Origin of the sequence: Gluconacetobacter johannae (assembly GCF_014174305.1) — a bacterium.
GTDB lineage: Bacteria > Pseudomonadota > Alphaproteobacteria > Acetobacterales > Acetobacteraceae > Gluconacetobacter > Gluconacetobacter johannae.
The window spans coordinates 115,343-173,013 of sequence record NZ_JABEQH010000005.1 but is presented as its reverse complement, the minus strand read 5'-3'; the positions used below and the strand labels follow the sequence as shown (position 1 = coordinate 173,013).

Sequence of the window (57,671 nt, the reverse complement as noted above, 5' to 3'; positions counted from 1 at the left end):
GGCTGTTCGCCCGCGTGCAGGCGCTCCATGCCGCCCGCGCGACCCTGAAGCTGGACCCGGAACAGGCCCAGTTGCTGGAGGTCTATCATCAGCAATTCGTCCATGCCGGCGCCCGGTTGTCCGACACCGACAAGGCGACGCTGCGGCGCCTGAACACGCGCCTGTCGACGCTGGAGACCCTCTTCCAGCAGAAACTGCTGGCCGCGACCAGGGCCGGCGCATTGGCCGTGTCGGACAAGGCGGCGCTGGCGGGGCTGGACCCGGCCGCCCTCGCCGCCGCGACGTCGGCGGCGCATGATCGCGGGCTGACCGGCAAATGGGCCCTGCCGCTGCAGAACACGACACAGCAGCCGGCATTGCAGACGCTGGAAAACCGCGACACCCGCAAGGCTTTGTTCACCAACGGCTGGCTGCGCGCCGAACGGGGCGACGCCGGCGATACCCGCGCCACCATCGCGGAACTGGCGCAGTTGCGCGCGCGCAAGGCGGCGCTGCTGGGCTACCCGGACTATGCGTCCTATGTGCTGTACGACCAGATGGCCAGGACGCCCGACGCCGTGCAGCATTTCATCGCCCAGCTCGTGCCCGCCACCCTGGCCGAACAGAAGCGCGAGGTCGCGGACATCCAGTCCGCCATCGAGAAGGACGGCAAGACCTTCAAGCCCGAACCCTGGGACTGGCGGCTGTATGCCGAACAGGTCCGCAAGGCGCGCTACGATCTGGACCAGGACCAGGTGAAGCCGTATTTCGAACTCGATACCGTCCTGCGCGACGGCGTGTTCTTCGCCGCCAGCCAGCTTTACGGCATTTCGTTCAAGGAACGGAAGGATATCCCGGTCTACAATCCCGACGTCCGGGTGTTCGAGGTCTCGGACAAGGACGGGTCGCCGCTGGCGCTGGTCTATTTCGACTATTTCAAGCGCGACAACAAGAATGGCGGCGCATGGATGTCGAACTTCGTCGGGCAGTCGCACCTGCTGGGCACGAAGCCGGTCATCTATAACGTCGCCAATTTCACCAAGCCGGCGGCAGGCCAGCCCGCGCTGATAAGTTTCGATGACGTCACCACGATGTTCCACGAATTCGGTCATGCGCTGCACGGCATGTTCGCCGACCAGACCTACCCGACGCTGTCCGGTACGGCGGTCGCGCGCGATTTCGTCGAATTTCCCTCGCAGTTCAACGAACATTGGGCGCTGGACCCGATCGTCTTCGCCCATTACGCGAAACAGTACCAGACCGGCGCGCCGATGCCCCAGGCCCTGGTGGACAAGATCAAGAAGGCCGCGCGCTTCGACCAGGGCTATGCGCTGGGCGAGATCATCACCGCCGCCAGGCTGGACATGGACTGGCACACGATCAAGCCCGCCGCGCCGCGTCAGGACGTCGACCGGTTCGAAGCCGCGTCGATGGACCGGATGGGCCTCGATACGAAGGACGTGCCCACGCGGTATCGGTCCAGCTATTTCCTCCATATCTGGGCCAACGGCTACGCGGCCGGATATTATGCCTATCTGTGGACCGAAATGCTGGACGACGCGGCCTTCGCCTGGTTCCGCGCCCATGGCGGCCTGACCCGCGAAAACGGGCAGAGATTCCGCGACATGATCCTCTCGCGCGGCCATACACAGGAGTACGGACCGATGTTCCGCGCCTTCTATGGAAAAGACCCCGACATCACCCCGATGCTGCGCCATCGCGGACTGATCCCCGGCGACGAGTGACGCGCGCCGGCAAGGGCCCTGGCCCTTGCCGGGTTCCTACAATCCCAGGTCCGACAGGCCCGGATGATCGGCCGGGCGCGGCCCCGCGCGGTCCCAGAAGAATTTGCGTTCGTCGTCACGGATCGGCAGGTCGTTGATGCTGGCGAAGCGCCGGCGCATCAGCCCATTCCCATCGAATTCCCAATTTTCGTTGCCGTAGGACCGGAACCAGTTCCCGGCCGCATCATGCCATTCATAGGCGAAGCGGACGGCCAGCCTGTCATCCGTAAAGGCCCAGAGTTCCTTGATGAGCCGATATTCCCGTTCGGCCTGCCATTTACGGGTCAGGAAGGCGATGATCGCCGTCCGGCCCTGGATGAATTCCGACCGATTCCGCCAGAAACTGTCGGGGGTGTAGACCAGCGACACCCGATGCGGGTCGCAACTGTTCCAGCCATCCTCGGCGCCGCGCACCTTGCGGGTCGCGGTCTCGGCGGTGAACGGCGGCACGGGGGGACGGGCTTCGGACATGCGGTCTTCCTCCTACGCGGTGGGGATGGCCTGGGTTGCGACATCTCGCGACGACCTGTCGCGCAACGCCCGGCGCACGATCTTGCCCGAACGCGTGCGCGGCAGGCTGCCCACAAAGACGACGTCCCGCAAGCCGGTGAACGGGCCGATCTGCCGCCGTACCAGGTCCACCAGATCCGCCCCCAGCCCCGGTGTAGCGACCGGAACGGAGGGCACGACATAGGCCACGGGAATTTCGCCTCGCAGCCCGCTGGGCACCCCCACCACCGCACACTCGCCCACCATCGGATGGGCCGCGATCACGTCTTCCAACTGGCCGCTGGCGATCCGCCGGCCTGCGACCTTGATGACGTCGTCCAGCCGCGCCGTCAGCCGGACCATGCCGTCCGCCCCCAGCGCGCCGACATCGAAGGTCCGGTAATAGTGCCGCGTCGCGTCCAGATAGCGGTCCGGAAAATCCGCGCCACGCCAGACCCCCGACAGGCATCCCGGCGGCAGGGGCAGGCGCAGTATCAATTCCCCCTCGCGCGCCTGAAGGTCGAAACCCGGCCCCGGCCGCGCGGTCAGGTCCGCGTCCCGCAGGCCGAGAGAAGGCCCCGCGATGCTCCATCCCGTCTCGGTCTGCCACCAATGGTCCAGGACCGGCCGACCGAGGGCCCGGCCTGCCCAGGCCAACAGTTCCGGGTCCGACCGTTCCCCCGCCACGAACACCGCCGCCAGGTCCGGCCCGCCGGACAGCGGGCCGTCGCCCGCCTGCCGGCGCAGCAGCCGCAGGCTGGTCGGCGTGGTGAACAACACCCGAACCCGATGCCGGGCGCACAGCGGCAGGATCGCCCGCGCCTCCAGCGGCCCTTCGGCGAACAGGCTGGTGCAGCCGGCCAGCAGCGGCCCATAGACCGCGTAGGAATGCCCCACCACCCAGCCCAGGTCGGACGTGGTGAAGAAGACCTGCCCCGGCGCCATGCCGTAGATCAGCTCCATCGACAGGGCCAGCGCCACCGCATGGCCGCCATTGTCGCGCACGACCCCCTTGGGCGCGCCGGTCGTGCCCGAGGTATGCAGGATATACAGCGGGTCCTCGGCCCGGACCGCGACCGGGTCAGCCGGGGCGTGACGTTCCAGCGCGTGGAAATCATGGTCGCGTCCGGGCCGCAGCCCTACCGGACAGGCCGCCCGCCGCACCAGCACGCAGGCCGACGGGCGATGGACGGCCAGCGCCAGGGCCTGTTCCAGCAACGGCATATGGGGCACCATCGTCCGCCCCTGGAACCCGCATGTGGCCGCGATCACCACCACGGGCGCGGTGTCGTCGATCCGCGCCGCCAGTTCCCGCGCCGCATAGCCACCGAAGACGACGACATGGATGGCCCCAAGACGGGCGCAGGCCAGCATGGCGATCACGGTTTCCGGCAGGCTGGGCATGGAAATCAGGACCCGATCCCCCGTCCTGACGCCCAGGTCGCGCAGGCCCCCGGCGAATCCCGCCACCCGCGCGCGCAGCGCCGCATAGGTCAGGGTTTCGCACGCCCCGTCCGCCGCGCCGTGCCAGATCAGGGCCTCACGCTCTCCATGGCCGGCATCGACATGACGATCGACAGCGTTGTAGCAGCTGTTCAGCCATCCGCCGGCGAACCAGTCGTGCCATCCATCGGCACGCCGCGTGGCGGCGCCTTCGGGATGGCGCGTCCAGGCGATACGGCGCGCCGCCGCCAACCAGAACCCGTCCGGGTCGGCGCGATACGCCGCCATCATGTCGCGGTGGGTTGTCCAGGGAAGCATGAGGACGTTACGCGCCGGCGACCGGCACCGGGCGCCCGACGATCCTGCCGGCCAGATAGGCGGCATCGCGGGAAATGCCGGAAAACCGCGCCGATCCCCAGGTGTGCTGCCAGGGCAGGCCCAGGAAGGCCAGCCCCGGCTGCTCGGTCTCGCCCCGATGCCAGACCGGCTGCCCCCGCCCGTTGAACACCGGCACGTCGATCCAGCGATAATCGGGCCGAAAGCCGATACACCAGATGATGCTGGTGATGCCCGCCGCCTTCAGGTCCAGCGGCGCATTTCCCCCGTCCGGCGTCCAGACCGGCACATAGGCCGCCTCCGTCGGCGCCGCGATGTCCTCGCGGGCGATATAGGCGTCGATCGACGCCTTGATATTCGCATTGGTCCGGTCGGCGTCGTCCAGGTTCTCGGTAAGATCGTTTCCAAAACACGCGATATCGTCGCGAATGTTCTTCAGGCTGCCGTGCAGGGCGACACCTTCCAGGGCGAACTGGCGCAGGTCCAGATCGTGGCCGCCATTGCGGCCGGTGACGTAATGGTTCGTCTTGTCCCGCGCGCCGTCGCGCAACGGATGCCGGTCGACGGTGAGGTCGTAGAATTTCATGTCGGCAAGCCAGTCGACCACATCGCGGCCGCGATAGAAACGTGAGACGCGCGGCGCGTTGCCGACGCACAGATGCACCCTGCGCCCCGCCAGATGCAGATCCTCGACGATCTGCGCGCCCGACTGCCCGCTGCCGACGACCAGCACCGCGCCCTCGGGCAGGGCGTGCGGATTGCGATAGGACTGTGAATGGACCTGCGTAATCGCCGGATCAATGGCGCTGGCATATCCGGGAATGACCGCCTCGCTATAGGCGCCGGTCGCGATCACGACATGCGCCGCCACATAGACGCCATCAGTCGTCTCGACCCGGTAGCCACCGCCCGCACGACTGACGCCGGTTACACGCACGCCGCACCGCAGCGGCGGATCGAAGGATTTCACGAAACCTTGCACGTATTCCACGATCTGCTGCTTGACCATGAAGCCGTGCGGATCGTCACCCCGGTAGGGATGGCCGGGCAGGGCGCATTGCCAGTTGGGCGTCACCAGCGAAAAACTGTCCCACCGTTCGTCCTCCCAGGCATGGCAGGCGGTGTGGGCCTCCAGCACCACATGGGCCACGTCCAGGCGGCAGAGATACCAGCTGAGCGACAGGCCCGCCTGTCCACCGCCCACGATCACCACGGGGCATTTCGTCTCTGTCATGATGGAGTCTCCTGACATCAGGATGAATGTTGATCGAAGCCCACGACATGAACCTGCGCGTCGGGCGTATCGGCGAAGGCGGCGCATCGGCGCTCGATCTCATCGCGTTGCGCCAGCGCGCGGCCGCAGGGGAAACCGTACCGGGCCTGCACCCGCGCGCTGGCCTCGGTCAGGGCCGCACGGCTGCGGGCCAGGAAATCCGGCACGCGATAGGATTGCCCGCAGGCCAGATGATCGGCGACGACCAGCGACGGCGAGTAGCACCGGCTTTCCGCACCGTCCGGCCAGCGGACGTGAAACAGCATCTCAGGCATGGAGGGCGGCCTTTCGGGGCAGGCGGTCATAGGCGGGATGATGTGCGGCGGCGACGGCCGCCCAGGTGAAGCGGCCGGCGGTCTTCGGCCCCCACGCGCGGAAGTAGCGCCGTGTTTCGTCCTGCAGCGCGCGGCCCATCGCCCGGTCCAGGCTCGCGGCGTCACCGGGGTCGCACCACACGGCATCGTCGGCCCGCAGATGCGCGCTGAACGGCGCCTGGCGCGGCAGCACGACGGGAATGCCGCAGGCCAGGGCTTCCAGCGGGCACAGTCCGAACCCTTCGGACACCGAAGGGTAGGCCAGGACATGCGCCGCACGATACAGCGCCGGCATGGCCTCGTCCGCCATCACCCCGGCCCGCACGACCCAGCCGTCGGCGCCGGCGGCGCGCACCCGGTCGTCGAAGGCGGCACGATAGGTCCCGTGATCCAGCAGCGTCGCCCCGCCGGCGATCACCAGATGCAGGCGCGGATGCTCCTGTCGCAGCGCCACGCAGGCCTCGAAAAGGGCGATGGTGTTCTTGCGCGCCTCCACCCCGCCCACGGCCAGGACGATGACGGCATCGTCTTCCAGCCCCAGGGCCTGACGGATACCCTCGTCGCGCGCGTCGGCCTCCGGCCGGTACCGCCGCACATCGACGCCATTGCCGACACATTCGGCGTCCCGTCCATACCGATCGCGCAGCACGTCCCGCCACATGTCGCTGACGCACAGCAACTGCGTCGCCGCGTGGACGCCCCGGTCCTGCCGCCGCGCCAGGCGCGCATCGTCGAACCGGTCCAGATGATGCACCGTCCGGACGAAGCCGGGCAGCGCCCCTTCGGCGACCAGATCGGCCAGCGCGTTCGCGCCGATCGGGTCCTGCGCGTGGACGATATCCAGCCGCATCCCCCGCACGGCGTCGCGGATCTCGACGATCCGCCGTTCGACCATCGACGCGACATCGGCCTCGGGCCGCGCGGGGATGCAGATCACCGGGCAGGCCGGCCGGCGAAAGAACCCGCGCCCCGCGACGTCGGGCGCGATCAGGATGGCGTCGTCGCCCGCCTCGCACAGGGCCTCGGCCAGGTGCATGGCATGCACGACGCCGCCGCGCGGATTGGTGGAATGCGCCACAATGCCGATCCGCCGCGTCATGGCGCGCATCCCATCAGCGGCGCCCGCGCCAGGTCCCAGACCGTCTCACGCGCCCCGTCGCGGATCACGTCCACGCACGTCCCGTCCTGGCAGGCGCCGATGGCCGACGCCGCGATGCCGCGCGCGGCGAAACGGGCCAGGACGGCGGGTACATCGTCCGGCCGCGCGGTCAGCAGGAAGCCGTAGCTGGGGAAGGCGGCCAGCCACCGCCCCATGTCCACGCCCGGCGGCGCGGGAATAGCGTCAAGGTCGATGGTGATGCCGATGCGCGAACATTCCGCCAGCATCAGGGCCGTGCCGACCAGGCCGGCCATGCTGATGTCCTTGGCGGCGCGGCTCAGCCCGTCCTCGGCGATGCCGGGCAGGATCTCCAGGTCCCCGCGCAGGCGTCCCGCCGCTTCCGTGTCGCACAGCGCGGAACTGGCATCCCAGAATGGATGCGGATCATGCCAGCGGCCGCGCAGGTCGATGGCCGCGACCAGCACCTCGCCGGGCCGGGCGTCGAAGCTGGTCAGCAGGCGACGGGCGCGGCCCAGGATGGCGACCGACAGGGCCTGCTGGCCGGCACGCAGATTGGTATGGCCGCCCAGCACCGGAATGCCGTAGGTCCGCGCCCCGCAGGCCAGACCTTGCAGGATCGGCGCCGCCTGGTCGCCGTCGCGGCTCCACAGCGCATCGACCACGGCGATGGGGCGTCCGCCCATCGCCGCCACGTCGCCGGCATTGACCATGACGCCGCAATAGCCCGCGAACCACGGCATGGACCGGACGAACGCGTCCTGGAATCCTTCGGTGGCGAACAGCAGGAAACCGTCGCCGTCCGGAATGGCGGCGCAATCGTCCCCCAGGCGCGGCAGCCCTTCGGCGGGAAGCCCCAGCCGCGCCACGACCTCGGCGATGTCGTGCTTGGCCGCCAGCGCCCGCCCCTGACGGATCTGCCGGGCCAGTGCTGTCAGGTCGGGCGCCGTCACGCCCGCCTCCGCGCCGCGCGCTGCGGCCGCAGCAGCCAGGTCTGCTCGCACCCATGGGGCAGGTAGTGCGCCAGGTCGGCTTCCATGACATGGTGCGGCAGGCCGTGCAGGGTGATTTCGTCCAGGCTGCGCCAGTGCAGCCGGCGGAAGAACGGTACGTTCTGCGCCTGCACCTGCGCCAGAAAACGCGTGGCGCCCAGCCCGTGCGCGGTGCAGACGGCCATGCGGATCAGTTCGCCACCGATGCGGCCCAGCCGCCGATGGTCCGCATGCACCGCCAGCCGCGACCCCTGCCACAGACCGGGTTCCGATTCATGGATCCGCACCGCGCCCACCACCTGTTCGGGCAGGCCCGCGACGCAGCAGGCGGCGACGATGGGGATCGCGACATCATCGGTCGCATCACGGTCGTCGGCCGCGAAGACGCGCTGCTCATGACAGAAGACCGCCCGCCGCAAGGCGAAATGCCCGGCTTTTTCCCAGCGCGTACGCGCCAGCCGGACGATATATTCGCTGGGGGCGAAGGGCGGGGCGTCGAACCGGTCGGTGTCCATCGCTCAGCCCTCGTAGGCCGACAGCGCGGAACAGGCGCCGCACCGGCCACACCCCGCCTTGATGGTGGACGACCGCATGTCCGCCGCGCGCAGCATCCGCCCCAGCGGGGCCAGCACCGCGCGCATGAAATCGGGCGTCGGCGCCGGATGGTGTTCCAGCGGCGTGCCGGTAATGGGCACGAACGGCACGACGAACGGATAGACCCCCAGTGCGATCAGCCGTTCGGCCAGCGCCAGGATCTGCTCCGCCGTGTCGCCCAGCCCGGCCAGCAGGTAGGTGTTCACCTGCCCCCGGCCGAACACCGGCACCGCCTCGGCGAAGGCGTCCATGTAGCGATCGACGCTGACGGTCGCCTTGCCCGGCATGATCCGCGCCCGCACGTCCTGGGTCGCGGCTTCCAGATGCATGCCCAGGCTGTCGGCCCCGGCGGCGCGCAGGCGGGCGAACCAGGCAGGGTCGCGCGGCGGTTCGCACTGCACCTGGATGGGCAGGTCAACCGCCGCCTTGATGGCCGCCGTGCTGTCCGCCAGCACCGCCGCACCGCGATCGACCACGTTGGGGGTGCCGGTCGTCAGCACCATGTCCCGCACGCCGTCCAGTTCGACGGCCGCGCGCGCGACCTCGGCCAGTTGCCGCGGCGTCTTGTAGGCAATGGTGCGCCCGGCCTCCAGCGACTGGCCGATGGCGCAGAACTGGCACGACGTGCGCCGGTCGGCATAGCGGATGCAGGTCTGGTGCACCGTGGTCGCCAGCGTATCGCGCCCGTGCAGCAACGCAATTTTCCAGTACGGAATACCGTCCGCCGTGTGCAGGCCATAGAAACGCGGCGGCGTCGGAAAGCGGATGGTGCCGACCGGCCGGCCCTCGTGCCGCAGCACGCTTCCCCCGCGCGCGTCGGGCGGGTCGGCCAGGAAGGGCGAGCGCCGCGCGCCCATCGTGTAGATCGGCACCATGATGGTCTGGCCCGCGACCGTCACCGCCTTGTGGTCCGATGGCCCCGCGCCCCCCTTGCGGGTGACGCCGCCGCCGCAGTCGGCCATTTGCAGGCCCAGCGACTGAAGGTCGGTAATCAGCCGGCGGCTGTCCGTCGGCGCGGCGGCGGGGATCGGCATCGTCTTATGTCCTGTCTTGAAGACTGTCGGGTTCCACCCCTTCGGGCGGGTCGTCCGGGTAATGGACCGTCCGGGCCGGGCGGCGGTCGTGCAGCAGGCTCAGCAGTTCGGGACGCGCGTAATGACCGACCGAATCCATCATCCGCTTGCGCTTGGCAATCAGGCCGAAATCGAGGTCGGCGATCACCAGCCCTTCGCCTTCACACCGTGGTTCCGCCAGCAATTTTCCTTCCGGCGAGACGATGGCGGTGAAGCAGCCGCCGCGCAGCGGGCCTTCCAGCGCCGGGTCGCCGGCGATGTCGGCAATCTGCCCGTCGGACAGCCACCCCGTCGCGTTGATAACGAAACATCCCGATTCCAGCGCATGATGTCGGATCGTCACCTCCATCTGGTCGGCGAAGACCTGCCCCACCAGCGACCCGGGAAATTGCGCGCAATGGATTTCCTCATGCTGGGTCATCAGCGCATAGCGGGCCAGCGGGTTGTAATGCTCCCAGCAGGCCAGCGCGCCGATCCGTCCGGCCGCGCTGTCCACCACCCTCAGGCCGGCGCCGTCGCCCTGCCCCCAGACCATGCGTTCATGATAGGTCGGCGTGATCTTGCGCCGTTTCAGGATCAGCTCGCCCGTCGCGTCGAAGACCAGCTGCGTGTTGTACAGCGTGCCGCCGTCGCGTTCATTGACGCCCAGCACGACGACCATCCCGGCCGCCCGTGCCGCGGCGCCCACCATCTCGGTCACCGGGCCGGGCACGACAGCCGCGCGGTCATACAGCGCCAGATGCTCCGCCCCCATCCGGAACGCCGGACGGATGAACGAGAAATAGGGATAGTACGGCACGATGGTTTCGGGAAAGACGATGATCTGCACGCCCTGCTGCGCGGCGTCCGCGATGGTGCGGCAGATTTTCCCGACGGTGCCCAGCCCCGTCTCGTCGAAGACGGGGGCGATCTGCGCCGCCGCCGCCCGGATCATGCGGTTCATCGTCCCCTCCCGCGCCTCGGCGTCAGACCGTCCAGGTATCGAGGATGAAGGCATTGTCCCGCCGCGCCAGCAGGATCAGGTCCAGCACGTCCTGTGGGTTGATCGGCGTGATGCCCGGGATCAGCGACTGCTCGCCATGGCCGTACAGCGCCTGCAAGGCAAAGCGGCAGGCATAGACCTTGCCGCCCTCTTCAAGGATCTTCACGATCTGGCGGTTGGCGTTCATGTGGCCGGGAAAGGCCTCGTCCCCCAGCCGGGGGAAGCCGCGCTGCACGCCCAGCGTCACGCCGGGACCATACAGCAGCACCGACGTGTCGAACCCCTTGCGGATCAGGCGCGTCGCCTGCAACAGATTGACAAAGCCGATCGACCCTTCGAACGCGACGGTATGAAAGGTGACCAGCGCCTTCTCGCCCGGCTGGGCCTTTACGTCCTCGAAAACCTTGTTTTCATAATCGACGAAGACGTCGCCGTCCTTGTGCGGGGCATGTTCGACCTTGGGCATCGGGATTCTCCTGCCAGGGCACGGCGCCGGGCCGTGACCGTATGAACTGACAGGCGAAGTCGTGACATACAATCACGACAATCCTCAAGGGTCATATCCGGACGCAACTGCATACAAAACCATACAATTTTCCCATGCCGGGCGGAACGCCGCCATTCATCCCCCGACATTTCCTCGACCACCCCCATGCAATGCCGGCCAGACACCCCCAAGCGACCGAAAACGCGAGCTTTTTTCGCCGACGCGAAAAAACGAATAATGTCCATATTGTCGGTGCATGGGCGAACAGCCCTGAAGCATGCCGGTCAGACGATGTCGGTGTAGCCCGGCGACCGCTTGTGCTGCAGCACCGAGACGACGCCATGCAGCGACGCCTCCAGGCTGTCGAGGGTAGCGGCGCTGCCCAGCGCGATCCGCACGCGCTGCGCGGGCTCGCCTTCGACGGTGAAGACGCTGCTGGGTACCAGCCCCAGCCCCTGGCGGCGCGCGTAGGACACGAAATCGACGCTGCCCCACCAGTCCGGCAGTTTCAGCCACACATGCGGGCCGTCGGGGTGCATGCAGTGCCCGTCGCCCAGAATCGCGCGCGCCGCCGCCTGGCGCAGGCGCAGTTCCGTGCGGATGGCCCGCACGATCGCCTGCGCCTGACCGTCCTGCATCCAGCGCGCGACCAGGCTGGTCATCAGGCCCGAACAGGTCAGGGAAATCGCCCGGACCGCCGAACTCATGCGCTGGACCGCGTCCGGCGGGGCGACCAGGAACGCCAGCCGCAGGCCCGGCGACAGCACCTTCGCCAGGGTCGAGACGTAGAAGACGCGCGACGGGTCCAGCGCCGCCAGCGCCGGCGGCGGCTGGTCCAGCAGCAGGCTGTAGGGGTCGTCCTCCAGGATCTGCACGTTATGGGCCTTCGCGACCGCCAGGATGGCCTCGCGCCGCGCCAATGACATGGTGGCGGTGGTCGGGTTCTGGATGGTGGGCGTGCAGTAGATCAGGCGCGGCCGATGCTGGCGGCAGGCCCGGTCCAGCAGGTCGGGCACCATCCCCTCGCGGTCACTGTCCACCCCGGCCAGCAGCAGCCCGAACTGGGCCGCCAGGGTGCGGATGCCGGGATAGGTGAAGCGGTCGGTCACGATCACGTCGCCCGGCGCCGCCAGGGTCGAGACCACGGCGCTCATCGCGCTCTGCGCCCCGGGCACCACCAGGACCTCGTCCGCCGGGCGCGCGCCCAGCATCGGCTTCATCCAGTCGGCGGCCAGTTGCCGTTCCTCGCTGGTGCCGCCGGTCACACGGTAGGACAACAGGGCATGCAGGTCCTGCCGGCGCAGGATGCGGCTGATGTCGTTCTGGATCAGTTGCTGCAGCGACGGGTTCTCGGGGATCGGCGGCAGGTTCATGGTCAGGTCGACCACCGCCCGTCCGGCATTGCGCCAGCGCGTCTCGGTCGCGCCGACGCGCACGAACGTCCCGCGCCCGACCGTCGCCTCGATCAGGCCACGCCGCCGGGCCTCGGCGAAGGCGCGGGTGACGGTCGTAAGGTCCGTGCCCAGCGTCTTGGCCAGGGTCCGCTGCGGCGGCAGCCGGTCGCCCTCGTGGATCTCGTCCCGGCGAATGGACTCCGCCAGCGCCTCGACGATCGACAGATAGAGGGGGCCGGCATTGCGGTCGATGTACTGCTTCCAGCCAGGCACCAGGTCAGCGGCGGACATTCGATTCTCGGATCTGTTGCATGGTCGTGATGCCGACAATTCACCAGAAACTCCATACAATCAACCGCCGTCCGCCCAATCCTGCCATACCCTGCACACAACCCGTCCATGTCGGATAGCGCCTGCTGTCGCGCCCCTGCACCGCGCCCGTCCCCATCCGGGCGGCGACATGGGAAATCCGCGCCCCGCGAGGCATCCCCCGCCGCCTCGCCACGTTCCACCCAGGCGACGGGGGTTCGCACGCCCCCTCTTGACCCATACATTTTACAGACATATGGATTTATTGTTTTCATTTTGTATGGATATTGTTCCGGCATTGCCTGGCACGCCATCCCGACATCCGGCCCGCGGCAAGGAGGCACCATCATGTTCGGCCTGAGCGCATTGGAACTGGCGCGCATCCAGTTCGGTTTCACGGTTTCCTTCCACATCATCTTCCCGGCCATCACCATCGGCCTGGCCAGCTATATGGCATTTCTCGAGGCGCTGTGGCTGTGGAAGAAGGACCCGGTCTATCTTCAGCTCTGTCGCTACTGGTCGCAGATCTTCGCGGTCAATTTCGCCATGGGCGTGGTGTCCGGCCTGGTGATGGCCTACGAATTCGGCACGAACTGGAGCTATTTTTCAGCGAAGGCGGGCACCGTGACCGGCCCGCTGCTGACCTACGAAGTCCTGACCGCCTTCTTCCTCGAGGCCGGGTTCCTCGGTGTCGCCCTGTTCGGCTGGGACAAGGTAGGCAAGGGGCTGCATCTGTTCGCCACCGTCATGGTCGCGCTGGGCACGCTGATTTCCGCCACCTGGATCCTGGTGTCGAACAGCTGGATGCAGACCCCGGTGGGATACCGGGTCGTCGACGGGCGGGTGATCCCGGTCGATTGGCTGCAGATCGTCTTCAACCCGTCGGTGCCCTACCGCTTCACGCATATGGTGCTGGCCGCCTTCCTGGCGACGGCGCTGTTCGTCGGCGCCACGGCGGCGTGGCACCTGCTGCGCGGCGAACGCACCCCCGCCGTCAAGCGCATGATGTCCATGGCGATGTGGATGATCCTGATCGTCGCCCCGATCCAGATCGAGGCCGGCGACCAGCACGGGCTGAACACGCTGGAACACCAGCCCGCCAAGATCGCGGCCATCGAAGGCCACTGGGACAATGACGAAGGCCAGGTGCCGCTGATCCTGTTCGGCCTGCCCGACATGACGGCCGAGAAAACCCGCTACCAGATCGCCGTGCCGCATGCGGGCAGCCTGATCCTGACCCATTCCTGGAACGGCAAGATCCCGGCGCTGAAGGATTTCCCGGCCGAGGACCGCCCCAATTCCACCATCGTCTTCTGGACGTTCCGCGTCATGGTCGGGCTGGGCGTGGCCATGCTGCTGCTGGGCGTGGCCGCGGCGTTCGCGCGGTGGCGCGGGCGGCTGTATGATTTCCGGCCGCTGCTGACCTTCGCGCTGGTCATGGGGCCGGCGGGGCTGATCGCGATCCTGGCCGGCTGGTTCACCACCGAAATCGGCCGTCAGCCCTGGGTCGTCTATGGCGTGCTGCGGACCCGCGACGCGGTGTCGAACCATTCGGTCCCGGTGCTGACGGCGTCGTTGCTGACCTTCGTCGTGCTGTATGTGTGCATCTTCGGCACCGGCGTCCTGTACATGCTGCGCCTGGCCGCCAAGCCGCCCGAGGCCCTGTCCGGCCACGACCACGACCTGCGCCCCGACGAGCGCCCTGCCCGCCCGATGTCCGCCGCGCCGAATCTCGGCGACCTGTAACCTTCAGCCCCAAGGAACCAGAGACATGGGTATCGACCTTCCGCTTGTCTGGGCGATCATCATTGCCTTCGGGGTGCTGATGTATGTCGTGATGGACGGCTTCGACCTGGGCATCGGCCTGCTGTTCCCGTTCATCCCCGACCGGACGGAACGCGACACGATGATCAACACCATCGCCCCCGTCTGGGACGGCAACGAGACCTGGCTGGCGCTGGGCGGCGCCGGATTGATGGCGGCGTTTCCGGTGGTCTATTCAGTCGTCCTCAGCGCCTTCTACATTCCGCTGCTGCTGATGCTGGGCGGGCTGATCTTCCGTGGCGTCGCCTTCGAATTCCGTTTCAAGGCGGACGAGGCCCATCGCCCCTTCTGGGACAAGGCGTTCGCCGCCGGGTCGGTCCTGGCCACCCTCTGCCAGGGCTGGGTGCTGGGCGGGCTCATCAACGGCCTGCGCGTCACCGGCCCGTCGTACGACGGCGGCGCCTTCGACTGGGTGTCGCCCTTCAGCCTGTTCACCGGGGTGGCGCTGCTGGCGGCCTATGCGCTGCTGGGCGCGACGTGGCTGATGCTCAAGACCGAGGGCGCGCTGCATGACCGGATGCGGGCCCTGGCGAAGCCGCTGACGCTGGCCCTGCTGGCCTGCATCGCCATCGTCAGCATCTGGACGCCCCTGCTGCACCAGGCCATCGCCGACCGCTGGTTCACCATGCCGAACATGGCGATCCTGGCCGTGGTGCCGCTGCTGGTGATCGCAATCGCCTTCGTGCTGCTCCGCAGCGTCGGCAATGCCCAGGGCAATCATGCCGTGCCGTTCCTGATGTCGCTGGGCCTGATGCTGCTGGGCTATGTCGGGCTGGGGATCAGCCTGTGGCCGAACATCATCCCGCCCGCCCTGTCGCTGCGCGATGCGGCGGCGCCCCCGGAAAGCATGGGCTTCGCGCTGGTGGGGGCATTGTTCGTGATCCCGTTCATCCTGATCTATACCGCCTGGGCCTATTACGTGTTCCGCGGCAAGGTCCGTCACGGGGAAGGATATCACTGATGCGTCTCCCCTTCCGGCCACGCACCCAGCTTGGGTGGATGCTCACCCTGTGGCTGGCCGGCGTGGCCGCCATGGGGGCCTTCGCCGGCGCCATGCATCTGGTCATGGCGGCCGTCGGCCTGACGCCCTGACGCGGATCGGGCGTTGCCCGGCGCGGTCAGAGCGTGACGAACATCGCCAGGACGATGGCCGCCATCACCCCGGTCGCCAGCCAGCCCAGCGCCCGCAGCGCCCCCCGGATGGCGAACGGCCCCATGATGTCGCGCCGCGAGGCCAGCAGCATCATCACGATCATGACCGGCACCGACGTCACGCCGTTGATGACGGCGCTCCAGTACAAGGCCCGTATCGGGTTGATCGGGGTGAAATTCAGGATCATCCCGATCAGGGTCGCGATGACCAGCACGGCGTAGAAGGCCTGGGCCTCCTTGGGCCGCCGGGCAAGGCCCATGGGCCAGCGCCGCATCTCGCCCACCGCGTAGGCGGCCGATCCGGCCAGCACCGGAACCGCCAGCAGGCCGGTACCCACGATGCCCAGCGTGAAGATCTCGGCCGCCAGGCGGCCCGCCAGCGGGCGCAGCGCCTCGGCGGCCTGCGCCGAGGTCTCGATCCTGAGGATTCCGTTGGGGTGCAGGGTGGCCGCCGTGGTCAGTATGATCGCCAGCGCCACCAGGTTCGAGAACCCCATGCCCACCAGCGTGTCGATCTCGATGCGAAGCAGCGCGCGCCGGCCCTGCGACGGCGCGTCGTACAGATCGGTGCGCCGGGGGTAGACATGCATGTCCTCCACCTCCTCCGACGCCTGCCAGAAGAACAGATAGGGGCTGATGGTGGTGCCCAGCACCGCCACCACCGCCACGATCATGTCGCGGTCCCACGGCCAGCCGGGCCAGACCAGGCCCCACGCGCACGCGGCCCAGTCCACATGCACGATCGCCAGGGTCCCGAAATAGGCGAACAGGGCCAGGGTCAGCCATTTCAGCACCGCGACATAGCGTGTGTATTCAAGGAACAGCTGCATCGAGATGCAGATCACGGCCATCAGCACCACATACAGCACGCGCGGCGCCGGCAGCAGCAACGTCAGCGCATCGGCCATCGCCCCCAGGTCGGCGCCCAGATTGATGATGTTGGCCGTCAGCAGCATCATCACCACCGCCGCCAGCAGCCAGGTCGGGTAATGCAGGCGCAGGATGCCGGCGATGCCGTGCCCGGTCGTCCGGCCGATACGCGCGCTGATGATCTGGATCGCCACCATCAGCGGATAGGACATCACCATCGTCCAGCCCATGGCGTAGCCGTAGCGGGCGCCGACCTGCGAATAGGTGGCGATGCCGCTGGGGTCGTCGTCCGACGCACCGGTAATCAGGCCGGGCCCCAGCACCCTGAGCAGGTTCGGGCGGCTGGTCCCGACGACCGGGCTGGGCTGCTCCGGATCGTCGTCGTTAAGGGGGGAATGGGTCATAGACGGGACATGGCTGGCGGTCTCCGCACCCGGCGCGGGTCGGCGACAGGGTGGCATGGCCGAGAGGGATCGGACAGGTTCTCCCCGGTCACTTTTCCCGAATCGGCATGCGTATTCCGAGCATCACCTGAGGGAACCGCCGCCCGGCGGCGACGTTAGCATGCCGCCCACGGCCGGAAGCAACGGCGATGAACCCCATCACACTGGTTATCGTGGCGGCCCTGGTTCTTGCGGGCCTGTGGGCCGGCGGCATGATGGCGCCCCAGGCCGGCAATTTCATCCCGATCTATGCAATGCCGTTCCTGGGGGCGGCCGTTCTTGTCGGCCTGTCCCTGAAGATGGCCAACACATGGCAGAAATTCGTGGTGCTGCGCGCGGGAAAGCTGCAGGGCGTTCGCGGCCCCGGCCTGTTCTTCATCATTCCCGTCATCGACCGCATCGTGGCCATCATCGACGAGCGCATCCAGACGACGGGGTTCAATGCCGAACAGGCGCTGACCCGCGATACGGTTCCGGTCAATGTGGACGCCGTGATCTTCTGGCATGTGGACGACGCGCAGGCCGCCGCGCTGAAGATCGCCAACTATCGCGAAGCGATCGACCGGGTGGCGCAGACCTCGCTGCGCGAGACCATCGGATCATCCCTGCTGGCGACCCTGCTGTCGGACCGCACGGCGTCGAACGAGCGGCTCAGGGCGGAAATCGGCGCCAAGACGGCCAATTGGGGCGTCGCGGTGATATCGGTCGAAGTGCGCGATGTCGCCATCCCCGTCGCCCTCCAGGACGCCATGTCGCGTCAGGCCCAGGCGGAACGCGAAAAGCAGGCTCGCATCATCCTCGGCTCGGCCGAAGCCGAGGTGGCCAGCCTGTTCGTGGCGGCGGCCGACAGCTACGCGAACCATCCGGCGGCGCTCCAGTTGCGCGCGATGAACATCATCTACGAGACCACCAAGGAACGGGGTTCCACGATCCTGATCCCGACCGCGATGATCGACAGCATGAACCCGGCCTCGGCGATCAATCTGGCAGGCGTGGCGTCACGCATCGAAGCCGCGGACGATACGCCGGCCCCACCGTAAGACCTGGCATAAAAAAACCGGCCGGCTCTCGCGAGCCGGCCGGTTTCATCGCCAGATCCCGGCCTCAGAACGAGGTCGAGAGCGTGCCCATCATCGAGAAAGGCGGCATCGGGGAGTATGTCGGCGCGGAGTCCGCGGCGATGGCATGGCCGTTCACGCCCACTGTCGATTTTGCATTGTTGGAGAAGGCATAGATACCGCCCAGCTTGTTCTGCCCCGTCACGTTGGAGAAGTTGAGGCGGAACGTCGGAGATTTCGCGATCCAGACGGTCGGGAAGTGATAGCCCAGCGCGATGGAATTCGTGAAGTAGGACGGCATCGCCTGATCGTTCATGAATGTCGAATACTGCTGGCCCGTATAATGCAGGGTCGCGTTCAGGAAGAACGGTCCTTCGTTATAGGTCAGGCCGACGCTCGCCATGTATTTCGGCGTCATGATCGGGCGCTTGCCCTGGGTCCGCAGGTAATCCATGCCGCCGTCATCCGTGGTCGTCGGCAGGTTGTTGTCCATCGTGGCGTGCAGATATTCGAACGAGACATACGGGCGGAAACGCTTCAGCAGCGGGCGCGTCGAAAGCATGACATCCACGCCACGGATCGTCTCTCCGCCGGCATTCATCGTCTGGCTGACCTGCACGTCGTTGCTGTAGGTGTTGAGCGTCAGCAGACGGTTGGTCACGTTGAAGTTGAAGGCGCTGATATCCGCCACCAGAAAATCGCCGGAATAGCGATAGCCCAGTTCTTCCTTGATGGAATACTGCGGCTTCACATTCGCGCCCGAGGTCGTCATCTTGCCTGTAGAGGTGCTGTAGCGCGTGATGAGACCGACCGGAGACGGCGCCCGGAAATCGCCCTCGGCATTGATGTACACCTGATTGCGGCTGTTGATGTTATACGACCAGGACAGGCGCGGCGTGGGCGACACCAGCGTCTGGGACGAGCGGCCAAGACCGCCCGGCAGATAGTCGGTCCCTGTCAGCGTCATGGAGGTGACCTTGATGCCGCCCGTCAGGCTCATCCTGTGGTTCAGGAAATAGGCCGTGTCTTCCAGGAAACCGGCATTCAGGCTGTAGCTGCCGACATAATTGGTCGCATAATAGACGCTTCCCGACGGACCACGATAATAGGCCGACTTGTCCGTGGACGGCACCGCGCCGGTGGTCTGGTCCAGGGGCACCATGGGCGTCCGCAGGGAATAAGTGTTCTCCTCGTGCCAGTAGCCGATCTGCCCCGCGTTGTCCTTCAGGTGCCAGTGCAGGCTGGCGACGACACCGCCCTGCTGGTTCACGGACATCGCGGCCGTCGCGACGTCAAAGCGCGTGGATGTCCGGATGCGGCCATCGCCGTTCAGGTCGATCGCCTGCGCCTGCGTGCCGGAATAGGTCGACCCTTCCGTCAGCCGAGACGCACTGTTGAGCGTAATCATGGCACGCTGGTAATAAGGCACCACGTCGAGGCTGAAGATGTGGTTCAGCGCCATCTTGATCGGCAGGGACGCGTAGAACTGATCCTTGTCCGTACCGCGCAGCGCATAATAGCTGCTGGGCGACAGCGGATTGAACTCCGCCGGGTAGCTGAGCGGCGTCGAGACCGGGCGACCATGCTTGTCATTTTCGAAACTGACCAGCGTCGGGTACCGGTTCAGGTACGAGGTATAGTGATTATAACCCAGGAAGAAATCAATCGAGCTTTGCGCGCCGATGGTTTTCTGCGCCCGGAAATCCAGATGCTTGCGGTCGCTGACGCCTGAACCACGCCATGCATCGGCACGCGTGTGCGACAGCGAGATATAGCTCTTGACCCCGGAATTGCCGAGCAGGCCGGTATCCACCCGAACGAATTCGCGGGACGTGTTGAACGAACCGTAGCTGCCCGAGATCGTGCCGCCGAATTTGTTGGACGGCGTGCGCGTCGTGATCGACAGCGCGCCGGCGGCGGCGGAGGTCAGCGGATCTTCCACCGAAATGGAGCCCGGCGACATGGATTCCACCGAGATGTTCTGGCTGTCGATATAGTTCTGGATAAAGCTGGAGGCCGAGGCGGTGGAGCCATTGGCGATCGGCATGCCGTTCATCAGGAAGCCGATATCATTGTCGTTCAGCCCACGGCTGCTGATCGCGCCCCCGTCGATTCCACTGGGGTCGGACGACGACACGTTGACGCTCGGCAGGTTGCTGACCAGGTCCAGCGGCGCGCTGGTCGGGCTTTGCATCGAGATATAGCTCTCGGTCACCGACTGGATGGAACGCGCGGCCGTCTCGACACGCATCATGCCGCCGCCCGGCGCCTTGGTCCGATCCGCATAAACACTGATGGCTTCGTCATTTTCAGAGACATGACGGGCAACCTGAGGCTTCCGGTCCTGACGGCCCGACGACTGGCTCTTTGCCTTCACCGGCGCAGGCGACTGGGTCTGGGCCTGGGCCAGATCACCCATCACCAGAGTGCCCAGCATCGTTGCCGCGACGAGATGTCTCTTACGCAAGACCGAACGCACCACGCTGTTTTCACAGCTGCCGCCCGGAAAAAAGAAAGCCCTCTGGAGAGACATCGCCACCCACATTCCTGCAAGATCCAAAAAAACGCTTCGGGACCATTATGAATATTTTTGCAGGAGATAAATGGCTCAATCATGGGAACATTATCAACCTGGAATTGATAATGTTATGCTTTGTCAAAAAAAGCGCCTGAAATGGTTCTGGATCAGACAGCCGGGCGATCGGCATCCACCGAAGGCGCTACGGCTTTTTTCAGGAAACGCCTCCCCATGCCCACGGATATGGCGGCAAGGAGCGCTGTCGCCATGACATAATATCCCGGCACGCCCTGAAGGCCCGTGAGGTTGATGACGGCGCCGTTCAGCATGGGGGCCATGCCGCCGAACAGCGCCACGCCAAGGGAATAGCCGACCGAGAGACCTCGCCCCCGATGCGCCGAGCCGAACAGCAGCCCCATGTAGCCGTCGAGCGACGCGAAATAGAAAAGCCCCAGGACATTCAGCACCAGCGGCGCACAGAGCACCAGCGCCGGGGTCCACGGCATCCATTCCACCAGCAGAACCGGCAGAATCATCAGCCCCCCGCAGGACAGCAGCATCGGGTATATCCGCTTCGTCCGGTCGAAATACGTCGCCAGGCGCCAGCGCAGCGGCGTCAGCACCAGTTGCCCGGCATAGGTGGCGAACGCGGCCCAGTACGTTTCACGCACCGAGACATGAAAGACGCTCTGGGCATAATGGGGCATGTAGAACCCCAGGTAGGTGATACCGCTTCCCAGGCTCACCATTCCCATGACCAGCAGAATACGCAGCCATGTGCCCTTTTCCGCCGGGGAAGGCCTGGCCACGGGCGTATGGTCGCGCCGGCCGAGCGAATAGCGAAGCGCCAGCCCCACAAGCCCGCCGAGAGACCCGAGCATCGCCGCGATCCGGAAGCCGTACGCCGCATAAGCGTCCGAGGTCATCAGGTCGCCCAGCGTCAATACGACGCAGCACGCGCACAGGGAGGCGGAAATCTGTCCGACGGCCTGCCAGCTCGCACGTTTCGCTTCATGATGCGGAGCGTGTTCGATCAGGAAGGAGGTTGCGACCCCGAACTCGCCCCCCAGCGAAAACCCCTGTAGCAGACGGGCGAAGACGATGAGGCAGGGCGCCGCATATCCGATCGACTCGTAACCCGGACACAGGGCGATCAGAACGCCCCCCGCCGCCATCAGGGCCATGCAGGCGGCCAGGCCCGGCAGGCGCCCCTTCCGGTCGGCATAGCCCCCCAGCACATAGGCCCCGACAGGGCGCGCCAGCAGGGTGAAGCCGAATGTCGCCAGGGCCAGACCGACCTGCGAAAACGCAAGATGGGACGGAAAGAAAATCCGCGCGATGGAACTGGAAAAATAGGAATAAATGACGAGATCGTAATATTCCACCACATTGCCGATCACGGCCGTCAGGACATACCGCCTGCCTTGTGCATCACGCAAGCCGGACGTCATCGCATCTGCGTGGACACGCCTCCCAGGGACGTGACCACGAAATTCACGAACGACCGCAGCGTCGGGGAATTGTAACGATCCTTGTGGTACAAAATATAGACCGGCCGGGACGGCAGGACATAGTCAGGCAGCAGCGATCTCAGCCGTCCGGTCCGCACGTCCTCCCGCACGAGGTCCGCGGGCAGCATGGCGATGCCCATGCCGGCGACTGCGGCTTTCCGCAGCGCCTGCGTATTGTTCATGACGGCCCGGCTCCGCATCTCGATCGCCACCTTTCCCTTCGGCCCCTCCAGGCGCCACTCTCGCCGGCCCCAGTGCATGGGCGAACTCGCGGGATAGGGAAACGCCAGCGCGTCATGGGCCGGAAGCTGATCGGGCGTAAACGGCTCGCCGCGTCGCGCCAGATAATCCGGCGCGGCGCAGAGCGTCATCCTGTATTCCCCCAGCCGCCGGCAGACCAGCGTGGAGGGCTCTGGCGTGCCGAGGCGGATGGCCGCGTCGAACTTCTCCTCCGTCAGATCAACGCTTCGTTCCGTCAGCACCAGATCGACATCCACGCTCGGGTGCTGCAGCAGATAATCCGCAAGGCAGGGCGTCAGGCTTTCCGTGCCGTAGGTGACGGGCGCCGTCACCCGCAGGGTTCCGCCTGGAAGAGTCTGCGCGGCCTCCGCCATCCGGTCCGCTTCATCCAGAAGACTAAGTATTTCACGGCATTTTTCGAAATAGACCGCCCCGAAGGCCGTCAGGTTCTGGCGGCGGGTCGTGCGGCGCAGCAGGCTGCTGCCCAAACGCTCCTCCAGCAGGCGGATATAGTTGCCAACCATGGTCGAGGAGATGCCGCACCGCTCCGCCGCAGCCGTCATGCTGCCGGTTTCGACCACCGCAACGAAGGTGGCCATCGCCTGAAAAACGTTCATTAAACACTCTAAGTTGGCAATGTTCCCATAATAGGCACGTTTATCCTGAGGATCAAAGTTCATAATGATGTGGAGACGATATTTTTCTGCCCTGCCGCCAAGGTCTTTTCCGCCCGATGCGTGTCAAAACACCTCTCCAGCACCGCCCGCCGTCCTCCGGCAAACGGGCGGGCTTCAGTGCCGCCCTCGCGGCCTCCGCGCTCCTTCTCTCCGCATGCACCCTCGAAAAGCCGCAGACCTTGCCCACCACGGCACAGACCTACATGGCCGCCACGGCCAACCCGATGGCCTCCGGCGTCGCGGCCCAGATCCTCGCGCAGGGCGGCAGCGCCGTCGATGCCGCCATCGCCGGACAGATGATGCTGGCCGTCGTCGAACCGCAGGCCTCCGGCCTCGGCGGCGGCTCTGCCGTCATGTTCTGGGATCGCAACACTGGCGCATTGAGCTTCTATGACGGCCTGGCCAGCGCGCCGGCCTCCGTCCCGTCCGACTATACGCGCGACGCCTCGGGCGCCCGCATCCCCTCTGCCGAGCTGGAGCGCAGCGGTCGCGTGGTCGCCGTGCCCGGCACGCTGCGTACGCTGGCGCTCCTTCACCAGCGGCATGGCAAACTGCCCTGGGCCGAATTGTTCACGCAGGCCATCGCCACGGCCCGTGACGGGTTTCCCATGCCGGGCTACCTGCACCTGGTCCTGACCGAACGACCCGACCTGGCGCACCTGCCGGCCTTCGCCGGCTATTTCGACGCCGATGGCCATCCATTGCCCAAGGGCACGCGCCTGCACAACCCGGCACTGGCGGAAACGCTTTCGCACATCGCCCGGGACGGCGCGGAGTATTTTTATGCGCCGGATTCCGCCGGACGCATCGCGCGGGCCGTCGCGCAGGCGCCCTATCCGGGGCGGATCACGGCGGCCGATCTCGCCGCCTACAAGGTGCGCGAGCGCGAGCCGCTGTGCATCCATGCCTTCGGCCGGCGCATCTGCTCCGCCGCGCCACCGGTCGCGGGTGGCCTGGCCGTGCTCCAGCAGCTTGCCTTCCTCGACCGGATGCAGATCGGCCGTTACGCCCCAGGCAGCGCGCAGGCCGCCCATCTGCTGCTGGAAGCCTCGCGCCTGGCCGAGGCCGACCGCCGCGCATACGCCGCCGATCCGGATTTCGTGCCCGTCGCCACGTCCTACCTGCTCAGCCCCGGCTATCTCGACAGCCGCGCCCGGCAGATCGACGCACACGCGGCCGCCAGCCAGGTTTCGCCCGGCGCCCTTCCTGCGAAACTGGCCGCCCTGCCGGCTTCCGATGCGATGACCGTACCGGCCACGACGCATCTTTCGATCCGCGACGGCTTCGGCAATGCCCTGTCCTTCACCACCACGATCAACCTGAATTTCGGTTCGGACATCGTCGTGGACGGCATGGTGCTGAACGACGCCATCACGAACTTCGCCACCCGTCCCGTCGTGGACGGCGTACGCGTGGCCAACGCCATCGCCCCCGGCAAGCGGCCCATCACCACCATGGCGCCGACCATCGTCTTCGGGGCGGACAATACGCCCGAAGTCATCATCGGCGCCGGGGGCGGGGCGCGCATCATCGATTCCGTCGTGCAGTCCCTGGTGGGCTACCTCGCCTGGGGGCAGAACATCCGCGCGGCCATCGAACAGCCCCGCATCGGCGCCCAGAACCGCGCCGAGGAGCTGGAGCACGGCACACCGGCGGCCGGGCTGGCCCCGGCCCTGCGCGCGATGGGCCACCATCCGAAGATCGCCGTCATGAATGCCGCCGTGCAGGGCATCACGCTCGGCCCGTCCGGTCTGCAAGGCTGGGGTGATCCGCATCGCGATGGTATGGCTGTCGGCCGCTGACCATCCAGGGCACCCCCCGAGACTCCCCGATCAGTTCCCCGGCCAGCCCGCATGGCAGGTCATTGTCCCGCTTTCGGAGACCATCATGAGCCTTCCGTTTCGCGCCCTGCTGTGCGCCACGTTTCTCACCGCGCTTGCCGCCTGCGCGGAAACGCCGGCCCCCAGGGCGGTTCCTGCGCCGGTGGCCGTGCCGGACCGGCCGCTGGGCGATGGCGGCGTCAGCCCGTTCTACCAGCCGCCTGCGAACGTGCCGTCCGCACCGGGGAAGATGATCCGCACGGAAGCGATTGACGGGCTGCATCTGCCGGACCATGCCGACCGTGCCGAGCGCTTCCTCTACACCTCCATCAGCGGCGTGGGGAAAGCCGAGCCGGTCGTCGTCTCCGGCCAGATCCTGTTTCCCAAGGGGACCCCGCCGAAGGGGGGCTGGCCGATCGTGTCGTGGGAGCATGGCACGACGGGCATCGCCGACGTCTGCGCGCCCTCATGGCGGGGCTATTTCTCGCGGGACCGCGCCTATCTCGACCGCTGGCTGTCCGCCGGTTTCGCGGTCGTCGCCAGCGACTATCAGGGGCTGGGCACGCCGGGGCCGCATCCGTACCTGATGTATCGTCCGGAAGGCTACAGCGTGCTGAACGCGCTGCGGGCCACGCTGGCGCAGTATGCCGACAGGTTGCGTAACCAGATCGTTCTTGTCGGGCAGTCGCAAGGCGGCGGGGCGGCGCTGGGTTCGGCGTGGCTGGCCCCGCGCTACGCGCCCGACCTGCACGTCATCGGCGTCGTCGCAACCGGGGTCGTCACCCAGTTCGGCCTTCCCGCACATCCGCGCCATGCCCCCCTGCCGCGCACCAACACGGAATCCGCGCATATGGCGGCCGCCTTCGAGATTCTGACGACCGAAGGGTCAAAAAAGAGCCTGCGCCCCGATCAGGACGTGGACCGCTTCATGACCGGGAAAGGCCACGACCTTTCCCGCCAGGCCCGCCAGGCCTGCCTGGGCGACCTGTTTCGCTATACGGACAGCCATGACGTGACGGTCGAAAACAGCTTCACCCGCCGGTCCGACGAGGTCGATGCCGAATACGAACAGGCCTTCATCATTCCGGATGCCCACCTGACCATGCCGGTCTTCGTCGGCACCGGCCTGGCCGACGGCGAAGCCGGCATCAGCCAGCAGTACAACGCCGTCGCCGCCATGTGTGATGCCGGAACGCATGTCACATGGTACCGCTATCATGGGCTGACGCATAACGGCGCAGTCAACCCGTCGGCGAACGACTCCCTGCCCTTCGTCGAGGCCCTTTTAAAGGGGAAGGTGGCGGGAAGCAGTTGCCGCACGCTGACGCCCGTCGGGCATGAAGAGGCGGCGACGCCAGGTGTCCACTGGAACAACTAGGGGGGGCGCGTCCGGCCTTATCCCTGAACCTCGATCGCGAAATCCTGCCCGCGCCATGTTCCGTCCGGATGCCGCCAGGTGAAGACGACGCGCGACCCCGCCGGGGCGTGCGCCGTCGTCAGTTCGGCCGCGAACATCCCCAGGCCCGTGTCCTCGGCCGGGGTGTCGGTCACATGCCGCCAGTCGTCCGTGCTCCAGTGAATCGTGGCGGCCTCGCAGAGTTCGATCCGGACGTTCTGGCCCGCCGGCATGCGGGTGCGCCGCCAGGCTTCGCGCCAGTCGCGCAGGCGCGGCGCCCGTTTCTCGATCAGGTAGCGCAGCACCGTCTGCGGCGGCAGGTCGAACACCGCCTCGTCACGCAGGCTGCGTAACAGCTTGATATATTCGGCATGCGCCCAGACCAGGGGCATGGCCGAACCACTCGGCCGGCCGCGGAACAGCCCCTGCCGGGGGATATCGCCGGCGTCCCACACCTGTTCGGGCAACAGGCCGCCATGGCTGGCGCAGCCCTCCATCGTGCCGCGCAGCCGGGCGGCCCCCTCCAGGTCGCCGGCCAGGATCGCATAATGCGCGCGCTCGCCCGTCAGCAGGGGCCATGCGCGCCCCTGGCCGACCCCGTCGAACGGCCTGCCGTCGGCATGCTCGCCATAGCCGTCGCCATTATAGCGATGCCAGGCCGGCCCCTGCGGCAGGTCCACCCGGGTCAGGTGATCGACCACCTTGATGGTGTCGAGGATGCGCGGGTCGTTCGCGGCCCGCAGCCCGAACCGCACCAGCGCCAGCGCGTCGATGCCGACCAGCGCTTCGGCGGCGATCGAGGTCTCGCTCGCCGGCCGGTTCCGCACCGTGACCCGGGCATGGCGGGGTATGCGCGACAGGTCCCTGTCGCCCTCGGGCGCGATCCGCAGGTAATAGCCCGCCACCCCCACCTCATCCGCCAGGTCGGTGCCGCAGACATGGATCCAGGCGTCGATATCGGCATTCCACGCATCGGCGGTGTCGCGCAGGAAACCGGCGATGCGCGTCTCGCCCAGCCGCTGGGCCAGTTCGGCGGCAACCAGCAGGCCGGCGATCTCCACCGCCAGGGTAGCCGGCGTATAGCCCGCGTTTTCCTCCCACCGGTCCTGTTCGGTCGCCGGGCCGTTGCGGACGATGAACCCCGCCGCCGCCCGCACCATCGGCCAATAGCCGGCGAGTTCGTGCTCCGGCACCGCGCCCGAGCGAAAGGCGAGATCGAGCAGCAGGATGGGGTACGCCGTCTCGTCCATCTGCAGGCCATGCCAGTAGGCGGTGCCGTCCAGCCAGCAATTCTGCAGCCAGTGGCCGTCCGGTTCCTGGACGGCGCGCAGGTACTCCAGCGTCCGGCGCGCGTCGGCCACGGCGCCGCAGGCCAGCAGGGCCCCCGCCGTCTCGACCAGGTCGCGCGCCCAGACCAGATGATACCCGCCCATGTCGTCGTCGCCCTTGCTGGTCCCCCACGGGATCGACAGGCTGGCGATCGTGCCGCCGGGGAAGCGCGGGCTTTCATGGGTCCGCAGGACCGCCGTGCTGATCCGGTAGAAATTATGCGGGGTCGCGCCGTGCAGCGGGTCCAGCGGTTCCAGGCCGGCCTGCCAGCGGCGCCAGGCGGCGGCATACTCCGCTTCGGCCCGCTCGTAGCCCCTGGCCAGACTCGACGCGGCCTGGAAGGCGGCCTCCTCGGGCTTCCGGCCGAAGCCGATCGCCAGGAGAAGGGGCCGATCGGCGTCGATTTCCGCGACCAGGGCGACGTTTCCATCGGCCGCGCGGTCGTAGACTTCGGCCAGATGGCCCTGCCGCCGCAAGATCTGCCATCCGTCCGATATGCCGACGAACCCGACACTACGCACCTTGAACCCGGCGTCGCAGGCCAGGGCCAGCGTCGTGCCGTCCCCCGACGCGAACAGCATGTCGGCGCCCTTGTACGTGGCCAGCCAGGCGGTATTGTCCGCCCCGCCATTGACCAGATGCGGCGCGAGCAGGACGAACAGCCGCAACCCCGACACCCCTCTGCCGGGCTTCAGCGAAATCCGCTGCAACACCGTCGAGTGCAGGGGGTCGGAAACGATCTGCTTGTGAATGGCAAATCGCCCGGCCCGGCAGCGGTTGACCAGCATATGCAGCGGCACCCCGTCGGCCGCCCGGCGCACCTCGGTTGCCGTATCGCGCTTTTCCTCGACGAACAGGCCACCGGGGACGCCATCGGTCACGATCAGTCCGCAGTCGCGCGTGCAGGCCTGATCGACCCGGGGATAGTAGATCTCGTTCAAGATCCCGTGACTGAGCGTGAACCAGACCTCGCTGCGCGCGTCCAGCGCCGTCCCGACACCATCCTTCGCGCTGGAGGTCCATCGGGGTTGAATACCAGGGTGACCAGGCGCGTCCTTCATACTGTCCTGCTCCCCCGGCCTGCTTCTGGTCCACCCCCTGCGGTCAGGCCGTGATCGCCACAAGTACCGCCCAGGCCACCACGAGCAGGATCAGGATCGCAAGGCCGATCTCATCCCAGTAAGACAAGTTGCCACGATTTTTCCATCCGGGCGGGCCGGATTGTTTGACAAATCCCAACATGATGCGTCCTTCCGCACGCCACGATCTGGCATGACATATGTGGTCGGATTCCAGTGCGGTTGAAGACCCACCGGACGGCATCACGCGAAAGACACAGCATGCCCCCCGCGCGGCATGATTTTTCTCAACTTGCTGTCCCCGGAGGGATATTGTCCGTTCGCCACACCCTGCAACCGGGATGCGGATGACGAAATTAGGTCCGTATCTGCAATATAAAACGGATATTCATGAACAATCCGTGATCGGCGCGACGGACCCGCATGATGATTTATAATGGACTGAACCGATTCGGACTGTTATTGTATTTTTCTTGCCAGAGAACAGAAAAACACCGCGCGGCATCGTTCCAGGACGACTTGGCCGCGCCGTCGGAATGGGAACCTGAAGTGATGCGTGATGCTGGCCGTACCGCGAAAACATGCCGGTCGGACTGCGGGCTTCCCCATGAATGCGGCCGGATGATCGCATTGAATCTCTGTCCTGTCGCCAATCGGGACCTGGAGGCGGCGGCGACGGATGCCCCATTCCGCGCTCGGGATCACTGGTTATGGCCGATCATCTCCATGACGGCCCTTCTGGTCGCCCTGGTGGCGTCGGCCGATGATCTGCTGCACCACATGACGCCGTGACGTCGCCCGCCTGGCCATGACGTCGGAGCCCTTCGATGAAGACATGCGTCATCCTGGACGACTATCAGGACGCGGCCCGGCACATGGCCGACTGGAGCACCCTGGCCGACCGCGTGAAGATCGTGCCCCTGCATCATCATATCGCGGACGAACAGGCGCTGGTCGCCGCCCTGGCCGACGCCGAGATCATCGTCATCATGCGCGAGCGCACGCCGTTCCCGGCCCGGCTGTTCGCGCGCCTGCCGGCGTTGCGGCTGCTGGTCACCAGCGGCACGCGCAACGCGGCGATCGACCTCGCGGCCGCGGGGGCCCACGGCGTCACGGTCTGCGGGACGGGCAGCGGGGCCGAGGCGCCGGTCGAACTGACCTGGGCCCTGATCCTGGGCCTGGCGCGGCATCTGGTGACCGAGAACGCCGCCCTGCGACAGGGCGGCCCGTGGCAGAGCACGATCGGCGCCGATCTGTACGGCCGGCGGCTTGGCCTGCTGGGCCTGGGCCGAATCGGGACCCGTGTCGGGATGATCGGCCGGGCCTTCGGCATGAAAATCACGGCCTGGAGCCCCAACCTGACCCCGGAACGCACCGACGCCGCGGGCGTGGCGCTGGCGGCCTCGAAGGAGGAATTGCTCGAAACCAGCGATTTCGTCTCGATCCACCTGGTGCTGGGCGATTCCACCCGCGGCCTGCTGGGCGCCCCCGAGCTTGCGCGGATGCCCGCACATGCCTGCCTGGTCAATACCGCGCGCGCCGCCATCGTCGACCAGGCGGCGCTGATCGCGGCCCTCGAGGGCAAGCAGATCGCCGGCGCGGGGCTGGACGTGTTCGATTGCGAGCCGCTGCCGGCCGACCATCCCTTCCGCCGCCTGCCCAACGTATTGGCGACGCCGCATCTGGGATATGTCACCGACGGAAATTACCGGACCTATTTCACCGAAGCGGTGGAGGACATCGCGGCCTGGCTGGCCGGCACGCCGGTGCGCGTCCTGGCCTGAGCGCGCCCGCAGGACGGACCCCCGCCATGAAACCCTATCCCGCCGCGAAGGCCTATCGCCTGCTGGAACCCGGCCCGGTGGTCCTGGTCACGACGCGGGCCGCCTCGGGCCGCGCCAATATCATGACGATGGGCTTTCACATGATGGTGCAGCACGACAGCCCCCCGTTGATCGGGGCCTGCATCGGCCCGTGGGATTTCAGCTATGCCGCGCTGCGCGAAACCGGCGAATGCGTCATCGCCATTCCCACCGCCGATCTGGCCGGGACGATGGTCGACATCGGCAACTGCTCGGGCCGGGACGTCGACAAATTCGCCCGCTTCCGGCTGACCGAATCGCCCGCCGGCACGGTCCGGGCGCCGCTGGTCGCGGAATGCCTGGCCAATATCGAATGCCGGGTCGCCGACACGGCCCTGGTCGATGCCTACGGGCTGTGGATCCTGGAGGCCGTCCAGGCCTGGACCGATCCCGATCGCCGCGAGCGGCGGACATTGCATCACAACGGCGATGGGACATTCACGGTTGACGGCAAGGTCATCAGCCTTCAGGACCGGATGGTGCTGTGGAAACAGTTTCAGGATTGAATTTCTGCATTCGACCCTCGAACATGCGTCACGGGCCCATAAAAGGATGAAAAATCATGTCCATTGACCGTATGAAAGCGCAAATGTCTGAAAAGCCTGGGTTTATCGCCGCCCTGGACCAGAGCGGGGGGTCGACGCCCGGCGCGTTGCGCCATTACGGCATTCCGGAAAGCGCCTATGACGGCGAGGCCGAGATGTTCAGGCTGATGCATGAAATGCGCGTACGCATCATCACGGCGCCGTCATTCACCGGCGAGAAAATCATCGCCGCCATCCTGTTCGAGCGGACCATGGACGGGCTGGTCGAGGACAAGCCCGTCCCCAGCTTCCTGTGGGAAGACCGGGGCGTGGTGCCGTTCCTCAAGGTCGACAAGGGGCTGGAACCCGAAAAGGGTGGCGTCAGCCTGATGAAGCCCATCCCCGGACTGGACGAACTGCTGGCCCGTGCCGTGAAGCTGGGCATCTACGGCACCAAGGAACGCTCGGTCATCAACCTGCCCGACCGCGAGGGCATCGCCGCCATCGCCAGGCAGCAGTTCGACCTGGCCCGGCAGATTTCCGCGCATGGGCTGGTGCCGATCCTCGAGCCGGAAGTGCTCATCAAGAGCCCCGACAAGGCCGGCGCCGAAGCCATCCTGCTGGAGGAACTGACCAGGGGCCTCGACGCCCTGCCCGATGGCGAGCAGGTCATGCTCAAGCTGACCATTCCGGATGTGCCCGACCTGTATCGCGACCTGATGACCCACCCGCGCGTGCAACGCATCGTCGCACTGTCCGGCGGCTATCCGCTGGACGAGGCCTGCACGCGCCTCGCGGCCAACCACGGCATGATCGCCAGCTTCTCGCGCGCGCTGCTCGGGGACCTGAAGCATTCCATGAGCGACGCCGAATTCGACGCGACGCTGGCGCAGGCCATCGACAAGATCTATCGCGCCTCGACCATCAAGAACTGACCGATCGCCGCCGGGCCCGGCTGTCCGGGACCGGCGGCTCGGCCCGCCGCCTACCGCGTCCCGTGATGGCGGAAGCAGGCCGGGTCATGATCGTCGACCATGCCCACGGCCTGCATCCAGGCATAGACGATCACCGGCCCGACGAACTTGAACCCCCGCGCCTTCAGGGCCTTCGACATGGCCTGCGACAGAGGCGACTGCGCCAGCACCTGCCCGGTGGTGTTCCTCACCGGGGCATCCGGCACCATGTTCCAGACGAAATCGGAAAACGCCTCGCCCTTGTCACGCATGGCGAGATAGGCGCGCGCGTTGCCGATCGTCGCCTCGATCTTGGCGCGCGCCCGGATGATCCCCGGATCGGCCATCAGGCGCTCCACGTCGGCGGCATCGAACCGCGCGACGACCTCGGGGTCGAACCCCTGGAACGCGCGGCGGAAGCCCTCGCGCCGCCGCAGCACGATCAGCCAGGACAGGCCTGCCTGAAAGCCCTCCAGCATCAGCATTTCCCACAACGCCCGGCTGTCCCGCACCGGAACACCCCATTCCGCGTCATGGTACGCGCGCAGCAGCGGATCGGTCTCGGCCCACCGGCAGCGGGTCAACGACAAGGCAGTCTCAGGGCAGGGCATGCGTCAGCATAGCACGTCACGTCCGCGCGGACAGGGCCGCTCAGCGGTCATGGACCGCGTCGGGCATGCCCCGCGGCCCCATGGGCATCTTCATGCCGTCCCCCTTGCCGCCGCACTTCATTTTCGGGTCCGGCGACGACATCGGCTGGCCCTTTAACATGTCCATGCCCTTCATCTTCATACAGTCTCCCGACGGGCCTTTCATTTTCATGCCCTTCATCTTCGCGTCCATCTTCATCCTGTCGTGGTCCATCCCCGGCATGCCGGACATGTCCTGCATTCCGGACATGTCCATATCGCCCGGCGCCCGGGCGTATGCGGCCGGCGCCGTCAGCAGCAGGGCGACGAACAGGGCGCGTTTGACTCTCGTCTCGAACATCGGTGTCTTCCTTGGAAAGGTCGGGGTCAGAACCACGTCCGGATTCCGAACGTGAAATTCAGGTCGTGGACGCGCGCGCCGTGGGCGCGGGCCATGCCGGCGGCCTGGTCGAACGTGCTCTGGTAGGTCACGCCGATATAGGGGGCGAATTTCCGACGCCATTCGTAGCGCAACCGCAGGCCGGTATCGAGGTCCGACAGGCCGCTGCCGGTCCCCCGCGCCGGGTCGGACGCCGAATAGGCATTCAGTTCCACCTGAGGTTGCAGGATCAGGCGATTGGTCAGCAGCAGGTCGTAGGACCCCTGCACGCGGCCGGCGGCGCCACGATCGCTGAAATAGGCCGTCGCCTCCAGATTGAAGAAATAGAGCGCCAGCCCCTCGACCCCGACCGCGCCCCAGGCCCGCGTGGGGCCATCGTCGATATCGACGCGCACGCCCGTCTGAACGTCGAAATAGCGGGAAATCGCGCGATCATAGAGCACCTCATGGTCGCCATCGCCGAACCTGCCGTCCGTACCCACGGTCCCTTCGGATTTCAGCCACAGCTTGTCGTAATCGGTGCCGTACCACGCCTGCCCGTCATAGCGGAACTGGCCTCCATCGGCGCCGTACCGGCCCTCGAATTCATCAAGCAGCGCGTGAAGGTAGGCAGTGTGATCCATGACCGGCGGCATGCCGTTGACATAGGCGACCGGCCCCGCCTGCATCCCCCCCGACCGGGCATGTCCGGGAACGGCCGTCGTGGCGGCCAGCATGACGGCCAGGACCGCCCGGCCCGCGCGCGGCCGGGTCATGACACCACCACCGTGCGGAACATGCCCACTTCCATATGATACAGCAGATGGCAGTGGTACGCCCACAGGCCGGGTTCGTCCGCCGTGACCAGATAGCTCAGCCGTTCGCCCGGCTTGACGATGATCGTGTGCTTGTAGGGCCGGTACGCGCCCTGCCCGTTTTCCAGCTCGCTCCACAATCCATGCAGATGGATCGGGTGTTCCATCATCGTGTCGTTAATCAGGACGAAGCGCACACGTTCGCCCAGGCTCAGGCGGATCGGCTCGGCCTCCGAGAATTTCCGGCCGTCGAACCCCCAGATGAAGCGTTCCATGTTGCCGGTCAGGTGCAGGGTGATCTCGCGTGACGGCGGGCGCGGATCCGCCCCCGGAATGGTGGCCCGCAGATCGGCGTAGGTCAGGACGCGCCGGCCGTTGTTCTCCAGTCCGGCGCCCGGTTCGGCCAGCCGGTCGATCGGCATCATGGCGACGCTCTGCACCTCGACGCCCAACCTCGGTTTCGCTCCGGACGACGGCGCGGGGGACGACGGCGGGGCGGCCGTTTCCGGCATGTCCATGCCGTCCATCTTCCCCATGCCGCCATCCGGCATGGCGCCCATGCCCATGTCCGTCATGGTGCGTAGCGGCCGCGCATCCATCGGCGGAACCGGCCCGGCCAAGCCCGGCCGCGTCGCCAGCGTCCCGCGCGCATAGCCGGTGCGGTCCTCGGCCTGGGCAAAGACCGTGTAGGGCCCGTCGGCGGCGGGCTGGACAATCACATCGTAGGTTTCCGCCGGCCCGATGCGGAATTCATCGACCGGGACGGGCTCCACATCGTTGCCGTCGGCCTGCACCACGGTCATCGTCAGGCCGGGAATACGCACGTCGAACAGCGTCATCGACGAGCCGTTGATAAAGCGCAGGCGGATGCGTTCGCCCGGGCGGAACAGGCCGGTCCAGTTGGCGGCGGGCGACTGGCCGTTCATCAGGTAGGTGTAGATGATGCCCGACACATCCAGGATATCGGTCGGCGCCATGTTCATCGCACCCCAGCGCAGGCGGTCCCGGATGGTCTCGCCCAGCCCCTGCCGGTGGGCGTCGCGAAAGAACGTGCCCACCGTGCGCTGGCGGAAATTATAATAGTCGCTCTGGAACTTGAGGTTGGAGACGATGTCCCGCGGATCGACATCGGTCCAGTCGGACAGCAGCATGACGTATTCACGGTCGAAACGCTGCGCGTAGCCCGCCTTCGGGTCGATAATCAGCCCCCCGTACAGGCCCGTCTGCTCCTGGAAGCCGGAATGACTGTGGTACCAATAGGTGCCGCTCTGGTGCAGGCGAAAGCGGTAGGTGAAGGTTTCGCCGGGCGCGATGCCGCCGAAGCTGAGGCCGGGCACACCGTCCATATCGGCAGGCGTGCGAATGCCGTGCCAGTGAATCGAACTGGGTTCGCGCAGCCGGTTGGTGACGTTCAGCTCGACCGTGTCGCCCTGACGCCAACGCAGGATCGGCGCGGGCGTGGAACCGTTCACCCCCACCGCCCGCATGCGCGCGCCGGTGACGTTGACCGGCACAGGGTCGATGGACAGGTCGAAACGGGTGCCGGGCATGGGGTCGGGCCGGCCCGAGGCAGGCGCACAGGCGAACGCCCGCCCCCCCGAGGCCGCCAGCGCCGCGCCCCACAGGCCCGTCCCGGCAACGAAACGACGACGCGTGATCGCGCTGCGTCCCGCAAGGGATCGTGTTGACATTGATTTTGAACCACCAGGCAGAAACGACGGAACCGGTGAACGACCGGTCCTGAGACTGTCAGACCAGAATTCAGGCCGTCAGTCTGGGTGGCGGCAGGGCGGGCGCGAAGGCCACGCCGGCGACGCCGGCAGCCGGAGGCTGCCCGAACCCAACCGTCGCGCGCGCCGGATTTCGCATGCGGGGTGCGAACGGCGGCACGATCCAGTCGGCCATGCAGGCGCCCTGGAGGCAGCACGCGCCAGCCTGATGGCACGGATGGTGAGCCCCATGATCGCAATGCGACGCGGCCATGTGCATGTCGGACGAGGAAGACGCCATAGCCATGCCGGACATCGGCTGCCGCATGGTTTCGGCGTGACCGGACACGGCGAACGGCAGCATCAGCCCCACCTGCACCAGCAGGCAGGCCAGAAACCGTCCCAATCGCGTCGCGCCGATCCTTTGCACGCCCAACCCCGTCATCCTGCCTGCCCCGACGGTCCGAAGCCGGACCGAACATCCACGCAATGGCGATCATCGTCCACCATTTTCTGGATGCCGGTGTCCTCGTACGGCGCGTGGCCTAGGCGCGGAGCGCCGCGGCCTCCAGCCCGGCGATATCGAGCTTCACCATGCCCAGCATCGCCTCGCCGACACGACGGCCCTTTTCACGGTCCGGATCGCCCATCAGCTCGCCCAGCCGTCGCGGCACGACCTGCCAGGACAACCCCCACCGATCCCGCAGCCAGCCACATCGCTCGACCGTTCCGCCATCGCGCAATGCATCCCACAGCCGGTCGATTTCCGCCTGGTCGTCGCATTCGACCATGACCGAAAAGCTGTGATTGAACGAATCGAGCGGGCCGCCCTGCAGGGCCATGTAGCGCTGGTCCCCCAGCGTGAAGGCCGCGATCGCCACGCTGCCGGCCGGCCCGCTGGGGGTGTCGACCGGGATGCTGCTCACCCACTCGATTCGCGATCCGGGAATGAGCGACGCGTAGAAACGGATGGCCGCCTCCATGTCGCGCTGGAACCAGAGGTGCTGGATGATTTTCGCCATCGTCCCCTCCCTTATGCAGGGCCTCTACGCCGGCGCGGGACGTTCGTTCACACATGGCACCGCATAACCCGATCACGATATGGACGCCCGCCCCCTGCGTGCGGCTCTGACGCCACCGTGACCTCGACCGTCGGCATCGGCCGGCGTTGTTCTCACCAGACCCACCATGGGCCCGTGACATTACCATCCTGCTTCCTCGTGCAAGAGTTCCGCGCCATGACCTCCGAACTCTGGGCCCTGCTGTGGGCCGCCATTCTCTGTCTTGTGCTGCCTGCGCTGTATGCGCCGCTCTATTCCCGCCAGGTCGGGCCGGCCGGTATGATCGGCAACCGCGAGGGACTTGCCGAGCCGACAGGGGCCGCGGGACGAGGCCTGCGCGCCCACCGCAACCTGATCGAGAACCTGGTCCCCTTCGCCATCGCCGTGCTGGTCGCGCGGGCCGCCGGCATTTCCAACGGAATGACCGTGCTGGGGGCGTGGCTGTTCCTGGGGGCGCGGGTCGTGCACGCCGCGAGCTACATCGCCGGCATTCCCGGTATCCGCACGCTCGCCTGGGCCACGGGGGTCATCGGCACCGTGCTGATCGTCGTCCAGATCTTCTGAGCGCGTTTCACACCGATCTCCGTCTCGCTCCCTGTCCTTGACAGTGACCTTAAGCCCGCTTTTAAATTCAGAAAATACCATACGCCTTCCGCTAAGTCGGCCGTCGTCGGACGAATATCGCAAATCTTATGGCACAAAATTTGCGTCTTGGCCCTGACAACAGCCGGGGCCGCACGCATCAATGCAACAAGAGCCAAGCATGAAAAAAACGTCCGCTGAATTCGACGTGATCGATTTCGGCAGCCTGCCGGACACGGTCAACGCTCTGTTGCAACAGGGCGTCATCGCCTATCGTGACGATCCTGCCCGCGCCGACGCACTTTTCCGGCAGGCCTTGCAGGCCGCCCCCGCGCAACTGCCCGTCTATTTCTGCCTCTATAAAATCCACACCTACCAGGGCAACCTCGACGAGGCGCAGGCGGTCGCCGAGAACGGTTTGCGGGAGGCCGCGCGCCAGGCCGGGTGGAGTGCCGACTGGCGGCAATGGCGCCCCGAACCAGGGATACCGGACGGCCCCGGACGCTTTGCGCTGTATACGTTAAAGGCGCTCGCCTTTATCAATCTCCGGCAAAACCAGCCTGCCCTGGCAAGGCAAAAACTCGACGCGCTGAAATGCCTCGACCCGGCCGGCCTTGTCGGCTGGCCGGTTATCGCCGCTTTGGCCGACGGCGTCACCCAGGGCGGCACGGCGCAGGATCCGCAATCCGACGCCATGACGCAAAGGCCAAAACCCCTTCTGGACGATTTCCTGCAACCCCATCAGGGGCTTGGCGTCCTGCGGATGGCGGCCTTGCTCGCCGAGGGCGAATGCGCCGCGGAAGAGGACGATCTGGACCGGATGTTCGGACACATGGAAGCGGGCGCGCTGGCCGGCACGCCACCGTCCGAGATCTGGCCGGAACTGGCGCGCGGCCTGATGTCGCCGGCACCGGCGGCGATGCTTCGCACCTTGCGCGATTGCGGTTGCCTCCGGGAGATTCTACCCGAGGTGGCGGCCCTGTTCGGCGTGCCCCATAGCTACGAGGACCTGGGGGAGACCGATCTCGGCACACACATGCTGGCCACGCTGACCGAAGCCGCGCGGCGCCATGCCCCCTTGAGCGTGCGCTTCGCGCTGCTGGTGATGAACATCGGCAAGATCGATTCGCCGCCCGAGCACCTGCCTCACCATTATCGCCACGCCGAGCGCGCGCAACCTCGAATCGAGGCGCTGTGCGACCGTTTCGGCGTACCGCCGGACTGCCGCGCGCTTGCCCTGATGGCCACCACAAGCGTGGAGCGGGTACACCGTGTGTCGGCGGTGCGCGCCGGTCCCGTGGCCGACATGTTGCAGCAGATGGGGGCCTTCGACGCACCGACATTCTATGAATCGCTGATGCTGGTCTGCACCTGCGACTATTGCGCTTATGACGGTCGCTCCGGCCGGGATTATCCAAAAGCGGCATTATTGAAAACCGCGCTGGATGCCTGCGCCGGACTCGTGCCTCCGGATGGTGTCGATGAAAAAAGCCTGGAGGCCCTGCGGGACGCACGCGCCATGGCAATCGCGCTTATATTCCGCTCGTTACGCTGGTCCCCTTACGGCCCCGCATAGACGGATCGCGCCGCGCACAAGCTGTCGGGTCCACGTCGGCGCCTCGGCGCCAGACCGTTCGACCCGCCGCCTGTGCGAAGCAACGATCGGATCATGCCTGAACGATGCGTAAAACACTGTCAACGTTGAACTCAACACGTTTATCCAGCATTTCCGGAGACATGAAATTGCATTTGAAAATAATATTTCCCGTGTATCTATTTGTTATGTAATAATACCCGATTGCCGCAATGGAAATATGCAACTGCATTGCGTCAATTCCCGGCCGGAAAACGCCCTCTTTTTCTCCTCGCTTCAGAAGATTTTCCAGCATACGTAAACGGTTTCGGCTGACACTCCTCAAAACAGCCGATTTCTCCAAATGCACCCCGCGATGCAGATTCTCACTGTTTACGAGAGTTATGAAATCAGGATTATTCAGATAATAATTCCACGTAAATCTCACAAACTGATCCAGGGCCGACTTGGCATCCAGATGGTCAAGGTCAAGCTGTTGTTCTGCCTCATAAAGGCTACTGTAAGCGTCTTCTAAAATTCTCGCAAAAAGAGAATCTTTATTGCCAAAATAATGATAAATCATTCTTTTGTTGGCGTCAGCCTTCTCGGCAATAACATCAACACGCGCGCCGGCAAGCCCATTTGTCGCAAATTCACGTTTGGCCGAAGATAAAATGCGCTTCTGGGTCGCCTCGGCGTCTCTTTTACGTGGGAAGCTTACCGAGTCGGTTTTTTCATCGGAATTTTTCTCCCTCTCCTGACTTTCTTTCAGCACCACACATTCCTTTCGGGGATAGAAATTCCGGTCACGCTATCGCAGGGGTGTCTCGCAACAAGGGCACACGACGGGTCATCCTTTGTAAACCAACAGGATATCTACATACACCCCCACTGCATCCCGTCACGTGCCCATCGCAGATGACCCGGGGTCGGGGAGACGCGTGGTTGCCCCCTCAGGCGGCAACCTGCCTCTCCGGCTTGAGCGACGGCATCCTGCCATCAGGCCGAAAGAGTGCCGCATCCATCGGACGCACGTCCGGCGAGACAAGAAGCGTTGTCTCGGCCTGGTCGAGAATCTGCGTCTGCAGGTCGATGCCGGGTGCGATTTCGGTGACCATAAGCCCGTCGGGCGTCAGTTTCATCACGCAGCGTTCGGTAACATACATCACCTGCTGGCCCTGCTCCACGGCGCGCCTGCCGGAAAACGAAACCTGTTCCAGCTGATCGACGATCTTCGCGACCTTTCCTTCACGGTCGATGGACACCTTCCCGTCTGTCACACTCAGCTTGGCGCCGGCGTTGAAATAGCCGGTGAAGATGATGCGGCGCGCGCGCGAGGTGATATCGACAAAGCCGCCCGATCCGGCGGTCACATGCGGCCGCGCCGAGAGTTTCGACACATTGACCGAGCCATTGCGATCGATCTGCAGGAACGACAGAAGCGAGACATCGAATCCCCCCGCCTGGAAATAGGTGAACTGATGCGGTGAAGCGACGAAGGCCTCGGCATTGGACGAACATCCGAACTTGAAGTCCAGCAGGGGAACGCCGCCGACCGCGCCCTGTTCGATCACCCACGTCACGTCGCCATGGCGCCCTTCTTCCAGCAGCACGCGCGGGACGGTCGCGCAGATGCCGAAGCCGATATTGACCGCCCATCCGCTCTGCAGCTCACATGCGACGCGGCGCGCCATGACTTTCGCGATGTCGAACGGCGGCAGGTCGAAACTGTCGAGCGGCCGGAAGATTTCGCCGGAAATCGCCGGATCATACGGGGTTGCCGTAGTCTGCAACTGCTCCGGGGCCTCGACCACGTAATCGACCAGAATGCCCGGCACGCGCACGTCATGCGGCTTGAGCGTGCCGGACTGGGCGACGCGCTTGACCTGCGCGATCACCATGCCGCCATTGTTGTGCGCCGCAAGGGCGAGTTCCATCGCGCCGAGATAGGCGCCTTCGTTTTCAAAGGTCAGGTTGCCGCGTTCGTCGGCGGTGCTCGCCCGGATAAGCGCGACGTCAGGGCGTAGCGCGCGGAAATACAGCCAGTCCTCGCCCTCGAACGCGATGCGGCGCACGATGGGCTTCTCGCGCGCCGCATCGTTCATCGCGCAGCCTTCCTGATCCGGATCGACAAACGTATCCACACCGACCTGCGTCATCACGCCGGGACGTTTGGCTGCGCCCTCGCGCAGAAGATCGAAAATGATGCCGCTGGGCACGTTATAGGCCGCGACCTCGTTCCGCGCGATCATCTGGCGAATCACCGGCGGTTCCGCGCCCGACGGGCCGGACGGGTAGGATCCACCGATGATGGTCGAAATCAGGCCGGGTTGCGCCAGATGATCGACCCCCTTGGTGCCGAACATGTCGCCCGCCGCGATCGGATGGATCATGGTGACGTTTTTCGGCGCGCCATGGGTCCGGTACTGCTCGCCGATCGCCGCGAGCATGGCGTCGGGGCAGCAGAGACCGCTGGACGAATTGACCGCGATGACGGCGCCATCTTTAATCAGCTTTGCGACGTCTGCGGCACGCTTGACTTTCGACATGGTGCTTCTCTCAATAAACTATCTGGTTAGATACGTCGTGGTCCGGGCGCATTGAAATCCGATCCGTTCCTATGCGTTGCCCCGGATCAGGTCGGCTGCACGCTCGGCAATCATGATGGTCGGCGCGTTGGTGTTGGAACCGATGAGCGACGGCATGACCGAACTGTCGCAGATGCGTATGCCATCCAGCCCATGGATCCGAAGCTGCGAATCAACAACAGCCATGGGATCCTTGCCCATCTTGCAGGTGCAGGTGGGGTGATAGGATGTCCGGCCATATTGCCGGGCGTACTCCTCATAAGTCTTCGTCGTCGGCCTGACCTCGTCAAAAAAACTGATCGACTTGATGTATTTCTGCAAGGATGGCCGCCGGAATATCTCCTCGCTGATCTTCACCCCCTCGGCCGAGATGCGAAGATCGTCGGGATCGGCCAGGAAGTTGGGATCGACGATCGGTGCGTCCCGTGGATCGGACGAACGTAGCGTCACGGTGCCGCGCGATTTCGGGCGCAACGTATAGCTGTTGAGCGTAATGCCCGACCTGCCCTTCGGCACCGAGACGACCCCCGCTTCCGCGCCGGAGCCGGCCAGGAAGTGGAATTGCAGATCGGGGCAGCGCGCATTGCGGTCGGCATACCAGAACGCACCGCCTTCCACGACATTGGAGGTCAGCGGCCCCGAACCGAACAGGGCATATTGCAGGCCGGCCCACATCATCCACGGGTATTTGCTGTATCGGTTGTAGCTCTCGTGGCCTTTCAGTTCGGCTACGATGTCCACCCCGAAATGGTCCTGCAGATTCTGGCCGACGCCCGGCAGGTCGTGCACCACGGGCACACTGTGGGCCTTCAGATGCGCGGCCGGCCCGATGCCCGACAGCATCAGAAGCTTCGGCGTGCCGATGGCGCCGGAGGTGACGATGACCTCCCTGTCCGCGCGCGCGACCTGAATCTGCCCCTTCACCGCATAGACGACGCCCGTCGCGCGCTTTCCATCGAACAGGATACGCAGGACCTGCGCGTCGGTGATGACGCGCAGGTTGGTCCGATGCAGGGCCGGACGCAGATACGCGACCGCCGCCGAGCAGCGCCGGTTGTCGCGGACCGTCAACTGGTAGATGCCCGTCCCTTCCTGCCTTGGGCCATTGAAATCGGGATTATACGGGATGCCGTATTCCTGGCAGCTCTGCACGAAGGCGCGGCTGACGGGATTGGGCGAGGACAGGTTTGAAACGCCCAGGGGGCCGCTCGTCCCATGCCACTCGCCCGACAGGATCGTGTTGCCTTCGGAGCGAATGAAATATTTCCGGATGTCGTTGAACGCCCAGCCTTCCGCGCCTTCTTCCGCCCAGCGGTCATAGTCCGAAGGGTGACCACGGGTGTAGACCTCGGCATTGATCGAAGATCCACCGCCCAGAACCCTGGCCTGCACATAAGGAATTTCCCGATTGTTGGCGTGCTTCTGCGGCGCCGTCACCAGCCCCCAGGTCAGGGGGCCGGTGGTCATTTTCGCAAAGCCGATGGGGATATGGATCAAAGGGTTGGTATCGCGTTTCCCGGCCTCGATCATGCACACGCGGGCGGATGGATTTTCCGACAGCAGGGCCGCCAGGACGCAGCCGGCCGATCCCCCGCCGACGACGAGATAGTCGTAGCTTTCGGTCATGATTCGATCCAACGCGTCCGTGGGCCGATTTCCATATGGACGGCCTTGACCTGAGTATATTCCTCCACCCCCATGAGCCCGGCCTCACGCCCCCAGCCCGACTGCTTGAAGCCGCCGGCCGGCGTTTCCGGTCCGCCCGCCATGATGGTGTTGACCCAGAACCGCCCGGCCTGCACACGGCGCGTGACGGTCAGCGCCTTGTCCAGGTTGCTGGTCCAGACCGACGCGGCAAGCCCGTAGACCGTGTCATTGGCCAGCGCGATCGCCTCCTCGGCCGTATCGAAGTGGAAGGAGGACAGCACGGGACCGAAGATTTCGTCGCGGGCGATCGCCATGGACGGTGTCACGTCCGAAAACAGCGTCGGCTGGATGAACTGGCCGCGTCCAAGGTCGAGCGCGCCCCCGCCCTGGACGATTTTCGCGCCTTCCTGCCTGCCCTTTTCGATATATCCCAAAATGGTCTCGTTCTGTGCGCTGGTCGTGATGGCGCCGATCTGGGTGCGCGGATCAAGCGGATCGCCGACGCGGATATGCGCCATTTTTTCCGCCAGAATGCGCTCGAACTCCGCAGCGACGGAGCGTTCGACGATCAGGCGGCTCGAAGAAACGCAACATTGCCCGGTATTGAAGCTGATGCCGAAGGCCGCGCCGTCGGCCGCATCATCGAGGTTGGAATCGGCAAAGACGATGATCGGGTTCTTGCCGCCCAGTTCCAGGCCCAGCTTTTTCAGGTTGCTGGCCGCCGAAGCCTGCACGCACGTACGACCGACAGCGGTCGAGCCCGTGAAGGACAGCATGTCCACGTCGGGATGTTCGGCCAGCGCCTGTCCGATCACGCGGCCTGCGCCGGTCACGACATTGTAAACCCCGGCCGGAAGTCCAGCCTTTTCCAGGATATCCGCCAGAATCAGGGTCGTGGCGCTGGTCACCTCGGCCGGCTTGACCACCAGGGTGCAGCCCGAGGCCAGAATGAACGGCACACGCTCGCACAGGATCAGGAAAGGGAAATTCCAGGGCGTGATGAGCCCGACAACGCCGATCGGCTCGCGCAGGACCATGCCGAAGAGCGTGTCGCCCATGTTATTGAAACTGTCACCGCGCAGCAGCCGCGCGGCGCCGGCCGCCACCTCGAAGCAGGCGATGCAGTGGTCGATCTCGCCCTTCGCCTGGCTGATGGGCTTGCCATTTTCAAGCACCTCCCACAGTGCGATCTCCTCGCGGCGCTCGCGCAGCCCCTCGGCGGCGCGCAGCAGCACAGCCGCGCGTGCGGCGCCGGGGATGCGGCTCCAGCGTCCAGACTCGAACGCACGGCGGGCCGCGGCCACGGCGTCGTCCAGGTCCTGCCGGGTGCAGCGCGCGGTGCGCGTCACCAGACGGTCGTGGGCGGGTGAGTACCGGTCCTGACGGTCGCTGGCCTGGCGCCACTGCCCGTCAATGTAAAAACCGAAATCGCGTGGAATTTCCGGAAATGCAGTGCTGTGATCCAGTTCGGCCATTGATGGCTTCTCCAGTTTTGACGCCGTCGGTGCCCCGATGGCGGATGTGGACTTAGACTGCTGGTCTGATGCGTCTTGCCGGTCGTCCGGCCTGCTCGGTAAACGAAGGGTCAGCTCTGCCGTTTCGACATTCTTAAATTGCACGCGTGAGTCATGGGCCGACGTTCCGCTTCTTTATTTTGCATCCCGTCGTTTTTCCTGCGGGATAGCATCTTATTCTTGAACGACCGTCTCCGGATGCACCAACCGGTTACTCAGTGATAGGCCCGACTCCATTCGCTGCAAAACTCACATTATCGTGAACTCTATCAGCCTCACAGCACCGTCCGCGGTCGTGGATGCGCGCCCGATCACAAGACACCGATCCGTGATATTTGACGAAAATATGTGGGACGTTGGAAAGAGCCATCGCTTTTTTCCTTGAACGGGGACCGGTGGTTATATATGTAACCGGTTAGTGCATAAAAGAGCTGGAATGCCGGGATGTATTTGAACGAAATGCAGGCACAGGTGCGCGACACCGCGCAGGCTTTTGCCGATGAAGTTATCCGCCCCGCCGCCGAGGCCCTGGACCGGGAAGAACGCTTTCCGTCTGAAATATATGACGAAATGGCCAAGGTCGGGCTGTTCGGCGTCGGCGTGCCCGAATCTCTCGGGGGGCCAGGCTTCGACACCCTGACCTATGCCGTGGTGATGGAGGAGCTGTCGCGCGGCTATGCCAGCATCGCGGATCAGTGCGGTCTGGTGGAACTGATCTCGACACTTCTGGTGCGGCACGGAACGGAACGTCAAACCGGTATGCTGCCCGAAATCCTCGCGATGAAACGCAAGGTGGCGTACTGCATCACCGAGCCCGAGGCAGGCACCGACGTATCGGGCATTCGCACCACCGCCGAGAAGGATGGCGACGGCTGGGTGCTGAACGGCGGCAAGATCTGGATCCACAACGCGCCGGTGGCCGATACCGGCTTCGTCCTGGCGCGGACCGACAAGGCCGCCGGCAACCGCGGCATGTCCATCTTCATCGTTGACCTGCACGCGCAGGGCGTCGAACGCGGCCCCAAGGAACACAAGATGGGGCAGCGCGCCAGCCAGGTCGGCGGCCTGTCGTTCTCCGATGTCCGGCTTGGGGCTGACGCGCTGCTGGGCGAAGCAGGGCGCGGCTTTCACATGATGATGAGCGTGCTGGACAAGGGCCGTGTGGGTATCGCGGCTCTTGCGACCGGCATCGCGCAGGCCGGGCTGGAGGCCGCTGTCGAATATGCCGGCGTACGCAAGCAGTTCGACAAGAAAATTGCCGAATTCCAGGGCGTGCAGTGGCTTCTGGCCGACATGGCCAAGGATATCGAGGCCGCGCGCCTGCTGGTCCATTCGGCGGCGGTCAAGATCGACCAGGGGCTGGATGCCACGAAGGCGTGTTCCATGGCGAAATGCTTCGCCGGTGACATGGCGGTGGCGCGGACGTCCGATGCGGTGCAGGTGTTCGGCGGCTCGGGCTATATCCGTGGCTTCGAGGTCGAGCGCCTTTATCGGGACGCCAAGATCACGCAGATCTATGAAGGCACGAATCAGATCCAGCGCATGATTATCGCGCGCGAACTGATGAAGAAAGGCGCGCGCGCATGAGACAGGTTGCGCTGGTCACCGGCGCCTCGCGCGGGATCGGCCTGGCGGCGGCCGAGGCGCTGGCGCGAAGCGGCTTTGCGATCGCCCTGAACGGTCTGCTGGACGATGCCGCACTGCGCGATGCGGTTCGGCGCCTGGAAGCGCAGGGCGTCCCGGTCATGGCGGCGGCGTTCGATGTCAGCGACACAACCCTTCACGCCGAGTGGCTGGCGCGGATCGAGGATACCCTTGGCCCGCTCACCACGCTCGTCAACAATGCCGGGGTCGGGGTCTTGCGCCGTGGCGATCTGCTGGATGTGACCGAGGAGAGCTGGGACCGCTGCCTGAGCGTCAATGCCAAGGCCCTGTTCTTTCTCTCGCAGGCCTTTGCTCGCCGCCTGGTGTCGCGCGCGCGGCCCGAGACGCTATTCCATTCCATAGTGAACGTCACCTCGTCGAACGCACGGGCCGTGGCGGTCCAGCGTTCCGAATATTGCGCGTCCAAGGCGGCCGCGGCCATGGTGTCCATGGCGTTCGCCGTGCGGCTGGGACCGGAAAATATCGCGGTCTATGACGTCCAGCCCGGGCTGATCGCCACCGACATGACCGCGTCTGTGATCGAGACATATCGCCAGCGCGCGGCGAACGGGCTGACGCTCATGCCCCGTGTGGGCGAGCCCGCCGACATGGGCTGCATCATCGCGACGCTTGCATCGGGGAAACTTCCCTACACCACGGGCCAGGTAATCTCGGCCGATGCCGGACTGCTTGTCCCCCGATTCTGAGAATGACCATGAAAATCGCCCTTCCTGACGAAACAGGCCGGAAAAGCGAATACCGGCTCGCCGGAAAGCCGATGGCCCAGGCGTGTCTGCCGGCTGATCCGGCGCGTATCGTCTATTCCGCCGCCCACGTCGTTGCCGATCCTTTTTCGGCTGCCGCCCCCTCGGGCCAGGCGGCGATCGACTGGGAAAAGACCATGGAATTCCGGCGCTATCTCGCGGGCATGGGCCTGGGGATTGCCGAAGCGATGGACACCGCCCAACGCGGCATGGGCCTTGACTGGCCCCGGTCGCTGGACCTTATCCGCCGGACCCGTTCGGAACTGCCGGACGCGCTGGTGGCGAACGGCTGCGGCACCGACCATCTGGATCTGTGCCAGGTATCCACTGTTGACGACGTCATCCGGGGCTACATGCTGCAGGCCGAGGCGATCCAGGCATTGGGCGGCCGGCTGATCCTGATGGCGAGCCGCGCCCTTGCCCGCGTGGCAAGAGGTCCCGACGATTACAGACGCGTCTACCGTCAGGTGCTGTCGAACAGCGATCAGCCGGTCATCCTGCACTGGCTGGGCGAGATGTTCGACCCGGCCCTGGAAGGCTATTGGGGCAGCCAGGATTTTGACGCCGCGCTGGAGACGGTCCTGTCCATCATCGAGGAAAGCCGGGACCGCGTCGACGGAATCAAGATTTCCCTTCTCGACAAGGACAAGGAAATCCGCCTGCGACGGCGTCTGCCTGCGGGCGTTCGCATGTATACCGGAGACGACTTCAATTATCCCGAGCTGATCGAAGGCGACGCCCAGGGCTTCAGCCATGCCCTTCTGGGTATTTTCGACCCGATCGCGGTGGCGGCGGTGACGGCGGTCAGGCAACTGGGCGAAGGCGACGCCGCGGGGTTCCGCGCAACGCTCGATCCGACCGTGCCGCTGGCGCGCCTCATTTTCCGGGCCCCCACCCAGTATTACAAGACCGGAGTCGTCTTCCTGGCGTGGCTGAATGGGTTCCAGGACCATTTCATCATGCTGAACGGCGCGCAATCCATGCGCCCGCTGCCGGACTTCGTCGATATCTTCCGCCTGGCCGACGGCTGCGGCCTGCTGCGGGACCCGGACCTTGCCGTGAAGCGCATGAAAACGCTTCTGGCGCTGTATGGCGCAAGTGATGCGTGACTTCCGCCATGACCACACCGCACTGGCGCTGAATACCGCCACGCTTGGTCACAATGTCGAAGGTGCCGGCGCCGGCTGGTCACCCGAACGCGTCATCGACGCCTGTGCCGAACGCGGTATCGGCGGCATCGTCTTCTGGCGTCGGGAACTGGCGGGGCGGGCGGCCGCCATCGGCGACTATGCCCGTCGATCCGGGATAGAGGTCGTCGGCCTGTGTCGTACCCCCTTCCTGGTCGGGCCGCTTGCCGAACGGGATGGCACGGCGATTGCCGACGATTTCCGCCGCGCGATCGACCAGGCGGCGGCGGTCGGCGCACCGGTGCTGACGATCGTCACGGGCGGCGTCGCCCCCGGGACCAAAGGCATGGGCGAGAGCCTGAAAATCGTCGCGGAGCGGGTGGCCAACGCGCTGCCGTGGGCCCGCGAGGCCGGCGTGAAACTGGCGCTTGAGCCACTGCACCCGGTGTATGGCGGAAACCGGTCCTGCCTCGTGACGACGCGCGAGGCGCTCGACCTGTGCGACTGGATCGACGATGAGGCGCTGGGTGTCGCCATCGACATCTACCATGTCTGGTGGGACGGCGATTTGCCCAGGCAGATCACCCGCGCCGGGCGCCGTATCCTCGGCTTTCATCTGTGCGACTGGCTGGCCGACACCGCCGACGTGCTTCTCGATCGCGGCATGATGGGTGACGGCGTGGCCGATATCAGAGGGATCCGTGCCGCCGTGGAGGCCGCAGGGTACCGGAGTTTCTGCGAAGTCGAAATTTTTTCCGCCGACAACTGGTGGAAGCGCGATCCGGCCGACGTTCTGGACGTGATGGTCGAACGGTTTCGCACTGTCTGCTGAACAAACAGGATCTGTCATGAAACTTCTTGTTCCTGTCAAACGTGTGGTTGACTACAACGTGAAAATCCGGGTCAACCCCGACGGTAGCGGCGTTGAAACATCCAACGTCAAGATGTCGATGAATCCGTTCGACGAAATCGCCCTCGAGGAAGCCGTGCGGATGAAGGAGAAAGGAGTGGCCAGCGAGGTCGTCGCCATCTCCATCGGTACGCAGCAGGCGAAGGAGACGCTGCGAACGGCGCTGGCCCTGGGCGCGGATCGCGCCATCCTGGTGGACGCCACATCCGATATGAAACAGGATATCGAACCACTTCTGGTGGCGAAGATCCTGGCGAAAATCGTCGCGGAGGAAAAACCCGATCTTGTCATTGCCGGCAAGCAGGCCATCGACAACGACATGAATGCCACCGGGCAGATGCTCGCGGGCCTCCTGGGGTGGGGGCAGGCGACCTTTGCCTCGGCGATCGAGATCTCGGCGGGCAGTGCCGTGGTCACGCGTGAAATTGACGGTGGCCTGCAGGTCATCAAGGTGGCTCTGCCGGCCGTCATCACGACGGATCTTCGCCTGAACGAACCGCGCTACATCTCGCTTCCCAGCATCATGAAGGCGAAGAAAAAGCCACTGGAAGAAAAAAGCCTCGCCGATTTTGGTGTCGACCCGACACCGCGCCTGCGCGTCATCCACACCGACGAACCGAAGCAGAGAAGTGCCGGCATGCGTGTCGGGTCGGTCGATGAACTGATCGAAAAATTGAAAAACGAAGCGGGAGTCCTGTCATGACCGTCCTGTTGCTTGCCGAAATCAGCCAGGGCCATCTGGTGACCGATCACGTTGCGCGCGCGCTCAGTGCCGTATCGGCGCTGGGCGAAGTGGATGTGCTGATTGCGACGGATGAAGCCGGCGCGGACGCGGCCGCGCAGGCGGCCAGGCTTCGTGGGGTCAGGAAAGTCCTGCTCTGCGAGGCGCCCTGCCTCGCGCATGGCCTGGCCGAGCCTGTCGCGGCCCTCGTCCGGTCGGTTGCCGAAAATTATTCACACATCGTGGCCCCCGCCGCCACCTACGGCAAGAATATCCTGCCGCGCGTCGCCGCCCTTCTGGACGTGATGGTGATTTCCGACGTGACCGCCCTGAAGGATCCTGAAACGTTCGAACGCCCGATCTATGCCGGCAATGCCGTACAGCAGGTTGTTTCCAGCGACCCGATCAAGATTTTCACCGTGCGGACGACATCGTTTCCGCCGGCGCCGGAAGGCGGAAGCGCGTCCGTCGAGGTCATTTCGGCGCCTGCCGATCCTCACCTCTCGGCCTGGGTGGAAGACCGCATCGTCGTGACGGAACGGCCTGAACTGACATCGGCAAAGCGGGTCGTGTCCGGCGGTCGCGGGCTGGGGTCGAAGCAGAACTTCGATGCCATCATTCATCTGGCCGACAAGATCGGCGCCGCCGTGGGGGCAAGTCGCGCCGCCGTCGATCTGGGATATGCGCCGAACGACTGGCAGGTCGGCCAGACCGGCAAAATCGTGGCGCCCGAACTTTATGTGGCTGTCGGCATTTCAGGGGCAATCCAGCATCTGGCCGGCATGAAGGATTCGAAGATCATCGTCGCGATCAACAAGGACGAGGACGCCCCCATCCTCAAGGTGGCCGACTATGCACTGGTCGGCGACCTGTTCACGATCATTCCCGAATTATCGCAAAAGATTTAAAGGACCATCGTCTTACGCAATGCCAATTCCGTGGGGGTTTGGATCCCACCACATAAAGCGGCGTGACCGATATAATCGCTATGCTTGTCCAAAAAAAAACGCCGGGTCGGGCATTCCCACCGGCATAAAAGGATGACAAGTCATGAAGCCTTGGGAAAAACGCCGCTTCGGCCGCTGCGGGTTCGATGTTACCGCATTTGCGTTCGGCACCGCGCCCATCGGAAACTTCCTGCACGAAATGGACGAACAGGTTGCGGCCGACATGATCGCACATGCATGGAATGCCGGCGTGCGTCTTTACGACACGGCGCCGATGTATGGTCACGGTCTTGCCGAACTTCGTCTGGGACATGCCCTGCGATGGAAAAGGCGGGACGAGTTTGTCGTGGCGTCCAAGGTCGGTCGTGTGCTGCATGCGGCACGACGTTCCGAAGTGGCGTTTGCACCATGGTGCAACGCGGCGCCGAACCAGATGACCTTCGACTACAGCTATGACGGCACGATGCGCTCGTTTGAGGATTCGCTTCAGCGTCTGGCGCTGGAATATCTCGATATTGTCCTGATCCATGATATCGACCGTTTCACCCATGGCGACGCCCAGCCCGTCATGTTCGAAAACGCAATGGATGGCGCCTGGCGGGCTCTGGAGCGCCTACGGTCGGAAGGCCTGGTCAAGGCCATCGGCGTGGGTGTCAATGAATGGCAGGTCTGCCACGAAGCGCTGAAGCGTCGTGATTTCGACTGCTTCCTTCTGGCGGGCCGATACACCCTGCTTGAGCAGGACGCGTTGGACGAATTCCTGCCCTTGTGCGAGGAACGGGACGCTGCGGTGCTTGTCGGGGGCGGTTTCAATTCGGGCATTCTGGCAACCGGCGCGGTGTCGGGCGCCAAATATAATTATTCGCCGGCTCCTGATGATATTTTGCAAAAAGTAGCCCGGATCGAGCAGGTCTGTCGCAAGCACGATGTGCCGCTGCCGGCGGCCGCGCTGCAATTCGTCGTCGCCCATCCCGCCATTCCGGCGTTCTGCGCGGGAACAAGGACGGTGCGCCAACTGGAACAGAACCTCGACTGGTTCAACCTGCCAATTCCAGCTTCTTTCTGGCACGAACTCAAGGCCTGCGGTCTGCTGCGGGAAAACGCCCCCATTCCGGACTGACGCTGTCCTGGGTGTCACGCGGGTGTGTGTCCAAGACAATTGACCGCCCCGCAGAGCGTATGTAACTATCCGGAGCATAAAAAGAGCGCCGGGTGTGCGGACCGCATGGGTCCTCCCCCACAAAGAAGCGCCCTGGAGACAGACATGTCGTTCATAAAAAATCATATCGCGCAGCAGACGCTTAATCGGCGCAAGATGCTGCTTCTTTCGGCATATGGGCTATGCGGCGCGGCGTTCGGGGCCTCGGTGCGGCCGGGGCGCGCGGCGCCGGCGCCGCGCGACATCAAGGTGGCATGGAGTTACCGCGACCGGACGAATCCTTACTGGAACGGGATCGTTTCCGGAGGGGAGGCATTTGTCGAAAGCCTCGGATGGTCTCGTGGCGACATGATTAATTTGATTAACGGAGGATCCAGCGAAAAATCGCTTTCCGACGTCAAATCGCTTCTTTCACGCTATGGAAACAAGACCGCCCTGGCGATTGATCCGAACGACATGCCGAATTGCCGCCCGGTCGTCGAAGCGGTGAGCCAGACGGGGGCATATGTTTCGACCATCTGGAACAAGACCGACGATCTGCACCCATGGGATTTCGGGGATAATTATGTGTCGCACATGACCTGGTCCGACGTGCAGCCGTCCGAACAGACCGCCCGGGTCCTGTTCGACGCCATGGGAGGAAAGGGCGGAGTCGTACACCTTGGCGGTATCGCCTCCAACAATCCAGCGATCGAGCGTCTCAAGGGACTGAAAAATGCGCTGAAGGCCTACCCGAATATCGAACTTCTGGCGGTGCAGGCCGCGGATTGGGACACGCAAAAGGCAAACCAGGTCATGTCCGGGTTCCTGACCCGCTACGGCGACGCGATCAAGGGCGTGCACTGCGCGAGCGACACCATGGCGTATGGTGTCATCGAGGCTCTGCTGGCGGAGGGTGCCGGAAATATTCCGGTGGTGTCCTACGATGGCAATCCCCAGGCGGTGCAGATGGTGACGCAGGGAAAGCTTCTGGCGACCGTCTTCACCAATCCGCATTGGGCCGGAGGAATTACGGCGTCGCTCGCCTATCACGCGGCCATCGGCAGTTTCAGGCCATCGCAGGAGCCCAGGGAACATCGAGAATTTTATGGACCGGCCACAGTGGTCACCACCAGCGACGCGAAGGATTTCAAGGCCAAATACATAGATTCCAATCCGCAATATAACTGGAACGATTTCTGGTCTCTGGCAAAGGGGCCGATCAAATACGACACCTGATTTTCTTCTGACGATTTATATTTGAAATTTTCCGACGAAAGTTTTTTCACGTCCTTTGATGACGTGTGGAAAAACGAGGAAAAGACATGGCTCCTCACATTTCAGGTGAAACCATCAGACGATGGATCCCATTGTTGGTTCTTCTTGGTCTGGTCTTGTTCTTTACCACGCTGAACCCCCATTTTCTATCAGTTCGCAATTTCGCACGCATCGCGATCTCGGCAACGCCGGCCCTGATGGTGGCGGTCGGGGTGACCTTCGTCATCCTGATGGGTTCGATTGATCTTTCGATGGAAGGCACCATCGCGGTCGCGGCCGTGGTGTTCGCGCTGATACTGAACAGGCTGGGCGGCTCGGTCATGGGCATGGGCTGCCTTGCCATTCCGGGCGCCCTGGCGGCGGGCGCGGCCCTTGGCGCCATCAACGGACTGATTCACGTCAAGCTGAAGATTCCATCCTTCATGGCCAGCCTGTCGCTTGGGTTCGTCGGCGTCGGCCTTGCGCTGCTCATCACCGGGGGTGATCGTATCCTCATCGCCGATCCGGTATTCCGCTCGCTGCTGACCGTACGGCTTGGCGGCTTTCCGCTGATGACCTACGTCGCGCTGTTCTGCCTTGTGGTGGCCTGGTTCATCCAGGCCAACACGACAACCGGCCGCAATTTCTACGCCATCGGCGGGGGCGAGGAACTGGCGCGCGGGTCGGGGCTCAATGTAGGGCGCCTCCGCATCATCGCTTTCGTTATCGCGGGAATCTTCTACGCTTTAGGCGCCATTCTGGCCGTGGCCCGCCTGGGTATCGCCGAGACGGAGACGGGACGGAACTTCATGTTCATCTCCATTACCTCGGTCGTGGTAGGCGGCACGGCCCTGGCCGGAGGCTCGGGCGGCGTGTGGAACACACTGATCGGCGTGCTGATCGTGAATGTCATCGGGAATGGAATGGTGGTGATCGGCCTGCCCGATTATTTCCAGGACGGCATGCTCGGGCTGCTGGTGATTTCCGCCGTCTATCTGTCGATGGATCGTCGTGCGTTCTCTTTTGTGAAGTAGGGCGTCATGTTTGAGCTGAAGAACGTCGAAAAGCGCTACCCGGGCGTACATGTCCTTAAAGGTGTCGATTTTCATATCAACGACGGTGAAATCGTCGGACTGGTTGGCGAGAACGGCGCTGGCAAATCGACGCTCATGAAAATCATCTATGGCGCGGTTCAGCCGGATGCCGGCAGCGTCCTGATTGACGGCAAACCGTTATATTTCCGCACTCCCCGCGACGCCATGCGGGCGGGGATCGGAATGGTGTACCAAGAGCAGTCCCTGATCCCGAACCTGACCGTCATGGAAAATATTTTCCTGGGGTTCGAGGCGCCCTTCGTTCGCATGGGCGCCATAAACTGGCGGAAGATGGCGCAGGCCGCGCAGCACCAGTTGAACAAGGTCAAGCTGGATATCGACCCCGCGATCATCACATCACGCCTGACGTTCGCGCAACGCCAACTGGTGGAACTGGCGAAAGTCCTGGCCCTGGAAGAGCGTGTGGAAGGCAGGCTGGTCATCCTGCTGGACGAGCCGACATCCGTCCTGTCGCGAAAGGAAATCGAGCTTCTGTTCGATGTGGTCCGAGAGCTTCGCCGGCGGGCGTCATTCATTTTCGTTTCACATCGGCTGGACGAGATCCTGGCGCTTTCCGATCGCGTCTATGTGCTGAAAGACGGCGCCATCGTCGATGTCGTCAACAGCAGGCAGGCGCAGGCCGAATCCATCCAGAAGAAGATGGTCGGGCGCGATATCAACGAACAATATTATCGAGAAGACCGCCAGCTTGCCTACCGGGACGACAAAATCCTGCTGGAACTCGATCGCGTCGTCTGCAAGGGGCGGCCGCACGAGATTTCCTTCAAGCTGCATGCGGGCGAGGTGCTGGCGCTGGTCGGTGTCGAAGGCGCCGGACGCGAAAAGATCCTGCGGTCCATTTTCGGGATGACCCGGCCCGAGAAAGGCAGCATCCGCGTCGATGGTGAAACCATGCGCGCGTTCAGCGTATCGAACAGCGTCGCCCACGGCGTCGGCTATATCCCGCGCGAGCGCAAGGTCGAAGGCATCGCCGGCGGGATGAATGTCTACGAAAACATGACCCTGTCGCAACTGAAGGGCTATTCGACAGGCGGCGTTCTCAAACTGGGGGCGGAGCATGAACTTGCGCGCGAGTGGATCAGGAAACTGTCCATCAAGGTGCCATCCGAGAACGCCGATTGCGGAAACCTTTCGGGCGGCAATCAGCAGAAAGTCGTCCTGGCCAAATGGCGAAGCAGCGGCTCCAGGATCATCATGCTCGACCACCCGACACGGGGCCTGGATATCGGCGCGAAAGAGGACGTCTACGACATGGTGCGCGAAATGTCGGAAAAAGGCGTGGGCGTCATTCTGATCGCGGACACACTGGAAGAGGCGATTGGCCTCAGTCACACGATCGCTGTCGTCAAGGACGGGGAAATCAAACAATGGTTCAATTGTCAGCCCGGCTCAAAACCTTCTCCTTTCGACCTCATCCGCCACATGGTCTGAAAGGCAACGTGACGTTCACCGAGCGGATGCGCCGCCATTTTCCGTGGATGACATTGCTGGCCGCCCTGCTCGTGGTCGGGATTACGGACATACGTTTCCTTCTGCCGGAAAATCTTGTGGGCCTGGCGTCGGATATCGTGCCCCTGTTCATCATGGCCGAAGGCATGACGCTGGTGATCTATATCGGCGGCATCGACCTGTCTTCGCAGTCCGTCGCCAATATGGCGACCGTCCTGACGACGCTGGGACTTCCGGCCCTCGGTGTCGGGTCGGGCGGGGCCGTGGCGCTTGCGGGGCTGGCCTTCGGTGCGGCGTCGGGGCTGGTGACGACGCGCTGGAAGGTGCCGTCCTTCATCTCGACTCTGGCGGTGGGCGGCATTGCGCTGTCCGTGGCCCAGTTCGCATCCGGCCAGCGGGCGCTGCACATGGATGCCGAGATGCGCCGCCAGGCGTTCGGCTGGATGCTGGGACGTACCATGGGTGTGCCGCATGAATTGCTGATCGCGCTGGCCCTTGGCGCCATTGCCTGGTTTGTCCAGACACGGATGACGGCCGGACGCATCTTCAAGGCGATCGGGACGGCCGAGCCCGTGGCCGTCGCGTCGGGCGTACGCGTCGGTCGCTACAAGATTCTGGCCTTCGCCCTGTCCGGCATGTTCGCGGCGATTGCCGGCGTGATGTTCTCGGTCAGGCTTTCGGGTGGATCGCCAACCCTGGCCGAAGGATTCCTCCTGCCTGCGATTGTCGCCGTCCTGGTGGGCGGCACGCCGCTGACAGGGGGTGTCGGCGGGGTTCTGAACACGCTGATCGGCGCGTTGATCGTGGCCGTGGTGCGGGCCAGCATGCTCTATCTGAACATTCCAGCGACAGGGCAGCAAATTTTCTTCGGCCTTGTTCTTATCACTGCCATTGCCACCACGATCGACCGCACGAAAATGCGCGTCGTCAAATAAAGGGGCACGGAGGAAATAATGGAAACCATGCGCGCGGCCGTTCTGGTCGCCCCCCAAACGTTCGAACTCAGGGATGTGCCGCTTCCTCAGGTCGGTATCGACGATGTGCTTGTGAAGGTGGATCGGTGCGGCATCTGCGGCACCGACCTTCATATTTTCGAAGGACACTACGCGGCTGATCGACTGCCGCTGATCCCCGGGCACGAATTCACCGGGACGATCGCGCGTCTGGGTGAGCATGTCAGCGGCCTGCGGGTGGGGCAACGGGTCGTGGCGGACATCAATGTCGGCTGTGGTCACTGCTTTTACTGCCGCCGCAATGAAGTTCTCAATTGCAGCGCGGCATCGCAGATCGGCATTCACCGCAATGGCGCGTTCGCCGAATATGTTTCGGTCCCGGCGCGACAGATCATCGAGGCGCCGACCCACGTGGCGGCCGAAGTCCTGGCCCTGACCGAACCCGTATCGTGCGTCGTGCGCGCCGCGCGCAGGATGCGGGTGAGTCTGGGGCAGTCGGTCGTGGTCCTCGGCGCGGGGCCGATCGGCAATCTGCACGTCCAGATGATGCGGCTGGTCGGGGCCGCGCCGATCATCGTCGTCGAACTGTCGCCCGAGCGCGCGAAGCTGGCGGCGAAAGTCGGGGCCGATGTCGTGGTGACCGATCAGGACCGGGTGCAGGAGATCGTGCGGGCGCACACCGGCGGGCGCGGCGCCGATATCGTGATCGAGAGTGTCGGTGTGCCGGCGCTGTACGCCAGGGCGTTCGACCTGATCCGGCCGGGCGGCCATGTGGCGGCATTCGGCATTACCCCTCCCGAGGCCGTCGTATCGGTAGGGATCTGCGACATGATTCTGAAGGAAACGTCGATGGGCGGATCGGTGGCCGGCATGGGAGAGGACGTTCACGACGCCCTGACGCTTCTTGTGCACGATCGCTTTCATGTCACGCCATTCGTTAGCAATGTCGTGCGCCTGGCGGACATTCAAAATGCATTCGCCACGATCAAGGCGCGCCCGGACGTGCTCAAGGTCCAGATCGCACCGGGGTAACACCATAGACGCGCGCCGCACCTCGGCGCGCTGCCCGAACCCGGCAAGGACCTTCACCCGCTAAAGGGCCAAGGCCCTGCCGTCTTTGCCACATGCGTCTTTGATTTTCGCGCCGTCACCCGGCGCTCAATCCACGAGCGGCCGGCCGTCGGCCCGGCACACGCTTTTGAAAAGCAACCTTGTCCGCACCCTGCGAAACGGCTTTCGTCACCGGCGGCTCACGGGTCAGAATCTGTATGATGCACCAGGCCGTCAGATAGGCGCCGCCACACACGACGAACAGAATATTGTAGCC

The 57,671-nt window shown here is 64.9% G+C and carries 53 protein-coding genes (2 of these 53 running past the window's edge); 25 read left to right on the top strand and 28 right to left on the bottom strand.

The window, feature by feature from the left end:
• On the top strand, positions 1-1,724 hold the 3' portion of the coding sequence (locus tag HLH21_RS05140) for a M3 family metallopeptidase (protein WP_182941971.1). It extends 409 nt beyond the left edge of the window; the window shows 1,724 of its 2,133 coding nt (coding positions 410-2,133); its start codon lies beyond the left edge, outside the window; the stop codon is at positions 1,722-1,724.
• Positions 1,725-1,760: 36 nt separating this feature from the next.
• Here the strand turns inward: HLH21_RS05140 and HLH21_RS05135 are convergent, their stop codons facing one another.
• The 11 genes from HLH21_RS05135 to HLH21_RS05085 all read right to left on the bottom strand — a co-directional run bounded on the left by HLH21_RS05135 (position 1,761) and on the right by HLH21_RS05085 (position 12,548).
• Positions 1,761-2,234, bottom strand: a complete 474-nt coding sequence (locus HLH21_RS05135; RefSeq protein ID WP_182941969.1) for a nuclear transport factor 2 family protein — start codon at positions 2,232-2,234, stop codon at positions 1,761-1,763.
• A gap of 12 nt (positions 2,235-2,246) precedes the next feature.
• Complete coding sequence (locus HLH21_RS05130; protein WP_182941967.1) at positions 2,247-4,013, bottom strand: AMP-binding protein; 1,767 nt, start codon at positions 4,011-4,013, stop codon at positions 2,247-2,249.
• 7 nt (positions 4,014-4,020) lie between these two features.
• A complete protein-coding gene (locus tag HLH21_RS05125) occupies positions 4,021-5,265 on the bottom strand; it encodes an MSMEG_0569 family flavin-dependent oxidoreductase (protein ID WP_220789686.1) in 1,245 nt (414 codons plus the stop codon).
• 17 nt (positions 5,266-5,282) lie between these two features.
• Complete coding sequence (locus tag HLH21_RS05120) at positions 5,283-5,579, bottom strand: MSMEG_0570 family nitrogen starvation response protein (RefSeq protein WP_182941963.1); 297 nt, start codon at positions 5,577-5,579, stop codon at positions 5,283-5,285.
• A complete protein-coding gene (locus HLH21_RS05115; RefSeq protein ID WP_182941961.1) occupies positions 5,572-6,717 on the bottom strand; it encodes an MSMEG_0565 family glycosyltransferase in 1,146 nt (381 codons plus the stop codon). Before HLH21_RS05115 ends, HLH21_RS05120 begins: the two co-directional genes overlap by 8 nt.
• Positions 6,714-7,688: a sll0787 family AIR synthase-like protein gene (locus HLH21_RS05110; RefSeq protein WP_182941959.1), complete on the bottom strand. Its 975-nt coding sequence runs from the start codon at positions 7,686-7,688 to the stop codon at positions 6,714-6,716. Before HLH21_RS05110 ends, HLH21_RS05115 begins: the two co-directional genes overlap by 4 nt.
• Complete coding sequence (locus HLH21_RS05105) at positions 7,685-8,242, bottom strand: MSMEG_0567/Sll0786 family nitrogen starvation N-acetyltransferase (protein ID WP_182941957.1); 558 nt, start codon at positions 8,240-8,242, stop codon at positions 7,685-7,687. The genes HLH21_RS05110 and HLH21_RS05105 overlap by 4 nt, the downstream gene beginning before the upstream one ends.
• Positions 8,243-8,245: 3 nt before the next feature.
• Positions 8,246-9,355, bottom strand: a complete 1,110-nt coding sequence (locus HLH21_RS05100; RefSeq protein ID WP_182941955.1) for an MSMEG_0568 family radical SAM protein — start codon at positions 9,353-9,355, stop codon at positions 8,246-8,248.
• Between the two features lie 4 nt (positions 9,356-9,359).
• The gene (locus HLH21_RS05095) at positions 9,360-10,337 is read right to left on the bottom strand and encodes a Nit6803 family nitrilase (RefSeq protein ID WP_182941953.1); all 978 of its coding nucleotides are present in this window, start codon (positions 10,335-10,337) and stop codon (positions 9,360-9,362) included.
• 22 nt (positions 10,338-10,359) lie between these two features.
• Complete coding sequence (locus tag HLH21_RS05090) at positions 10,360-10,842, bottom strand: MSMEG_0572/Sll0783 family nitrogen starvation response protein (protein ID WP_182941951.1); 483 nt, start codon at positions 10,840-10,842, stop codon at positions 10,360-10,362.
• Positions 10,843-11,147: 305 nt separating this feature from the next.
• Positions 11,148-12,548: an aminotransferase-like domain-containing protein gene (locus HLH21_RS05085; protein WP_182941949.1), complete on the bottom strand. Its 1,401-nt coding sequence runs from the start codon at positions 12,546-12,548 to the stop codon at positions 11,148-11,150.
• Positions 12,549-12,914: 366 nt separating this feature from the next.
• Between HLH21_RS05085 and HLH21_RS05080 the strand changes: the two genes are divergently transcribed.
• The 3 genes from HLH21_RS05080 to HLH21_RS05070 are packed head-to-tail and all read left to right on the top strand — an operon-like array spanning position 12,915 to position 15,482.
• Positions 12,915-14,312 carry a cytochrome ubiquinol oxidase subunit I gene (locus HLH21_RS05080; RefSeq protein ID WP_182941947.1) on the top strand — a complete coding sequence of 466 codons (1,398 nt, stop codon included), beginning with the start codon at positions 12,915-12,917 and terminating at the stop codon, positions 14,310-14,312.
• Positions 14,313-14,337: 25 nt separating this feature from the next.
• A complete protein-coding gene (cydB, locus tag HLH21_RS05075) occupies positions 14,338-15,351 on the top strand; it encodes a cytochrome d ubiquinol oxidase subunit II (RefSeq protein WP_182941945.1) in 1,014 nt (337 codons plus the stop codon).
• The gene (locus HLH21_RS05070; RefSeq protein ID WP_182941943.1) at positions 15,351-15,482 is read left to right on the top strand and encodes a DUF2474 family protein; all 132 of its coding nucleotides are present in this window, start codon (positions 15,351-15,353) and stop codon (positions 15,480-15,482) included. The genes cydB and HLH21_RS05070 overlap by 1 nt, the downstream gene beginning before the upstream one ends.
• A gap of 26 nt (positions 15,483-15,508) precedes the next feature.
• Here HLH21_RS05070 and HLH21_RS05065 read toward each other — a convergent pair whose 3' ends face one another.
• A complete protein-coding gene (locus tag HLH21_RS05065; protein WP_182941941.1) occupies positions 15,509-16,816 on the bottom strand; it encodes an NRAMP family divalent metal transporter in 1,308 nt (435 codons plus the stop codon).
• 188 nt (positions 16,817-17,004) lie between these two features.
• On the opposite strand from HLH21_RS05065, the gene HLH21_RS05060 reads away from it, so the two are divergent.
• On the top strand, positions 17,005-17,895 hold the full coding sequence (locus tag HLH21_RS05060) for a slipin family protein (RefSeq protein ID WP_182941939.1): 891 nt from the start codon (positions 17,005-17,007) through the stop codon (positions 17,893-17,895).
• A 64-nt stretch (positions 17,896-17,959) separates the two neighbouring features.
• Here HLH21_RS05060 and HLH21_RS05055 read toward each other — a convergent pair whose 3' ends face one another.
• From HLH21_RS05055 to HLH21_RS05045, 3 genes are all read right to left on the bottom strand, one after another.
• Positions 17,960-20,395: a TonB-dependent receptor gene (locus tag HLH21_RS05055; RefSeq protein WP_264811580.1), complete on the bottom strand. Its 2,436-nt coding sequence runs from the start codon at positions 20,393-20,395 to the stop codon at positions 17,960-17,962.
• Positions 20,396-20,598: 203 nt separating this feature from the next.
• Positions 20,599-21,870 (bottom strand): MFS transporter, encoded by a 1,272-nt coding sequence (locus HLH21_RS05050; RefSeq protein WP_246379250.1) that lies wholly within the window; start codon positions 21,868-21,870, stop codon positions 20,599-20,601.
• A gap of 8 nt (positions 21,871-21,878) precedes the next feature.
• Complete coding sequence (locus HLH21_RS05045) at positions 21,879-22,781, bottom strand: LysR family transcriptional regulator (RefSeq protein WP_246379248.1); 903 nt, start codon at positions 22,779-22,781, stop codon at positions 21,879-21,881.
• Between the two features lie 257 nt (positions 22,782-23,038).
• On the opposite strand from HLH21_RS05045, the gene HLH21_RS05040 reads away from it, so the two are divergent.
• Both HLH21_RS05040 and HLH21_RS05035 read left to right on the top strand, forming a co-directional pair.
• Positions 23,039-24,661, top strand: coding sequence for a gamma-glutamyltransferase family protein (locus HLH21_RS05040; RefSeq protein ID WP_246379247.1), 1,623 nt, complete (start codon positions 23,039-23,041; stop codon positions 24,659-24,661).
• 85 nt (positions 24,662-24,746) lie between these two features.
• The gene (locus HLH21_RS05035; protein WP_182941931.1) at positions 24,747-26,057 is read left to right on the top strand and encodes an alpha/beta hydrolase; all 1,311 of its coding nucleotides are present in this window, start codon (positions 24,747-24,749) and stop codon (positions 26,055-26,057) included.
• 17 nt (positions 26,058-26,074) lie between these two features.
• Here HLH21_RS05035 and HLH21_RS05030 read toward each other — a convergent pair whose 3' ends face one another.
• Entirely contained in the window at positions 26,075-28,465 is a 2,391-nt protein-coding gene (locus tag HLH21_RS05030) for a glycoside hydrolase family 15 protein (RefSeq protein ID WP_182941929.1), read from the bottom strand.
• A gap of 43 nt (positions 28,466-28,508) precedes the next feature.
• A complete protein-coding gene (locus tag HLH21_RS05025; RefSeq protein ID WP_182941927.1) occupies positions 28,509-28,646 on the bottom strand; it encodes a hypothetical protein in 138 nt (45 codons plus the stop codon).
• 260 nt (positions 28,647-28,906) lie between these two features.
• Between HLH21_RS05025 and HLH21_RS05020 the strand changes: the two genes are divergently transcribed.
• From HLH21_RS05020 to HLH21_RS05005, 4 genes are read left to right on the top strand one after another with little or no spacing between them, the layout of a single operon-like run.
• Positions 28,907-29,275, top strand: a complete 369-nt coding sequence (locus HLH21_RS05020; RefSeq protein ID WP_182941925.1) for a hypothetical protein — start codon at positions 28,907-28,909, stop codon at positions 29,273-29,275.
• Positions 29,276-29,310: 35 nt separating this feature from the next.
• The gene (locus tag HLH21_RS05015; protein WP_182941923.1) at positions 29,311-30,267 is read left to right on the top strand and encodes a D-2-hydroxyacid dehydrogenase family protein; all 957 of its coding nucleotides are present in this window, start codon (positions 29,311-29,313) and stop codon (positions 30,265-30,267) included.
• 26 nt (positions 30,268-30,293) lie between these two features.
• Complete coding sequence (locus HLH21_RS05010; RefSeq protein ID WP_182941921.1) at positions 30,294-30,851, top strand: flavin reductase family protein; 558 nt, start codon at positions 30,294-30,296, stop codon at positions 30,849-30,851.
• A gap of 56 nt (positions 30,852-30,907) precedes the next feature.
• Positions 30,908-31,804, top strand: a complete 897-nt coding sequence (locus HLH21_RS05005; protein WP_182941919.1) for a fructose bisphosphate aldolase — start codon at positions 30,908-30,910, stop codon at positions 31,802-31,804.
• 50 nt (positions 31,805-31,854) lie between these two features.
• On the opposite strand, the gene HLH21_RS05000 is transcribed toward HLH21_RS05005, so the two are convergent.
• The 6 genes from HLH21_RS05000 to HLH21_RS04975 form a co-directional block, all read right to left on the bottom strand.
• Positions 31,855-32,433, bottom strand: coding sequence for a DNA-3-methyladenine glycosylase I (locus HLH21_RS05000; RefSeq protein ID WP_182941917.1), 579 nt, complete (start codon positions 32,431-32,433; stop codon positions 31,855-31,857).
• 40 nt (positions 32,434-32,473) lie between these two features.
• Entirely contained in the window at positions 32,474-32,812 is a 339-nt protein-coding gene (locus HLH21_RS16970) for a hypothetical protein (protein WP_246379243.1), read from the bottom strand.
• 26 nt (positions 32,813-32,838) lie between these two features.
• On the bottom strand, positions 32,839-33,606 hold the full coding sequence (locus HLH21_RS04990; protein WP_373319557.1) for a copper resistance protein B: 768 nt from the start codon (positions 33,604-33,606) through the stop codon (positions 32,839-32,841).
• The gene (locus HLH21_RS04985; protein ID WP_182941915.1) at positions 33,603-35,336 is read right to left on the bottom strand and encodes a copper resistance system multicopper oxidase; all 1,734 of its coding nucleotides are present in this window, start codon (positions 35,334-35,336) and stop codon (positions 33,603-33,605) included. The genes HLH21_RS04990 and HLH21_RS04985 overlap by 4 nt, the downstream gene beginning before the upstream one ends.
• Before the next feature lie 70 nt (positions 35,337-35,406).
• Positions 35,407-35,784 (bottom strand): hypothetical protein, encoded by a 378-nt coding sequence (locus HLH21_RS04980; RefSeq protein ID WP_264811577.1) that lies wholly within the window; start codon positions 35,782-35,784, stop codon positions 35,407-35,409.
• A gap of 115 nt (positions 35,785-35,899) precedes the next feature.
• Positions 35,900-36,376: a VOC family protein gene (locus tag HLH21_RS04975; protein WP_182941911.1), complete on the bottom strand. Its 477-nt coding sequence runs from the start codon at positions 36,374-36,376 to the stop codon at positions 35,900-35,902.
• 216 nt (positions 36,377-36,592) lie between these two features.
• On the opposite strand from HLH21_RS04975, the gene HLH21_RS04970 reads away from it, so the two are divergent.
• Together HLH21_RS04970 and HLH21_RS16890 are read left to right on the top strand one after the other, a co-directional pair.
• Positions 36,593-36,979, top strand: coding sequence for an MAPEG family protein (locus HLH21_RS04970; RefSeq protein WP_182941909.1), 387 nt, complete (start codon positions 36,593-36,595; stop codon positions 36,977-36,979).
• A 199-nt stretch (positions 36,980-37,178) separates the two neighbouring features.
• Positions 37,179-38,573, top strand: a complete 1,395-nt coding sequence (locus tag HLH21_RS16890; protein WP_220789685.1) for a hypothetical protein — start codon at positions 37,179-37,181, stop codon at positions 38,571-38,573.
• 91 nt (positions 38,574-38,664) lie between these two features.
• On the opposite strand, the gene HLH21_RS04955 is transcribed toward HLH21_RS16890, so the two are convergent.
• The 4 genes from HLH21_RS04955 to HLH21_RS04940 form a co-directional block, all read right to left on the bottom strand.
• Positions 38,665-39,345 (bottom strand): TetR/AcrR family transcriptional regulator, encoded by a 681-nt coding sequence (locus HLH21_RS04955; RefSeq protein WP_264811574.1) that lies wholly within the window; start codon positions 39,343-39,345, stop codon positions 38,665-38,667.
• 178 nt (positions 39,346-39,523) lie between these two features.
• Positions 39,524-41,119 carry an acyl CoA:acetate/3-ketoacid CoA transferase gene (locus HLH21_RS04950; protein ID WP_182941908.1) on the bottom strand — a complete coding sequence of 532 codons (1,596 nt, stop codon included), beginning with the start codon at positions 41,117-41,119 and terminating at the stop codon, positions 39,524-39,526.
• 69 nt (positions 41,120-41,188) lie between these two features.
• Complete coding sequence (locus tag HLH21_RS04945; RefSeq protein WP_182941906.1) at positions 41,189-42,784, bottom strand: GMC family oxidoreductase; 1,596 nt, start codon at positions 42,782-42,784, stop codon at positions 41,189-41,191.
• Positions 42,781-44,424 (bottom strand): aldehyde dehydrogenase family protein, encoded by a 1,644-nt coding sequence (locus HLH21_RS04940; protein ID WP_264811573.1) that lies wholly within the window; start codon positions 44,422-44,424, stop codon positions 42,781-42,783. Before HLH21_RS04940 ends, HLH21_RS04945 begins: the two co-directional genes overlap by 4 nt.
• A 339-nt stretch (positions 44,425-44,763) precedes the next feature.
• On the opposite strand from HLH21_RS04940, the gene HLH21_RS04935 reads away from it, so the two are divergent.
• From HLH21_RS04935 to HLH21_RS04880, 12 genes are all read left to right on the top strand, one after another.
• Positions 44,764-45,906, top strand: coding sequence for an acyl-CoA dehydrogenase family protein (locus HLH21_RS04935; RefSeq protein ID WP_182941904.1), 1,143 nt, complete (start codon positions 44,764-44,766; stop codon positions 45,904-45,906).
• Positions 45,903-46,670, top strand: coding sequence for a 3-ketoacyl-ACP reductase (locus HLH21_RS04930; RefSeq protein WP_182941902.1), 768 nt, complete (start codon positions 45,903-45,905; stop codon positions 46,668-46,670). Before HLH21_RS04935 ends, HLH21_RS04930 begins: the two co-directional genes overlap by 4 nt.
• A gap of 2 nt (positions 46,671-46,672) precedes the next feature.
• Complete coding sequence (locus HLH21_RS04925; RefSeq protein WP_220789684.1) at positions 46,673-47,836, top strand: dihydrodipicolinate synthase family protein; 1,164 nt, start codon at positions 46,673-46,675, stop codon at positions 47,834-47,836.
• On the top strand, positions 47,829-48,686 hold the full coding sequence (locus HLH21_RS04920; protein WP_182941898.1) for a sugar phosphate isomerase/epimerase family protein: 858 nt from the start codon (positions 47,829-47,831) through the stop codon (positions 48,684-48,686). Before HLH21_RS04925 ends, HLH21_RS04920 begins: the two co-directional genes overlap by 8 nt.
• Before the next feature lie 16 nt (positions 48,687-48,702).
• Positions 48,703-49,467: an electron transfer flavoprotein subunit beta/FixA family protein gene (locus HLH21_RS04915; protein ID WP_182941896.1), complete on the top strand. Its 765-nt coding sequence runs from the start codon at positions 48,703-48,705 to the stop codon at positions 49,465-49,467.
• Positions 49,464-50,393: an electron transfer flavoprotein subunit alpha/FixB family protein gene (locus HLH21_RS04910; RefSeq protein ID WP_182941894.1), complete on the top strand. Its 930-nt coding sequence runs from the start codon at positions 49,464-49,466 to the stop codon at positions 50,391-50,393. The genes HLH21_RS04915 and HLH21_RS04910 overlap by 4 nt, the downstream gene beginning before the upstream one ends.
• Positions 50,394-50,535: 142 nt before the next feature.
• Entirely contained in the window at positions 50,536-51,552 is a 1,017-nt protein-coding gene (locus HLH21_RS04905) for an aldo/keto reductase (protein WP_182941892.1), read from the top strand.
• 144 nt (positions 51,553-51,696) lie between these two features.
• Complete coding sequence (locus tag HLH21_RS04900; RefSeq protein WP_182941890.1) at positions 51,697-52,809, top strand: sugar ABC transporter substrate-binding protein; 1,113 nt, start codon at positions 51,697-51,699, stop codon at positions 52,807-52,809.
• 65 nt (positions 52,810-52,874) lie between these two features.
• Positions 52,875-53,861, top strand: a complete 987-nt coding sequence (locus tag HLH21_RS04895; protein WP_220789683.1) for an ABC transporter permease — start codon at positions 52,875-52,877, stop codon at positions 53,859-53,861.
• A gap of 6 nt (positions 53,862-53,867) precedes the next feature.
• Positions 53,868-55,373: a sugar ABC transporter ATP-binding protein gene (locus tag HLH21_RS04890; RefSeq protein WP_182941888.1), complete on the top strand. Its 1,506-nt coding sequence runs from the start codon at positions 53,868-53,870 to the stop codon at positions 55,371-55,373.
• Between the two features lie 8 nt (positions 55,374-55,381).
• On the top strand, positions 55,382-56,326 hold the full coding sequence (locus HLH21_RS04885) for an ABC transporter permease (protein WP_220789682.1): 945 nt from the start codon (positions 55,382-55,384) through the stop codon (positions 56,324-56,326).
• 27 nt (positions 56,327-56,353) lie between these two features.
• Positions 56,354-57,376: a zinc-dependent alcohol dehydrogenase gene (locus tag HLH21_RS04880; RefSeq protein WP_220789681.1), complete on the top strand. Its 1,023-nt coding sequence runs from the start codon at positions 56,354-56,356 to the stop codon at positions 57,374-57,376.
• Positions 57,377-57,491: 115 nt separating this feature from the next.
• Here HLH21_RS04880 and HLH21_RS04875 read toward each other — a convergent pair whose 3' ends face one another.
• Positions 57,492-57,671: the final stretch of an MFS transporter gene (locus HLH21_RS04875; protein WP_182941882.1), read on the bottom strand. 1,173 nt of this gene lie beyond the right edge of the window; the window shows 180 of its 1,353 coding nt (coding positions 1,174-1,353); its start codon lies beyond the right edge, outside the window; its stop codon occupies positions 57,492-57,494.

Excerpts from the sequence above, each read along its gene's own strand:
- HLH21_RS04880 (WP_220789681.1), top strand. The coding sequence starts at position 56,354 with ATGCGCGCGGCCGTTCTGGTCGCCCCCCAAACGTTCGAACTCAGGGAT.
- HLH21_RS05115 (WP_182941961.1), bottom strand. The coding sequence starts at position 6,717 with ATGACGCGGCGGATCGGCATTGTGGCGCATTCCACCAATCCGCGCGGC.
- HLH21_RS04950 (WP_182941908.1), bottom strand. The coding sequence starts at position 41,119 with ATGTCGAAAGTCAAGCGTGCCGCAGACGTCGCAAAGCTGATTAAAGAT.
- HLH21_RS04890 (WP_182941888.1), top strand. The coding sequence starts at position 53,868 with ATGTTTGAGCTGAAGAACGTCGAAAAGCGCTACCCGGGCGTACATGTC.
- HLH21_RS05105 (WP_182941957.1), bottom strand. The coding sequence starts at position 8,242 with ATGGACACCGACCGGTTCGACGCCCCGCCCTTCGCCCCCAGCGAATAT.
- HLH21_RS05085 (WP_182941949.1), bottom strand. The coding sequence starts at position 12,548 with ATGTCCGCCGCTGACCTGGTGCCTGGCTGGAAGCAGTACATCGACCGC.
- HLH21_RS05135 (WP_182941969.1), bottom strand. The coding sequence starts at position 2,234 with ATGTCCGAAGCCCGTCCCCCCGTGCCGCCGTTCACCGCCGAGACCGCG.
- HLH21_RS05100 (WP_182941955.1), bottom strand. The coding sequence starts at position 9,355 with ATGCCGATCCCCGCCGCCGCGCCGACGGACAGCCGCCGGCTGATTACC.
- HLH21_RS16890 (WP_220789685.1), top strand. The coding sequence starts at position 37,179 with ATGAAAAAAACGTCCGCTGAATTCGACGTGATCGATTTCGGCAGCCTG.
- HLH21_RS05070 (WP_182941943.1), top strand. The coding sequence starts at position 15,351 with ATGCGTCTCCCCTTCCGGCCACGCACCCAGCTTGGGTGGATGCTCACC.
- HLH21_RS05090 (WP_182941951.1), bottom strand. The coding sequence starts at position 10,842 with ATGCCCAAGGTCGAACATGCCCCGCACAAGGACGGCGACGTCTTCGTC.
- HLH21_RS04970 (WP_182941909.1), top strand. The coding sequence starts at position 36,593 with ATGACCTCCGAACTCTGGGCCCTGCTGTGGGCCGCCATTCTCTGTCTT.
- HLH21_RS05120 (WP_182941963.1), bottom strand. The coding sequence starts at position 5,579 with ATGCCTGAGATGCTGTTTCACGTCCGCTGGCCGGACGGTGCGGAAAGC.
- HLH21_RS05065 (WP_182941941.1), bottom strand. The coding sequence starts at position 16,816 with ATGACCCATTCCCCCCTTAACGACGACGATCCGGAGCAGCCCAGCCCG.
- HLH21_RS04985 (WP_182941915.1), bottom strand. The coding sequence starts at position 35,336 with ATGTCAACACGATCCCTTGCGGGACGCAGCGCGATCACGCGTCGTCGT.
- HLH21_RS04915 (WP_182941896.1), top strand. The coding sequence starts at position 48,703 with ATGAAACTTCTTGTTCCTGTCAAACGTGTGGTTGACTACAACGTGAAA.
- HLH21_RS04945 (WP_182941906.1), bottom strand. The coding sequence starts at position 42,784 with ATGACCGAAAGCTACGACTATCTCGTCGTCGGCGGGGGATCGGCCGGC.
- HLH21_RS16970 (WP_246379243.1), bottom strand. The coding sequence starts at position 32,812 with ATGTTCGAGACGAGAGTCAAACGCGCCCTGTTCGTCGCCCTGCTGCTG.
- HLH21_RS05000 (WP_182941917.1), bottom strand. The coding sequence starts at position 32,433 with ATGCCCTGCCCTGAGACTGCCTTGTCGTTGACCCGCTGCCGGTGGGCC.
- HLH21_RS05030 (WP_182941929.1), bottom strand. The coding sequence starts at position 28,465 with ATGAAGGACGCGCCTGGTCACCCTGGTATTCAACCCCGATGGACCTCC.
- HLH21_RS04975 (WP_182941911.1), bottom strand. The coding sequence starts at position 36,376 with ATGGCGAAAATCATCCAGCACCTCTGGTTCCAGCGCGACATGGAGGCG.
- HLH21_RS05015 (WP_182941923.1), top strand. The coding sequence starts at position 29,311 with ATGAAGACATGCGTCATCCTGGACGACTATCAGGACGCGGCCCGGCAC.
- HLH21_RS04930 (WP_182941902.1), top strand. The coding sequence starts at position 45,903 with ATGAGACAGGTTGCGCTGGTCACCGGCGCCTCGCGCGGGATCGGCCTG.
- HLH21_RS05130 (WP_182941967.1), bottom strand. The coding sequence starts at position 4,013 with ATGCTTCCCTGGACAACCCACCGCGACATGATGGCGGCGTATCGCGCC.
- HLH21_RS04935 (WP_182941904.1), top strand. The coding sequence starts at position 44,764 with ATGTATTTGAACGAAATGCAGGCACAGGTGCGCGACACCGCGCAGGCT.
- HLH21_RS05035 (WP_182941931.1), top strand. The coding sequence starts at position 24,747 with ATGAGCCTTCCGTTTCGCGCCCTGCTGTGCGCCACGTTTCTCACCGCG.
- HLH21_RS04905 (WP_182941892.1), top strand. The coding sequence starts at position 50,536 with ATGAAGCCTTGGGAAAAACGCCGCTTCGGCCGCTGCGGGTTCGATGTT.
- HLH21_RS04925 (WP_220789684.1), top strand. The coding sequence starts at position 46,673 with ATGACCATGAAAATCGCCCTTCCTGACGAAACAGGCCGGAAAAGCGAA.
- HLH21_RS04990 (WP_373319557.1), bottom strand. The coding sequence starts at position 33,606 with ATGACCCGGCCGCGCGCGGGCCGGGCGGTCCTGGCCGTCATGCTGGCC.
- HLH21_RS05095 (WP_182941953.1), bottom strand. The coding sequence starts at position 10,337 with ATGAACCGCATGATCCGGGCGGCGGCGGCGCAGATCGCCCCCGTCTTC.
- HLH21_RS05010 (WP_182941921.1), top strand. The coding sequence starts at position 30,294 with ATGAAACCCTATCCCGCCGCGAAGGCCTATCGCCTGCTGGAACCCGGC.
- HLH21_RS04920 (WP_182941898.1), top strand. The coding sequence starts at position 47,829 with ATGCGTGACTTCCGCCATGACCACACCGCACTGGCGCTGAATACCGCC.
- HLH21_RS04910 (WP_182941894.1), top strand. The coding sequence starts at position 49,464 with ATGACCGTCCTGTTGCTTGCCGAAATCAGCCAGGGCCATCTGGTGACC.
- cydB (WP_182941945.1), top strand. The coding sequence starts at position 14,338 with ATGGGTATCGACCTTCCGCTTGTCTGGGCGATCATCATTGCCTTCGGG.
- HLH21_RS05025 (WP_182941927.1), bottom strand. The coding sequence starts at position 28,646 with ATGTTGGGATTTGTCAAACAATCCGGCCCGCCCGGATGGAAAAATCGT.
- HLH21_RS04900 (WP_182941890.1), top strand. The coding sequence starts at position 51,697 with ATGTCGTTCATAAAAAATCATATCGCGCAGCAGACGCTTAATCGGCGC.
- HLH21_RS05080 (WP_182941947.1), top strand. The coding sequence starts at position 12,915 with ATGTTCGGCCTGAGCGCATTGGAACTGGCGCGCATCCAGTTCGGTTTC.
- HLH21_RS05125 (WP_220789686.1), bottom strand. The coding sequence starts at position 5,265 with ATGACAGAGACGAAATGCCCCGTGGTGATCGTGGGCGGTGGACAGGCG.
- HLH21_RS05020 (WP_182941925.1), top strand. The coding sequence starts at position 28,907 with ATGATGATTTATAATGGACTGAACCGATTCGGACTGTTATTGTATTTT.
- HLH21_RS05060 (WP_182941939.1), top strand. The coding sequence starts at position 17,005 with ATGAACCCCATCACACTGGTTATCGTGGCGGCCCTGGTTCTTGCGGGC.
- HLH21_RS05005 (WP_182941919.1), top strand. The coding sequence starts at position 30,908 with ATGTCCATTGACCGTATGAAAGCGCAAATGTCTGAAAAGCCTGGGTTT.
- HLH21_RS05045 (WP_246379248.1), bottom strand. The coding sequence starts at position 22,781 with ATGGCCACCTTCGTTGCGGTGGTCGAAACCGGCAGCATGACGGCTGCG.